The sequence below is a fragment of the Nocardia gamkensis NBRC 108242 genome (assembly GCF_001612985.1).
In the GTDB taxonomy this organism is placed as follows: domain Bacteria; phylum Actinomycetota; class Actinomycetes; order Mycobacteriales; family Mycobacteriaceae; genus Nocardia; species Nocardia gamkensis.
The window spans coordinates 1-55,760 of record NZ_BDBM01000051.1 but is presented as its reverse complement, the minus strand read 5'-3'; the positions used below and the strand labels follow the sequence as shown (position 1 = coordinate 55,760).

Below are 55,760 nucleotides of genomic sequence, written 5' to 3'. Positions count from 1 at the left end.
GATGGTGTCCAATCCGGGAGCAGGTGTGTGGTCGACACTACGCAGGAGGCGGAAGGCTCGGTACGGACCAAAGTCCTCTTCCCGGGCGAATGGGCATCGCAGAACGGGCCGCGGCACGGCCCATCGTGAACGCGCGAAGACGCGTCGGGTTGCGCCGCGCTGCGAATGCGCAGCGCGGCTGGGACGACGCGCCGGAAGCCGGCCCGCCGCAGGGGATCGGCTCAGCGCGTGGGTGCGTCGGAGCGGGCGAGTCCTTCGGCGATGAGGATCCGGTGGGCTTGCCGGGCGGCGGAAAGCTGCTCGGTATCGCCCGCGTCGCCACCAGACGTCGCTTCGAGGCTGCGGGCGAGCACCGTCACTGCGTCGGTGAGTGCCCGCAGGCGGCTGTCCAGTTCGTCGAGACGGGGCGATTCCGCCGGCCGGAGCGCGGTCTTCTCCGGCAAGGTGCCCGCCAGGTCGGTTCCGCGCAGTACCGCCCGCAGATCTTCCGGCAGCCACGCGAACACGTGATCGAGCTGTCCGGGAGAGAACAAGTCGGCCAGCGCGTCGGTCACCGCGCCCGCGAGCGCGTAGGCCTCGTCCCTGGAGACGCCCGCTTCCCGCGCGAATTGATCGACGAACGAGGGTACGTCGTGCGAAACGGGGACGTGCGCGGGAACCCAGCCCTCGTAGTAGATCCCGCGCAGGAGTTCGGGCAGTTGGGCGCTCAGGTGCGCGGAGGCGTTGACGCCGATGCGGTCACGGACGGTGTGCAGCCAGGCTCGCAAGGCGCGGTGCGCGAAGGGCCGGTCTTCGGTGGCGAGCCCGTCGGCGAGAGTGCGCAGCCATTCGTGTGCGGTGTGTATCGCGGGTGCGAGGGGATCGCGGTGGTAGCTCATGGGGGTGCCTTTCACGGGTGAATCGTGGTTATCGGATGTCGCCACCTAGGTCTCAGGGGTCCAGCGCGAACCGGTGACGGTGAAGATGTCCGTCACCGGTCGTCGCGGGGTCGGCGGGATCAGGTCCGTGTCATCGGGCGCGGTTCCGACGCGGATCAGCACTTGCGGGGTGGCCGGACGCGGGACCAGACCGCCGAGCAGTCCGCGCGTTGTCGGCAGTTCGGTGATGTGGGTCAGCGCGCAGGTCCCCAGCCCCGCGGCGGTGCATTCCAGCAGCACGGCCGACAACGCTTCACCGGTGCGCAGCCACTGCGTCACCGAATCGCCTTCGGTGCCGAGCACCACCAGCCGCGCGCGATCCTCCTGCCGGGCGCGTCGCATCGAATGCGGAGCCGGGGGGAACGCGCGGCCGACTCCGACCCGAGCGAATTCCGCGCCGGACACCAGCGCGGCGGCGGGCACCCCCTCCGGGTTCTCGGAATGCCCTGTCCACCATTCCAATTCGGTCTGATACAGCAAGTCGTGCCTGCGTAGCGCACCGACCTGCTCGGAGGCGGCGGCCAGCCGGGGCCGGACGCTGTCGTCCAAGACGCTGAGTTCCACCTCGTGCGGGGTGGCGAGCATCCGCAGCCGGGGGAGCACGTCGGCGAAGCCGTCGGGTTCGGTCATCGGCAGCCGGTCGGTGCGTCGCCGGTCGATGGCGAGTGCTCGGCTGTGGATTCCCTCGGGCGGGTCGGCCCACGGCTGGAATTCGATCACCGCCAGGTGGTCGGGTCGCTGCCGGTCGGGTACGCGCGTCGTGTCGGTGTGCCAGCCCCGGTCGGCGAAGGTGGTTCGCGCGTGATGCAGCACGGCTCCGCAGCTGATCACCAGCTGGCGTCCGTGCGGATCGGTCGAGGGCAGTAGCCGGTCGGCGTCGGTGTAGAGGTGCAGGCGCGTGCCGTCGAAAATCCAGCGCCACGGTTGGGTGTTGTGCACCGACGGCGCACGGGTGGCGAGTCGCAGCGCGGCCAGCATCACCCGATGATCGGGTACCGGGAGGCCGGGTGCTTCGTCGTTCGCGGTCATGCTTCGAGTCTTCGCGCGATCGCCGCGGCGGACTACGGGCGTTCCGCCCGGGACGCAGGGTCCTTGGTCCCCGCGCGTCCGGCGCCGGAGCGGACCGGGGCACCCACCGCCTCGGTCTCCGCCACACGGGTACGCAGGATCGCCACGCCCCACCACAACAGCCGGACCGCGAGACCGGCGTAGATCAGGACAGCGAGGTACACCAAGCCCGCGCCGTAGTCGCGGGCCCATTCGGGCAGCAACACCCAGACCGCGGCCGGCATCCCGAGCAGCATGATCGTTGCGACCACCACCGCGGGAACCGCCAGCGGAGCGGCCTCCGGATCCGAGACCCCGTTACGGCGCCCATCTTTTCGCCGCCGCGTGGTCGTGGGCGGGAACGACCTCGATGCCGGCGGGTAGCCGGTACAGGCGGTGGATGGCGGCGAAGGCGGCGGATCGATCATGGTCGACGAGCAGGCCCGGCAGCGGAGGCCTTTCGCGAAGCATGGCGATCTGCTCGCGGCGCCAGACGGCGTCACCGGCCAGCAGCACGGTGCCGCCGTCCGGTACGGCGAGAACGAGCCCGATGCTGCCCGGGGTGTGGCCGGAGAGATCCACCGCCAGGACCGAGCCGTCGCCGAAGAAATCGTGGCTGCGCGAAAAGGTCAGAACCGGAGGTCCGTCGAGGTCGAAGGATGGGGTGGGTCGTGAGCCGAGCGACTCGGCGACTCCCATCGGGGCCGTCGCAGGGTTCGTCGCCCACGCCAGTTCGGCCGCGGACGCCCGCAGCGCGAGTGACGCCGGTAGATCGAGCAGTCCGGCCACGTGGTCCCAGTGAAGATGCGTCGCGATCGCGAAGTCGACCGCGTCGACGGGGACAGCCGACATCGCCAGCGAATCGGCCAATCCGACAAGCGGTTTGCTCGGCGCGACGAGCCCGCGATAGGGGCGACGCAGCCGCGGCAGGACCCGGGTGTGCACGTCGGCGCACATCGCCGGATCGACCAGGAAACGAGCTTCCGGGTGTTCGACGAGGAAACTGGTCATCGCGATCGCCACCGTGGGCGGCCGTAGCGCTCCTTCGATCACCCCGTAGGCCGGGGCGGGGCGCACACCATGGACGAGCGCCGTCAAACGAACTGTGGCCCGCGCCGGGGGCAGTCCCGCGTTCGTGATCGAGCCCAGCAACTCCGCATCGGGGCGGCGGGGGAACACCGTGCGCCACGGCATCGACATCCCGGCGGCACAACACGACCACCACGTTCCCGCAGCGCCGGTGCGCGCCGTCAACGGTCCGGTTGATGCGAATCCCACACCCGCCCCTTCCCGCCCGACCGGCAGCGACATGTCCGACGACAGCCTACTCGCGCACCGCACTATGTGAACTTTCGTTCTTGTCGTTGGTGGATCGGTTCGCGTCGTCCGTATGGCGGGATGGAGCGGCCGATTACGCTTGAATTCGATGTTGTGTCGACCGCTTACTCCGGTGCCGCTAGAGTCGGCAGGTAATTAAGTTACTAGAGGTTCTGTCTGTCTATGCGGGTATGCCGTTTGGTTGCCGGGAAGCGAGAGGTGATGGCATCAGTGGAACATGCCGACGCGAGCGAACGCGCAGCGGCATCGACGGCGCGGCGACTGGCCGCGCTCCTGTTCGGCGTGGGGATACTGCACTTCCTCGCGCCACAGCCGTTCGATTCGGTGATCCCCGCACAGCTGCCCGGCCGGCCCCGCCTGTACACCCACGGCTCCGGGGTCGCCGAACTCGTCGTGGCCGCCGCGCTCGTCACTCCGCGGACGCGGCGGTGGGGCGGGCGCTGGGCCGCCTGGTTGTTCCTGGCGGTGTTCCCTGCCAACATTCAGATGGCGGTCGACTGGCTGCGCAACGATCGGATCCCGGCGCCCGTGAAAGCGGTTGCCCTGGTGCGGCTTCCGCTGCAAATACCACTGGTGCTCGCCGCCAGGAAGGTGCAACGAGCAGACCACGTGCGGCGCTGACCAGGTCTCGCACCAGACCCTGTCCGCCGTGGCGGGAGCGGTTGACTCACAGCGGCGTGCCGACCGCGCGGCGCTGCGTGGGCTTGTCCGTGGAGCGTTTGCCCGAACGATCTGGTGACCCGTGCGCCAGGGCGGGGGAGTGACCTGTACCGGGCTGATGCCGCGAGCCTGCAGCGCACGAGTGGGATACGCGCGATGATGGAGTAGTGCGCACCCGCTATCACGATCACCTCGAGCAGCTCGCCGGTCAACTGCGAGTGATGTGCGCACGCAATCGAGAAGCCATCGCGATGGCGACCGACGCGCTGCTCGGCGCGGATCTGGAGCTGGCCGAGCGCACGATCGACTACTGCGCCGAAACCGTAGCGATGCGCGAGAACACCGAACACGCCGCGGTCACGCTTCTGGCGCTCGAGGCGCCGGTAGCGGGAGAACTGCGGCGAGTGGTGACCGCGCTGCAATTGGTCGACGACCTCACCCGGATGAGCACCCTCACCGAGCACATCGCCCGCACCGCGAGGCGCAGGCATCCCGCCGCCGCCGTCCCCGCGCCGGTGCGTAACCTGGTGAGTCACATGGGTGAGACGGCGGTCGACCTCGCTGACGCCGCGGTCGGCGTACTGACCACCGCCGACCCCGGCGACGCCGCGGATCTCGACGCCCGCGACGACACCATGGACGACCTGCACCGCGATCTGCTCGCCGCGATCCTCGCCGAGGGCTGGGACAACGGCACCGCCGCCGCGGTCGATGTCACCCTGCTGGGCCGCTACTACGAACGCTTCGCCGACCATGCCGTCGAGGTCGGCCGCCGCACCCTGTACATGACCACCGGGCAGCGGCCCGACGACACGGCTCTGCAGCCCGGCTAGTTCCGGGCGGCACGCGACATCGTGACCCGAGAATCCAGGCCGGCCCCGAAGGGCCGGCCTGGAATTCGCCCGGACGGATCAGGCGAGGTCGAACCGATCGTTCTCGACCACCTTGACCCACGCGGCGACGAAGTCGTTCACGAACTTCGCCCCGGCGTCGTCCTGCGCGTACACCTCGGCCAGTGCGCGCAGCACCGAGTGAGACCCGAATACGAGGTCGTTGGCGGTGGCCGTCCACTTGGCCGCACCGGAGGACCGGTCGAAGCCTTCGTAGACGTTCTCCGCCGACTCGGACGCCTTCCACTCGGTGTCCTGGTCGAGCAGGTTGACGAAGAAGTCGTTCGTCAGCACGCCCGGCCGGTCGGTGAACACACCGTGGTCGGTGCCGCCGTAGTTGGCGCCCAAGGCCCGCAGGCCGCCGATGAGCACCGTGAGCTCAGGAGCGGTCACGTCCAGCATGTAGGCCCGGTCGAGCAGCAGGCGCTCCAGCGGAGCCTTCTCGCCGCTGCGCGCGTAATTGCGGAACCCGTCGGCCCGTGGTTCCAGCACCGCGAACGACTCGACATCGGTGTTCTCCTGGGTCGCGTCCGTCCGCCCGGGGGTGAACGGCACGGTGACGTCGTGCCCGGCGTCCTTCGCGGCCTTCTCGATCGCCGCGGACCCGGCCAGGATGATCAGGTCGGCCAGCGAGACCTTCTTGCCGCCGGAGGCGGAACCGTTGAAGTTCTGCTGGATCTGCTCGAGCACCGGCAGAACCTTGGCCAGCTCGTCCGGCTCGTTGACCGCCCAGTTCTTCTGCGGCTCGAGACGAATCCGGGCACCATTGGCGCCGCCGCGCTTGTCGGTGCTGCGGTAGCTGGCCGCCGACGCCCAGGCCGTCTTGACCAGTTGCGCTACCGACAGGCCGGACTCGAGGACCTTGCTCTTGAGGGCCGCGATGTCCTGCTCGTCGATCAGCTCGTGATCGACGGCGGGAACCGGGTCCTGCCACAGCTGCGGCTCCGGAACCCACGGCCCGAGGTAGCGGGTGATCGGTCCCATATCGCGGTGCAGCAGCTTGTACCACGCCTTGGCGAACGCCTCGGCCAGCTCTTCGGGGTGCTCCAACCAGCGACGGGTGATCTCGCCGTAGATCGGGTCTTCCCGCAGCGCGAGGTCGGTGGTCAGCATCGTCGGGGTACGCGCGGGGCCGTCGAACGGATCCGGGATGGCACCCTCGCCCGCGCCGTCCTTCGGCTTCCACTGCCATGCTCCGGCGGGACTCTTGGTCAGCTCCCACTCGTAGCCGTACAGGTTCTGCAGGAAGCCGTTGCCCCACCGGGTCGGGGTGGACGTCCAGACGACCTCCAGGCCGCTGGTGATGGCGTCCTTGCCCTTGCCCGTGCCGTAGGCGCTCTTCCAGCCCAGGCCCTGCTGCTCGATCGGGGCGCCTTCGGGCTCGGCGCCGACCAGGCCGGCGTCACCGGCGCCGTGGGTCTTGCCGAAGCTGTGGCCGCCGACGATCAGTGCGGCGGTCTCCTCGTCGTTCATCGCCATGCGGCCGAACGTCTCCCGGATGTCCCGCGCGGCGGCCACCGGATCCGGCTGACCGTTGGGGCCTTCCGGGTTCACGTAGATCAGGCCCATCTGGACGGCGCCGAGGGGGCCCGCCAGTTCACGGTCGCCGCTGTAGCGCTCGTCGCCGAGCCAGGTGTCCTCCGGGCCCCAGAAGACCTCTTCCGGTTCCCAGATGTCCGGGCGGCCGAAGCCGAAACCGAAGGTCTGGAAGCCCATCGACTCCAAGGCCACGTTTCCTGCGAAGACGAGCAGGTCGGCCCAGGAGATCTTGTTGCCGTACTTCTGCTTGACCGGCCACAGCAGTCGGCGGGCCTTGTCCAGATTGGCGTTGTCCGGCCAGCTGTTGAGCGGCGCGAAGCGCTGCGCGCCCTGACCGCCGCCGCCGCGGCCGTCGGCGATGCGGTAGGTACCCGCGGCGTGCCAGCTCATCCGGATGAACAGGCCGCCGTAGTTGCCGTAGTCGGCGGGCCACCAGTCCTGCGAATTGGTCAGGACCGCGGCGACGTCGGCCTTGAGGGCATCGACGTCGAGTTTCGCGAACTCCGCGGCGTAGTCGAAGTCCTCACCCAGGGGGTTGGATTTGGACGAATGGGCGTGCAGCACCGAGACATCGATCTGCTCCGGCCACCAGTCCTTGTTGCTGCGGGGGCGATGATCCGTCTTCGCGGTGGGCGACGGGATCGCCGGGTTCTCACTTTCGCTCGAGCTGTGAGTTTCGGTGTCAGGATTGGGCGGGCGGCTATCGGATGACACAGCATTCCTTCCTGAATGAGTGATGTGGGCTGCGATCACGGATGTGATCGGGAAGCCTGTGTTTCCACACAATCGGGACACAGGCCCCAGTAGATGACTTCGGCCTCATCGATCGAGAACCCGCTGTCATCGGACGCGGTCAGACACGGCGCATCGCCGATGGCGCAGTCGACATCGGCGATCACCCCGCACGCCCGGCATACGACGTGGTGGTGATTGTCGCCGACGCGCGACTCGTAGCGCGCGACGGACCCGGAGGGCTGAATACGCCGCACCAAGCCGGTGGCGGTGAGCGCGTTCAACGAGTCGTACACCGTTTGATGGGATACCTCGGGCAGCGCGGATCGAACGGCACGGATGATCGACTCCGTGTCGGCGTGCGGATGGTCGTGCACCGCGCTGAGCACCGCGACCCGGGGACGGGTCACACGCAGCGAAACTCCTCGCAGCAGCTGCTGGAATTCCGAGGCCGTTGGCATGCACGGAAGTCTCGTCCGCTTTCTGGAACGAGTCAAGAGTTTGTCCGAAAGTCGCGCTCTCCCAATCGAGATCGGCGCTTCCGGGCCTGGTAGCCAGTCGGTTGCGCGGGTGGGGCGGTGCCACCGTCGGCGTTCCCGGCCGCCCCGGCGGTTGGTCGCGATCAGGCGGCTCGAAGCCCCCGCCGACCGCAGTGCCGAGGGTCGGTGCGCATGGGGAAGTCGGGCCGCCCGGCTGGAGGCGCGCGGGCCGCCGGAGGGTCACCCAATCCCTCGGAAATCCGGCATCAAGGCCGGAAGACGGATCGGATGCACCCTTCCTTTTTGTGCTTGAAGATGTCGTAGCCGTACACCGCGTCGTCGAGTGGCATGTCGTGGGTGATCAAATAGGACGGGTCCAGGTCACCCTGCTGGATGTAATCGAACATCCGGGGCACATACCGCTGCCCGAACTGCTGTGCGGTGCGAATGGTGAGACCTTTGTTCGTCACGACGCCCATGGGGAACTTGTCGGTGAGGCCGTAGATGCCGAGCACCGCGACCACGCCGCCTTTCCGGCACGCGAGAATCGCTTCTCGCAGCGGTGTCGCGCGATCGGATTCCAGCCGCAGGAGTTGCTTGGCTTTATCGTAGATCTGCTGGAATCCGGTGCCGTGTCCTTCCATTCCGACGGCGTCGATGCAGGCGTCCGGGCCGCGCCCACCGGTGCTCTCGCGCAGCGTCTCCTGGACGCTGTCGACGGCGGTGTAGTCGATGGTCTCCGCGCCGAACTGCTCACTGGCCACGCGCAGCCGCTCGGGAAACCGGTCGATGACGAAGATCCGGTCGGCATCGAGTAGGCGGGCGGTGTGCCCGGCCATCAATCCGACCCCGCCGCTGCCCCACACCGCGACGGTGTCACCCGGATGGATATTGCAGAACTCGGCGCCCATCAGTCCCGTCGGTACGGCATCGGAGAGGAACAATGCCTGTTCGTCGGTGATGCCTTCCGGTATCCGGAAGCAGTTGACGTCGCCGAAGGGGACGCGGACATATTCCGCATGGGAGCCCTGATAGCCGCCGAAGGGGTGGGTGTAGCCGTAGATTCCACCACTCGGATAGCCGAGCAGCGGTTGTTGCAGCGCACCGTTCGGATTGGTGGTGTCGCACATCGAATACAGTTCGTGGTCGCAATACCAGCACGATGTGCACCCGATGAAGGACGGGACGACGACGCGGTCGCCCACCTTTGTCGAGCCGACCTCGGCCCCGATTTCGACGACTTCGCCCATGAATTCGTGCCCGAAAACGTCACCTTCCCGCATGCCGGGCAGATATCCGTCGATGAAATGCAGATCCGAGCCGCAGGTGGTGGTCAGCCGCACCTGCACGATGACATCATGCGGATTGACCAGCGTCGGGTCGGGCACGGTTTCCACGGCGAGGTCGTCGACGCCGTTCCAGCAGAGCGCACGCATGTCTCCTCCTGTTCACCGAGCCGACGAGCGAGCGCTCGGATTGTGGGCGAGGGTGGGCATTTCGCCGGTCTGCAGCCGGGCTCGGGCTCGATACAGGGCGGTGAACATGGCCGCGCCGGTCAGCAGGTCCGGCAGGGGGGTCCGCGCCCGCATGGTCACTTCGGTGCCCAGGTTGCGCGGCGCGTCCCGGAAGCCGAGGTCGACCTCGAGGCCACGGGCGGAGGCGCTGTCCTCGTCGTCGGAGCCGACGAACCGCAGGTGCCCGTCCTCCTCGCGCAGGGTGGTCTTCCAGGTCGTGCGCCCGTCGGTGCCGGAGTGCAACGTCCACTCGTAGATCGACGGTTCGGTGGACCTGACCTCGGCGACATCGCCCAGTACCTCCGACAGGTTCGCCGGGTCGCGCCAGAACCGCTCGACTTCGGCTCGCGGGCGAGCGATGGTCACGGTTTGGCTGCTCGAATAGCTGCTCGCCGACTCGATCAGCCACCCTACGAGGTCGCTCAGTAAATGTTTGGTGTCATCGATGTAGTGCATGGGGCCTCCTGTTGCTCTCCGTAGTCGCCCGACACTTCGACGCGCACGAGAAGCACCGTGCCCTGTGGGTCAGCAGCACGAATCGTCGGTCGCAGAGGACGCGGAGCAAGAACTGCCGCGCATGTCCCATGCGGTCTCGAAGCGGCTACCCGCCGCCGGATACACCAAACCGGATTCGCCGTTGTCGCTGGAGTCCGACGAGGTCAGCGGGACCGGAACTCGCCTTCCTCGACTGTCCGGCCGCCTACCGGGGTCGCGCTCGGCGGCCGGCCCCCGCCGCACGAGCGCCGCCGGATCATCTCGATCGGCCGATCTCGGCCTTCTTCGCCGCCAGTCGCGCGGCGAATTCGGGGGATTCGAGAGAGGCCACCTGCGGCACGATCTCGGCGTCGACCGCGTCGGCGTGGGCGGCCAGATTCGCGGTGTGGCGCATGGTGCGCTTGGTGGTGATGAGCAGGTCGCGCGGCGCGTCGGCCGCGGCCGCGGCGAACTCGACCGCGCCGTCCAGCAGCGCGTCGTGGTCACCATCGATCACCCGGTGCGCCAAACCGGCGTCGCGAGCGGCCTCGGCATCGAGAATCTCCCCGAACAGCGTCATCGCGGCGGCCCGCTGCGGCCCGACGGCGCGTTGCAGCATCCAGGTCATCCCGCCACCCGGATGAATGCCGAGCCGCAGGAACCGGGCGTCGAACCGGGCGCGGGGGCCGGCGATCCGCACGTCGGCGGCCAAGGCCAAGTTGAGTCCCGCGCCGACGGCCGCGCCGCCGACCGCCGCGATGGTCGGCAGTGCGCACCGCGCGACCGCGAGGAATCCGTCGTAGATCACCCGCAGTCCCTGCTCGCGGGCCTCGCCGAGCGCGCTGAGATCGGCGCCCGCGCAGAACGCAGGCGGGGTTCCGGTGACGACCACCGCGTGCACGCCGGTATCGCGCTCGGCCTCGGTCACCGCGGCGGCCAGTTGTCCGGACAGCTCCGGTGTCAACGCGTTCCGCCGATCCGGGTCGTGCACGGTGATGACCGCTACCTTGTCCCGCCGTTCTGTGCTGATCTCCGCCATGACCGGATCGTAGGCGCCCGGGCGCGGCCGGTGGACACGCACGTGCTGATCGCCGCTTTCGAATCGCGCCGAAGACAATCATGGACGCGAGATCGCCCGTGCTCAACGATCGCTGGACTGCGACGCGTCAGTGCGTTGCTGCTAGCGAGGAGAGTGTGAGCGTGAGAGCGCACAGCAGGTTTCTGGTCGGCGCGATAGTCGCCGCAACGGTGGCGATGCTGCTGACCGCATGCGGCGGCGGGGAGGTCCGTACGTCCGGCGGTGTGCCGGTCCTGCGTTATCAAGGTTGGGCGTCTCAAGTCGTCATTCCGGAACTCGCGGAAGATCTCGGCTTCTTCGACGGCAAGGTGAAGCTCGAGTGGCAAGGCAATACCATCAGCGGTCCGCAGGACATCCAATCGGCGGCGACCGGTCAGGTCGACTTCGGCGGTGCGTTCGGGGGCGCGGTGGCCAAGCTGGCGCAGGGCGGCGCGCCGATTACGGCCGTGGTGAACTACTACGGGTCCGACGAGAAGACGTTCACCGGGTTCTATGTTCCCGAGAACAGCCCGATCAAGACTCCGAAAGATCTGCTGGACAAGAAGATCGGCGTGAATACGCTGGGCGGCCAGTCCGAGGCGGATATCCACACCGCGTTGAAGAAGGTCGGTTTCGACGACCAACAGATCAAGTCGGTTCAGCTGGTGGTGTTGCCACCGCCGAATACCGAGGACGCCGTTCGGCGCGGGCAGGTCGACGTCGCCGCGTTGAGCGGGCAGTTCCAGCAGCGGGCGATCGCGAACGGCGGACTCCGTCCGGTGTTCACCGACTACGAGGAATTCGGTCCGTTCAACGGCGGTCAGTACGTTTTCCGCAACGACTTCATCGCCGAGAATCCCGACACTGTCCGGGCATTCGTCGACGGGGTCGCCAAAGCCATCGAATGGCAGAAGACGACCCCGCGCGACCAGGTGATCGCGAAGTTCACCGAGATCATCGAGAAGCGGAAGCGATCGGGGGAGGACGCCTCGTCGGTGAAGTACTGGTTGTCGGTCGGAGTGCCCGCCGCCAGCGGCGTCATCACCGACGCCGACTTTCTGCGCTGGGAGGCTTGGCTGCGAGATACCGGCGCGATCACCGGTTCGTTCGATCCGTCGAAGTTCTACACCAACGAATACAACCCGTACGCACCGAAGTAGTGCGCAAGACAGGTCGGGCTCCGCTGTGCCGCGAGAGCCTGACCTGTCGGATTTCTCGATGCGGAGCCGAGCGTCGTCTGGCGTATTTGCGATTGCCGCATAGTTATTCGGAGAGCGACAGGCGGTTCCTGTCGGGGTCCGGCCCGCACCTCTCGATCATCGACGACGACCCACGCGTTCGCCCCGACCTGCCGCAGGTGCTCCTCGCCGACGACCTCGTCCGCCGAGCGTCCGAGGAACGCCCCGCACCACCGCAGGACCGAATCTCACCGGACAAAGCGCAAACCGCCTGGTGGGGGACATCGAACCGCGATTTGGACGTATGCCCGATTTCGCCTGCCGAGCGATTCATGCGACGTGGTCGCACTGGTTCGATCATGGCGACGCTCATCCGATCGACCACTGGAACAATCGGGCGCCATTGCGTGTTGTCACTGGTGCCGCTACTGTTGGTGCGGTCTCCATCTTGTGGATGTAGGTGACAGTTCCCTCCCACAAGAGTCCACATTCGCCACGGCGGTCTCGCATGCCGTGCCCACGGCACCGCGCTCGGACCGGATGGCTCCGGCCACACAGCACATCGGCGCGCCGCAGCGAGCGTCATTCCCAGCAGGCGTCATTCACGGCGACCCGCCGCATCTACCACTCACCAGGAGTAAATCCATGCAGGACAACATTATTCGCAGACAAGACAACGCAACCGGAGAGAACCGCACGACATCGGTCACGGGCATCCTCGATATCACCGACAACCATGCCTCGCTGCACGTCGACGGGTATCTGCCCGGACCACACGATGCTCATGTGCCCGCGCGCTCGATCCGCGAGTACGGCCTTCGCCGCGGCGATATCGTCACCGGCACAGTCGGAGCCAAGCGGGAAGGCGCGAAACTCGCACCGCTGGTCGGAGTCGACCGCGTCAACGGCCTGCCTCCGGGCAATGCCGGGTCGCGACCGCACTTCGCCGACTTGGTTCCCATCTATCCTCAGGACCGGCTACGGCTGGAGACCGAGCCGCACGAGCTGATCACTCGCGTCACCGATCTGATGATGCCGATCGGCAAGGGCCAGCGCGCGATGGTCGTCGCACCGCCCAAGGCGGGCAAGACGTCCGCGTTGCAATCCATCGCGCACGGCATCGCCAAGAATCATCCCGAGTGCCACCTGATGCTGGTACTGGTCGGGGAACGCCCGGAAGAGGTGACCGACCTGTCCCGCGCGGTGCCTGCCGAGGTCGCCGCCGCGACCTTCGACCAGCCGGCCCGCGAACACATCGCCCTAGCCGAATTGGCCATCGAACACGCCAAACGTCTCGTCGAAATGGGCCGCGACGTGGTCGTGCTGCTGGACTCGCTGACCCGGCTGGCCCGTGCCTACAACCTGGCGGCCGCCGGGTCCGGCCGGATCCTCTCCGGTGGCGTCGACGCCGGGGCGCTCGCGCCACCGAAGAAATTCCTCGGCGCCGCCCGCAATATCGAGAACGGCGGCTCGCTCACCATCATCGCCACCGCGCTGGTCGAGACCGGCTCGCTGGCCGACACCGTGATCTTCGAGGAGTACAAGAGCACCGGAAACGCCGAACTGAAGCTCGATCGGCACCTCGCCGACCGCCGGCTGTTCCCCGCGATCGTCATCGACCGGTCGAGCACCCGCAAAGAGGAACTGCTGCTCACCGCCGATGAGCTCGCCGCCACTCGATCCCTCCGCAAGACACTGGCGGGCCGCGACCCGCAGCAAGCGCTCGAACTGCTGCTGACCGGCCTGAGGCAAACCGAGACCAATGGAGATTTCCTGACCCAGATCCGCAACGCGGGCTGAGACGATGCGCTGTTCGACGAGATGCCTTGCAGGTGTGTTCTGCCGACCTGATGTGTTCGGCGCCCCACCGGGCGCCGAACACGTCTTACGCCTCGAACAGTGATTGCCCGAGATAACCGCCCGGTGCCGCGACCCCGGGCGGGATCACGAACACCGCGGAACCGACCGGCGTCGTCCACACATTGAGCGCGTCGAATTCCGCGAGCCTGCGCTGCACCGGAACGAACTGCGTGTCCACGTCGCGCTGATAGGCGGCGAACAGCAGACCCGAGTTGGAGATCCCGCCCGGCGCGGGCGCGTCGTCGTAGTTGTAGCCGCGACGCAGGAAACGCTCGCCGTCGTGCGTGTGATGAGCCCGAGCGATGTGCGACGACGGGGGGATGACCGGTATCCCGTTCGCGTCGACGGCCGTGAAGTCCGGTTCGTCGAACTCGTCGGTTCCGGTCAGCGGAGCACCGTTGGCAACGGTGCGGCCGATGGTGAGTTCCCTTTCCTCTCGGTCGATTCGGTCCCAGGTGTCCAACGTCATCGCGATCCGCCGCAGCACGCACGAGGTACCGTCGCTCAGCCAGGGCTGGGTCGCGCCGTCGTCCCACACCAGGCGGGCGAACTCCGGTGTGCCCGGAGCGAGGTTCACCGTGCCGTCCACCTGGCCCATCAGGTTGCGCGGCGTCCCGCCCGGCGCGGCATCGCGAAATCCACGCTGCACCCAGCGAACGGTGACCAGCGACGACACGCTCCGGCACAGCACACGCACCGCGTGCGACACCGTGGTCGCCTCATCCGCGCACACCTGCAGGAGCAGATCGCCTCCGCTCCAGGCGGCTTCGAGCCGGTCGATGGGGAACGGGGGCAACGGCCGCAACCAGGACGGCCTGCGGTGCGCGAGGCCGGCCGCCGGGAACACCGCGGGCCCGAAACCCACGGTGATGGTGAGCCGCGCCGGACGCTGCGCCAGTTCGGGTTCGGTGTCCGCGAGGGCGGGCCGCCCCTGGGTGAGCCGGGCGGCGTCACCGGTCCATATCTTCAGCAGTCCGACCAGGTCCTCGCGGCCGACTCCCGCCCTCAGATCGAATGCGACGAACGCCGCGTGCGCTTGCGCCACGGTATCGATCCCGGCTTGGTGCGGTCCGTAGAACGGCACCGCCGCGTCCCACGGCGCCGGATCGGGCCCCCGCTGTCGGATGCGGGCGGCGACGCCGAGCCCGGCACCGGCGACGCCTGCCGCGGCGGCACCGCCGCCCAGCAGGCGCCGCCGGTTGATCCGTGCGGGTCGCGGTCCGTTCCGCTCAGCCACCGTGCGCGGGGGTCTGCGCGCCGGCGTGTGACTCGCCGCCCGCGTGATCGGGCACGTAATTCTCCTGGTTGCCCGCGAAGTCGCGCACCTGGGCGGTGAATGTCGTGCTCGAGCCGTCGTCGAAGGTCAGCGTGAGCGACGTCTCCGATCCGGTGCGCAGTGGTCCGTGCAGGTCCATGAACATGATGTGGTCGCCGCCGGGCCGCAGTTGGGTGCGGCCGTGCGCGGGGACGACGAATCCGCCGCGTTTGGGCCGCATGGCCTTCGTCCCGTTCGCGTCGGTGACCACTTCGTGCAGCTCGATCCGGCCGGAGGCGGGACTGGTGGCCGAGACGATGGTGCGGGGGGTGTCGCCGCTGTTGATCAGGTCGCCGAACGCGGCCGACATCCCGCTGTCGGCCGCCTTGACCCACTGGTCGGCAATCGTCACGGCATCGGCTGATGCGACGGTGTCGGTCTTGTCGGCCGACGAGCACGCGGTCAGCAGAAGTGGCACCGCCGCGGCGGCGATCGCGCCACGCAGGAGGCGAGCGATGGGTGGTGCAGTGAAGGTATCTACAAACATGAGAACTCCGGAAGTTTCGCGCGATGTGGTGTGGTGCGCCGACGAGGCGTGAGGCGTCGACCGATCCGCCGGTGGGCCTGCCGGTCTCCGACCGGGTGCTCTCGGCGGCGCAGCGGACTCGTGGGGACATCACCGGACCGGCCGAGGCGGGCGTTCTCCCGAACGCCGCAACCACTGGGGACTCGTCTAAATAGACTGCGGCTCCACGAATCTCGTGGCGAACCGCTGCGCCGTGCCACGAACTGCCGTGACATTCGCTGAATCCAGGGTTTCGAGCCGCGTGGACGAAGTCGATCCGATTCGCGTCGCGAGGCGGTGAGCCCGCGACGTTCACCGGCGCGAGGAAGAGGTCAGGCCCGGAGTGGTGGACCGCGCAGACCGGAGCCCGAACCGAGCAGCAGGCGCCGTGGACGAGGCAGCGCCCGGCCGAAGGCGAACGAGCCGAGCCGGACCGGTGCGCTGGGCCCGTCGGCGAGCACGCGCACCGCGTGCCGCACGTCGGAAACCGCTCGCAGCACACCTTGTTCGGCGGCGCGGATGAGCAGCGCGCCGAGCGGAACGGCCGCCAGATGCGTCAAGAGCATCGCCGACGTGGTGCTCGCGTGGTGGTGATCGGCGGCCGACAGGGTGGATGCGACGTGTGCGACGGCTTGCCCCACCGCCAGCGTCGCCATGATCTCGCCCGGTCCACGCCGATGCGGCCGCGTACCGGCCAGCACGCCCACCGCCGCGCACGCGGCGATCAGCAGGGCGATCGGTGCGGCGCCGGGAGACAGCGCGCCGCCGCCGAGCGCGTGCGCCGCGATGCTCACCGCCCCGGCCGCGGATCCGACGAACGCGCCGCGCATCCGCGCCGCTACTACCGCCGGATTGTCCACCGGCTCATACTACTTCCTGTCGTAGCGGTGACCGGCATCGGATCGAGTTCGAGCCCTGCCGTCGGGTCTGCCGCGAGTCCGGGCTGTTCGGACGAGTCGGCTCGGTGCGCAATATCTCTGCAGCGCAACGGCGACGGCGGCCCGCTCAGACCGTGAGGGCCGCGTGGACGAGGTTGTGGTCGGATACCCCGCCGACGTCGTCGACCGCCGCCGCCGTGACGGTCGCGCCGTGCACCACCACGTGGTCGATGTACTGCGACTTCGGGCCCGAATCGCGCGGGCGGGTGGGCATCGCGCCCGCGGCGTATTCGGCGACGACGAAGGCGTCACCCAACCCGGCGGCGACGGAGGCGCGGTCGGTGTTGAAGTCACCCAGCAGCACTGCGGCGTTCTGCGGCGCGTCGGTGGCGAGTTCGGCCAGGCGGGCGAGTTGGTCGGTGCGCCGCCGGTCACCGGTCACGTGGGTGGCGATCACGGTCAGGCCACCCGCGTCGACGACGAGAGCGCCTTTACCGCGGTCCTGGGCAAAGGATTCGGCGGTGACTTCACGGCTCGGCTCGGCGGTGACCACGACCAGATATTCGCCGCCGTCGAGCAGAGAGCTGGGGACGCGCCGCGGTGTCGGCAGCCGCTGATACCGCATCGCGTGGATCGTCCGGCCCGGCAGCGCCATTCGCAGGCCGGCCAACTGATCGCCGCTGACCTCCTGTAACGCGATGATCCGTTCGGTGCGTTCGGCCACCCGCGCGGTCACCGCGGCGATCCGAGCCCCCTCGTCCGGCCATCGGGTAGCGACGTCCTCGTACCAGTTCTCGGCGTGCACGCGATGCAGAACGTTCCAAGTGGCCACCGTGATCACCTTCGCGATGGTATGCGACCCGGGTGGAACGGGTTACGGCGCGGGCTGCGCCGCCCTCGCCGCGCTCAGCCCGCGCCCTGGATGTCGATTCCCTGCTGGAGCGAGGCCACCGCGCGATCGAGGATGCGGTGCAGGGCCGGAATCGAATGGTCCGCACCCATCATCCAGTGATCGAGGCCGACGCCGAAGGCCGCGAAACAGGCCGCGGCCGTGAGCTGCGGCCGCAGATCGCCGTCGGGGAGCCCGGCGCGGGCCGCGAAGTTCAGCGCTATCGCGCGCTGGCGTCCGAGGGCGCCGATGAAGTTCTCCCGGCGCAATTCCGGGTTGCCGACCAGCAGCTGCCTGGCCCGGCGCGCCGTGTCCGCTTGGCGGTGGCGTGCCGGGGCTTCCTGCTCGTCGAGCAGGAAGTCGCGCAATGCCGCGCGCAGCGCGGTCAGCACCGATTCACTCACCGGGCGCCGGTCGACGGCGGCGAGCAATTGCGCCATCAAATCTTCCTCGTGGCTGAAGACCACCGCGAGCTTCGAGGGGAAATGGCGATGGAAGGTGCGCCGCGAGACCTGCGCGGCGTCGGCGATCTGCTGCACGGTGGTCTGTTCGAACCCGTGTAGTTCGAACAGCCGCAGCGCCGCCTCGACCAACTCCCGGCGCACTCGCGTCTTCTCGCGTTCGCGTGGACCGTTCACGCCCGTCATGTCCGCAGCTCTCTTCGCGATGTCGTTGATGTCTCAAAGTGACACATTACCCGATTGCCGGGTTACAGTGTCTCATCGAGACACCAAACCGACGATCGAGAGGTGACGCCCATGTCGGTGCGACGTGCGGGAATTACCGTGGCCATGGCGGCGCTGCTGTGTGCGGGGGCGCAGATGGGTCCGGCGGTGGCCGATCCCGCGGGGCCGGGGGCGGCGCCGGGCACGGTCGCCACCGATGAGACGATGCCCGAACCGCTCTGGATCGAGGGCGCGGGCTCGGCCCGTCGCTTGACGTACTGGACCCGGACCTCCGACGATCAGCCCGCGCTGTCCAGCGGCGCCGTCTTCGTGCCCGCGGGCGCGCCGCCGAGCGGGGGCTGGCCGGTGCTGTCCTGGGAACACGGAACGGTCGGCCTCGCCGACGAATGCGCGCCTTCCACCGCGGGCCGCAGCAAACGCGACCTGGACTACCTGGCGACCTGGATGCGTCAGGGTTACGCCGTCGTCGCGACCGACTACATCGGTCTGGGCACCCCGGGACCGCACGCGTACCTGGACGGACGTGCCGAGGCGCACGCGGCGATCGACATGGTGCGTGCGGCTCGCGCGGCCGACGATTCACTGTCGTCGAAATGGGTGGCGATCGGGCAGTCGCAAGGCGGCGGCGCCGCGGTGTTCACCGCGTCACTGGCCACGGAATACGCACCCGACCTCGACTATCGCGGCGCCGTCGCCACCGGCCCCGCCTCCAATATCGTCGAAGCCGCTTCGTTCCTCGGACCCGATGTGCCCGCGATCGGCAACGCGCACCTCACCGCCTATATCGCGTATGTGATGAACGGATTGAAGGCGGCGCGACCAGGCTTCGATCTGGACAGCTATCTCAGCCCGGTCGGCAAGCAATTGGCGACCGCCGCGGAGTCGCTGTGCTTCCAGCCGCTCGCCGATCGCGCGCAGGGAATCTCGGTCGACCAGTTGTTCTCCCGCCCGCTCGCCGATGGCGATCTCGTCGCCACGGCCCGCCCGGTCATGGACGTCCCGCTGACGGGATACGACCGGCCGCTGTTCATCGGGCAGGGCACCAACGACACCGACGTCCCCGCCCCGTTGACCGCGAAGCTGGTCATCGATCTGGAATCGCACGGTGTCCGGCCCGACATCCACGTGTACGCGGGGAAGGATCACAGCGCCACGATGGCCGCTTCGTTGCCGCACAGCATTCCGTTCGTCGCGCGCCTGTTCGCCTGAGCCGGAGCGCTCAGGCGCGCGCGGCCGCGGGCTCGAGTTCGGCGGTGTCCCGCGGCGGCTCGGTGGGCTTGCGGACCGGAATGGCCAGCGCGACCAGTGCGGCGAGCACGGAGACGCCGCACCCGATCAGCAGCCCGGTGCGGAAACCGGCCTCGGTGGGGATGGTGTGTCCGCCGAGCCCGGTGCTCATCTGCGCGAGGACGACTCCGACGACCGCCGCGGACACCGTGGTCCCGATCGAGCGCATCAAAGTGTTGAAGCTGTTGGCCGACGCGGTTTCCGACAGCGGGACCGCGCCCATGATGAGCGCGGGCATGGAGCCGTAGGCGAGGCCGACGCCACCGCTGCACACGCACGTCACGACGAGCAGACCCCAGGTCGATCCCAGCAGCAGGACCGATGAGCCGTACCCGAGGGCGATGACGATGCTGCCCACGATGAGCGTCACCTTCGGGCCGCGCGCGGCCGAAAGCCGGGCGCCCAGCGGGGAAACCGCCATCATCACCAGGCCGGCGGGGGCCATCCACAATCCCATCGCCAGCATGGACTGCCCGAGGCCGTAACCGGTGACCACCGGCAGTTGCAGCAGCTGCGGGATGATCAGTGACTGCGCGTACATGGCGAACCCGACCACGATCGAGGCCGCGTTGGTCAGCAGCACCTGCTTGCGCGCGGTCACTCGCAGATCCACCAGCGGGTCGGCGGTTCGCAGTTCCCACCAGCCCCAGACCGCCAGGACCAGGATCGCGGTCGCGAACAGTCCGAGGGTGGTTGCGCTTGTCCAGCCCCAGTCGGCGCCCTTGGACACCGCGAGCAACAGGCACACCAGCGCGGTGCCCAGACCGAGCGCGCCGAGTACGTCGAACCCGCCGTTTCCGCGCGCCGGGATGGCGGGCACCAGCAGCCAGATCAGCGTGGCCACGCCGGCGCTGAGCACGGCCGAGCCCCAGAACAGCACGCGCCAGCTGGCGTTCTCGGCGACCGCGGCGGCGATCGGAAGGCCCAGCGCGCCACCGATCCCCATCGAGGCGCTCATCACCGCGATGGATGTGCCGAGCCGCTCGGTGGGCAGGAGGTCCCGCAACGCGCTGATGCCCAGCGGCACGACGCCCATGCCGATGCCCTGCAGGCCGCGTCCGGCGATCATCGGCACGACCGAGGTCGCCAGCGCGCAGACCAGCGATCCGCCGATGAGCGGAACCGTGCACGCGAGCAGCATGCGCCGCTTGCCGTAGAGATCGCCGAGGCGGCCGGTGATGGGCGTGGCCACCGCACCGGCGAGCAGTGTCGCCGTGATGACCCAGGAGGCGTTGGACGGCGTGGTGCCCAGGAGTCGGGGGAGGTCCCCGATCAGGGGCACCACCAAGGTCTGCATCAGGGCGGCGACGATGCCCGCCGCCGCGAGGACACCGACTATGCCCTCGGACCGGACTTCCGATGGTGCTGCCACGCGGATCTCCCTCTCTCTTCGATCTGTGTACAGTACATATTGATTGCAATATGCACAAGAATTGCATTATGCAAATGCGCTGGTCCGGGTAGGTGGGTGTGGTATAGGTGCGGAGATGAGCCCGTAGCGGCGGATATCGGCAGGAGCGTTGTGTGGACAAGCCCGTATCTTCGGTGGAGTTCGAAACCATGCTGCTGGGGCGGCACAGCCTCAGCGCCAAGGCCCGCCGGGGCAGCGGCCACCTCGACCGCAGCGCCTACACGGTGCTGAGCAGGCTGCGAGTGCAGGGCCCGATGTCCGTGGGCGAACTCAGCGACGCCTTCGGTCTGGACACCTCCACGCTGCACCGCCAGACGACCGTCATGCGCGAAGCCGGTCTCGTCGAACGCATTCCGGATCCGGACGGCGGCATGGCGCGCAAGTTCCGCCTCACCGCCGAGGGCGGGCGCCAGCTCGATGCCGAACGCGCCTACAACGTCCGCGCTCTCGAGAGCGTGCTGTCGGGCTGGACCGCCGAGGACGTCGCCGCGTTCGCCGGATTCCTGAAGCGGTTCAACACCGACATCGAACGCATCGACAAGCGTCCATGGCCCCGGCCGTGAACGCGTGCCGCACCGCCCGCCCACGTACACGAAATCTCCACAAATGACGCCGGTTCTCTCCACAACCGGTGGTTAGGGTTCGGTGCATGGAACACAGCGCACCGGCGCACCCCGTGCGGCGGATCCTGGTCGTGGACGACGAGATGACCATCGCCGAATCCGTCGCGGCGCGCCTGCGGGCGGAGGGGTTCACCGTCGAGCTGGCACACGACGGCCCCTCGGCCGTCGCCGCCGCCGAGACCGTCGACCCGGACCTGGTGGTGCTCGACGTCATGCTGCCGGGATTCGACGGGCTGGAGGTGTGCCGTCGCATTCAGGCGCGCCGCGCGGTTCCCGTGCTCATGCTGACCGCGCGCGCCGACGAAACCGACCAGCTAGTCGGCTTGGGCGTCGGCGCGGACGACTATCTGACGAAGCCGTTTTCGCTGCGCGTGCTCGCCGCCCGGGTGCACGCGCTGCTGCGCCGGATGGACCGGGCGGCCGACCGTGACGGCGCGACGATCCTGGTCGGTGACCTCCGCATCGATGTCGACCAGCGCCGGGTCTGGCGCGCGGAGGTGGAGGCGTTGCTCACGCCGCTGGAATTCGATCTGCTCGCCCGGCTGGCCCGGCGTCCGCGCATGGTGCTGGCGCGGGAGCGACTGCTCGAAGACGTCTGGGACTGGTCCGACGCGTCGGGCACCCGCGCGGTGGACAGTCACATCAAGGCGTTGCGCCGCAAACTCGGCGCCGACCTGATCCGCACCGTGCGCGGCGTCGGATACGCCCTGGAAGCCCGATGAGCGCCGGCCCCGAGAACGCGCCGCGGGTGCGGAAGACGATGTCCGGCACCGTTTCCGGCGAGTGGCGCAGGCTCGGCGACGGGGTGGCCGAGCTGCTGCCGCGGCCGTTGGACCCGGTGAAGTCGATCAAGCTGAAGCTCGCGATCCTCATGCTGTGCTCCGGCGGTGTCGCGTTCGGGTTCTTCCGATTCAAGATCGGGTGGCTGCCGCCGCGCACCACGCTCACCGCGGTGGTGATCGCGTTGATAACCTCGCAGTTCCTCGCCCACGGCATCACCAGGCCGCTGCGGGAGATGACCGCGGCGGCGAAGCGGATGGCCCACGGCGACTACACCTTGCGGGTGCGGGCGAGTTCGCGCGACGAAGTCGGGCAACTCGCCGAGGCGTTCAACCAGATGGCCGCCGACCTGGCGGCGGCCGACCGGCAACGCCGAGATCTGATCGCGAACGTCTCGCACGAATTGCGCACCCCGATCACGGCGTTGCACGCGGTGCTGGAGAACCTGGTGGACGGCGTCTCCCAACCCGACCCGGCGACCCTGCGCACCGCGCTGGCCCAGACCGAACGGCTGACGCTGCTCGTCTCGGAATTGCTCGACCTCTCCAGCATCGAAGCGGGCGCCTTCCCGCTCGATCGTGAGGATCTGCCGATCGCGCCGCTGCTGGCCGACGTCGTCGCCGAAGCGGAGGTCATGACCGCCGCGCTCGGACGCGGCGTGCGCTTCCGCACCGACGTGCTGCCCGGCGCCGCCCGCGTGTACGCCGACCGTGCCCGCCTGCATCAGGTGCTGCTCAACCTGCTCGACAACGCCGCCAGGCACGGGCCCGCGGGCGGGGAGGTCCGCCTGGCCGTGCGCGCATCGCAGGGCCAGGTCGTGATCGACGTCGAGGACGACGGCCCCGGCATTCCGCTCGCCGAACGCGCGCAGGTGTTCGACCGGTTCACCAGAGGCGGGCGCACCCCGGGCGGAGGTACCGGACTGGGCCTGGCCATCTCCCGGTGGGTGGTCGACCTGCACGGCGGCACCATCGCGGTCGCCGATCCCGGCTCCCGCATCCGGGTGGTTCTGCCCGGACGCTGATCTGCCACACCACCCGACCCGGACCGCAGGCGCGGCCCCGGGGTGATCCCGCACGCCTATCGAAGGAACGATCCATGCCTCCAGAACCCGAATCAGCGTCGGCGCCCGACCCGGTGTCAACTGCATCCGCGCCATCCGCAGCCGATTCCAGCGCGGTCCCCGCCACGCAGGCATCGGTGTGTGCGCCGCCGGGGCGCTCGGGGGTCGCGGTGGCCGACGCACGCGCGGAGAAGACCGGCCCGCCGGTGGCCGGGCCGATGTTTCCCCCGCGTCCGTCCAAGTGGCGAGGGGTCGCTTGCCCTCCCGGGGTGGCGCTCGCCGCGCTCGTCTCCGGATCGGCCGCCGCGGTTCTGATCCACTGGGACCGGCCCGGCATCGGGTGGCTCCTCGCGGCCGGTGTCGCCGCGACGGCGGTGTTCCTCGTCGACCGCAATGCCCGCGGGCGAGCGGCGAGTACGACGAGCGATGATGCGGTCGAGGCGACGTCCGGACGACAGACGGCCCGCACCGGTTCTCCTCGGTTCAACGCGGGGCGGCTGTGGTGGGCGACGCTCGCCCTCGCCCTGCTCGCGGTAGGTGCTGTCCGCGCCGCGGGCTGGTTGTTCGCGTTGTGCGTGATCGCGGCATGCGTCGCCGGTTCGCTGGCGGTCGTCGCACGCCGCTCGGCGAACGGCATCCTCTACGACGCGTTCGCCGTCTGGCTCGCGGCGGCTGCCGCCGTGCCGTGGGCATACGCCGGTACCGCCCGCGTGCGTAGCGGGAACGCGCCGCGTGCGCGGCGGCTCGGGCTGTCGGCAGCGGTGACCGTCGCGCTGCTCGCGGTGTTCGTTCCGCTGCTCGGCAGCGCCGACGCCATGTTCGCGGCGTTGCTCGAGACCGTGACGCCGGAGGTGGACATGCCGTCGGTGGCGCGCTGGTTCGCACTTTTCGCGGTGGCCGGTCTCGGCACGCTCGGCGCGCTGTTCCTGCTGGCGGGCCCACCGCCGCCCGCCACAGCGGCGGTGGCCGGGCGAACGTTGCGCCGATCGGAATGGGCGCTGCCGGTCGGTGCGCTCGCGGTCCTGTTCGCGGCGTTCGTCGCGACCCAGTTCGTGGTGCTCTTCGGTGGCGACGACTACGTCCAGGAGACCTCGGGCCTGACCTACGCCGAATACGCGCGCACCGGTTTCTGGCAACTGTCGGCCGTCACCGTGCTGACCCTCGCGGTGCTGATGGTCGTGCTGCGCTGGGCGGCCCAGGACACCGCCGCCGACCGGTGGTGGCTGCGGGGGCTGCTGGTGGCGGTGAGTGTGCTCGCGCTGGTGATCGTCGCCTCGGCGCTCGGCCGGATGTGGACCTACCAGCAGGCCTACGGGTTCACGGTGCTGCGCCTGCTGGTGGAAGTCTGCGAACTGTGGCTCGGCCTGGTCTACGTCTTGGTGTCGGCCGCGGTCCTGCGGCTGCGCCGGGCATGGTTGCCGCGCGCCGTGGCGGGCACCGCGATGGCGACGCTGCTGGCGCTGGCCGTCCTGGACCCGGAGCGGTTGATCGCCGAAAAGAACATCGATCGCTGGCAGCGGGGCAAAACGCTGGACACCGAATACCTGGTGACCCTCTCGCCGGACATCCTGCCCGCGACCGATCGGCTCCCCGAGCCGCTGCGCACGCAGGTGCGAGCCCGGCTGCGCGCGGACCTCGACGGGGACCCCTGGCAGAGCTGGAATCTGTCGCGGGCGAGAGCACGGTGAACTCCCGTGCAATACACTTGTATTATCGCTGATCGTGGGTTATAACTGGCCTGAGTGGGCACTGTTGTCGCTGGTGGGGATCGACCCTCGCGAAGTGCTGCAGGTGCTCATGGGCACCCGCCGATGGCCTCGGCGGGCGCGTGGCCGGAACGAACTCGCGGTCCTGACGGTGTGGGGCCGAACCGAGACGGGCCGGCCGCTCATCGTCGCTGTCCGCCGCACCGAAGGCTGGCAGTGGGACATCCTGGGCGCGGTCGAGATGACCGAAGCCCAGGTGGCCGAACTCGAGCGTTGGGAGCACGCCGATGACTGACTATCCGACGAAACCCGAGGACGTCCGGGACTTCCTGTCCGGTCTGGAATACAGCGACGCGCCCGTCGACCCGGCCGAGCTGCCCCCGCCGCTGCGCGCCGAGGACACGGTCACCGTCACCACGTCGCTGCGCATCCCGCTGGATCTGCACCAGCGCGTCAAGAAGGCCGCCGAGCAGCGCAACGTGACCATGTCCGCACTCATTCGCGACTGGATCGAACTGGAGCTGGCCGCCCTGGAGAACGATCAGCCCATTTCGCGCGCCGACGCCCTGCGGGCACTGGCTGCCCTGCATCCGCTGCGGCAGTCGGCCTGACCTGCCGCCGCGACGGCGTCACCGGTCGTCGCGGGTGAGGATCGAGTCGAGCCGGGCGGCGAACTCGTCGGGTGCGCTGCGGTAACCGACGTGATCGCCCGCGAACTCGACGAGGTCCAGCCCGAGTTCCTTCGCGAGCGCGGCGTTCGGGAGTGCCGGGAAGGTGCCTCGCGATTCGCGCCCGACCCCGAGCACCAGGCGGTCCGCCGACGCGCGCAACGCCGCGAGATCCGGGGTGTAGCGGGGGTACTGCCTCAGCTCGTGCTCCATCCAGAACACCAGGTTGCGCTGGATCCTCCGCACCATATCGACGGCTTGCGGCGGCAGCTGCCCGCCCGGCGGAGGCGGCGCGATCCGCAGACCGATCCCCTTGGCGAACGCCGCCATGGCCGCGGACGTGCCCTCGCTCCTGCTCTGTTGGTGGATGCAGTCCAGGAAGGTCAACCATTTCTCGGCATCGGGCAGCAGCGTGGCCAGCGGTGGTTCGTGCGCGACGAGCGTGCGCACCAGTTCCGGCCGGGCGCGCAGCAATTCGAGTGCCACGATCGCGCCCGAGCTGCTGCCGAGCACGTGGGCAGGCTGGTCGGTCAGGTGCGTGAGCAGCGCCGCGGCGTCGAGGCCGTCGGTGACCACGCGATCGTCCGGCGGTCCGTCGAGGGGGCTGCGGGTGAAACCGCGCCGGTCGTAGGAGACCACGCGGTAGCGGTCGGCGAGACGTTCGGCGATGCCGTCGAAAGTCCCTGCGTCGCCGTTGCCGCCGGGGATCAGCAACAACAGCGGTCCGGCGCCGCGGACCTCGTAGTAGAGGGTGGCGCCGGGGACGGCGAGGGTGTGCTGGGACGGTGCGTCCATCGGAAATGCTCCTGGAAGAAGGGACAGTTGCCGCAGTGCATCCCGGATGACCGGCGTCTCCACCGTAACGAAACTTGCATGGCACGCAAGATTGCCTGATCGGAAAGGTTTGTGTCAGACCATATCCGGGCAGCGGCATGCCGAAATAACTGTGGCGGAGGGTAATCGGAGGGCGTAGGAGGATCTCGTCGCGACCGAATCAGGTCTGCTCGGCCTGCGCGATCCCGTCCAGCGCCCGGCGCACCGCGTCTGCCGGGTCGGCCGCGACCACCGTGGCAGCCACCGGTCGCCCGTTCACGTCGCGAATCTCCCAACCGCCCAGGGAGACCACCGGAATCCCGCCGCGCCGCCGCGCGAGCGCGACCTCCGACAGCGTGCCCCACGAGCCGCCGATGACGATCACCGCGTCCGCCGACTCGACGAGGATCGCGTTGCGCGCCTCACCCATGTTCGTGAACAGCACCGCCGACAATCCGGGACACACCGCGCCGCGATCGGTGTCCGGACGCACGCCGATCACGAGCCCACCGGCCTCGGCGGTGCCGGCGGCGACCGCGGCCATCACGCCGGTACCGCCACCGCACAGCACGGTCACCCCCGCTCGCGCCAAGAGCCCGCCGACCGCGCGCGCCCACTCCGCTTCCCGCCGCGTGCACTCTCTCGGTCCGCAGACCGCGACCTGCCGCACCGGCCTCACCCCGCGGGCCGGACGACCGGTTCCAGGCGCTCGCGCAACGCCATCGCGTCGCGGGGCGCCCGCACCTTCGCGTCGTTGTCGAAATAGGTGTAGACGTCGCACGATCCCGCCCACGAACGAATCTTCTCCGCCCACATGTCCAAGCCCTCGTCGGTGTATCCGCTGACGTAGAGCTCGTCGTGCCCGTGCAACCGGATGTAGACGAAGTCGGCGGTGACCTCTTCGAGCAGCGGATACTTTCCCGCGGCGTCGGCGACGACGAGGGCCACGTTGTGACGGGTCAGCAGATCGGTGAACGCCGGGGTCAGGAAGCTGTCGTGCCGGATTTCCAGGGCATGCCGCACCGGCCGGTCGGCATCGGTGCTGGTGTGCGCGGGGTCGACGCGGTGATCGTGGCGCCGCGCGATCTCGGCGGCCTGCTCGGTGCTGCGGGGGAGCCGGGACAGGAAGCCGTCCAGTACGTCGGCGTCGAAGCGGAAGGTCGGGGGCAGCTGCCAGAGAATCGGGCCCAGTTTGGGCCCGAGCGCCAGCGGGCCGGACGCGAGGAAGTTCGCCAGCAGTTCGTCACCGTCGCGCAGCCGCTTCATGTGTGTGATGAAGCGGCTGCCCTTCACCGCGAACAGGAAGTCGTCCGGCGTCTGCTCCGCCCACCTCTGGTAACTGGACGGGCGCTGCAACGAATAGAACGAGCCGTTGATCTCGACGCTGTCGAGTCGCTCCGACAGATAGGCCAATTCGCGCTTGTGCGCGAGGCCCCGGGGGTAGAACGTTCCGCGCCACGGCGGGTAGACCCAGCCCGACGTACCGATCCTGATCCGGCCCATCTCTCCATGGTGGCAAATTCACTACGCCGATGTGGTCTTCGCCGTCACCTTGCCGACCAGCCAGGCCACCGCCAGCGCCGCCAGGAACGACAGCAGCGATGCGCTCATCCACGCCTGCCCGGTGAAGTGCACAACCTGGCGAACGCCGTCCCAGAATCTCGTCCACGCACCGGCGTCACCCGGGTTGACCAGTTGATATACGGCGAACCCGCTCAGCCAGGCGGCCACCATGCCCCAGCGCGCGGGCGCGTCCGCTGCGGTGTTCCACTCGCGGCGGGCACGCAAGAAGAAGTCGGCGACGAGCACGCCGAGCAGTGGCACGAACACCGAGCCGATCAGCCCGAGGAAGCCGAAGTAGTTCGCCATGTTCAACCGCAGAGCCAGAATCGTGATCAGGGCACCGAGGCCGATCGAGAGCACCCGGCGATCGACGCGCGGTGCGAGATTCTGAATCGAGACGGCGGTGGAATAGACATTGGCGAAGGACTGATCCGCCTCTCGCAGCACGAAAACGAAGAAGAACACCGCACCGAGGCTCACGTGCAGGAAAGGCGCGTACGGTCCGCCTTCCCCGGTCGCGAGCGCCAGCGCGAACAGGCCGAGGACGTAGGCGATGATCTGGGTGAGCGCGTACGCCCCGCCTGCCGCGCCGAACGCCGAGCGACCGGAGCGGGCGTGCCGGGTGTAGTCGGCGGCGACCGGCACCCACGAGATGGAGACGGCCAAGGCGGCATCGGTGGCAACCCAGAAGAGGTTCCAGTCGACGCCGAACGGGCCGCCCCCGCTCGGGCCCGGGTTCGCCCGCAGATCGGGCAGACCGGCGCGCAAGAACTGCGCGTAGAACCAGACAAGGGCGATCACGACGCCGGCGGTGACGAATCTGCGCAGCAACCGCACCGAGCCGAGCGGCCAGATCGTGAGTACCGTCGTCAGTACCCCCGCGGCCACCACGTAGAGCCAGTGCGGGCCGCCGCCGAACAGTTCCTCGGCCGCGTCACCGATGACGATCAGCTCGAACGTTCCCCAGCCGATCAACTGAGCGATGTTGAGCGCGGTGGGCAGATAGCTGAGCTTCGCGCCGAACAGCCCGCGCAGCAGGACCATCGCGGGTTGTCCTGTGCGCGCACCTGTCAGTGCCGCGGCGCCGAGCATCGCCGCGCCGACCAGGGTGCCCAGGACGGTCGCCAGGATTCCGGCCGCGATCGAGAGCTGCGCGGCCCCCTCTGCGTTCGGCGCGAGCACCGTGTACGCCCCGGAGAAGGCGAAGAGGCTGACGCCGAGATTGGCCCAGAACGCACTCTGGTCCCAGAACGAGAGCACTTTCGGTGCGGGCTGGTCGAGGGTCAGGGGGGCTTCGTGCGCGTTCGCGCGGGTCGATGACGACATGAAGGAAACGCTCTCCCTACGCCGGCATTACCCGGACAGGTTCATGCGGTCGGCGACGCGTGCGGTTCGCCCTCTCAGCCCGGCCGTACCCGAGCTCCCGCGGTGGGGTGATTCCGGCGAATAGTACACCCGCGCCAATTTTCCTTGCCGGGGGAGAAGAGCCGGGGCGGACGTTCATCCGGCCGCCCGGCGTTTCAGCCCATGAGGAACGAGGCGGCGAACCAGGCCAGCACGACCAGCACCGCACCTACGAGCGCGCCGGGGAACAACGCCCGCCCCTGCCGGGCCGCCATACTCGAGAGCAGCACCCCCACGGCGAATCCCACGATCCCGCCCCCGACCATGATCCACACGCCCGCGCTGGTGTCGACCCGGCACTCGGGCTTGGACGCGCAGATGCCCCCCGCCATCAGGAACCACGGCGCGAGGATGGTCGACATCGCGGCCAGCGTCGCGGGCAGGAACCACAACAGTGCGCTGACGACGAGATCCGCCGGGCGGGGCGGTGCGACCGCGTGGGTCTCGGGCTCACGCGTCGGATAGCCGGAGGGGGTCGTGCCTTGGGACACCTGATTCAGGTAACCGTGCATCGTGTCTCGCTATCGCTTGTCGGTGGAGTCGACCGGGCCGATGGAAGTTATACACCAGCCCTCCGCGCGTGGAAGTGCTTGTGCTCCCGGCGATGCGAGCACGCGGCCTGTATCTCACAGCGCACCCGACCGCTCGACCGGCCCGACCGCCTTCAGCGAATGTTCAGCATCACCAACGGGTTCGGGAGCGCGGACGAAGCCGCGCGCGGCTGCCGGTGACCGTGGCCGGTGAGAGGGCGGATGCCGCGCGGACGAGTGATCGCATCGCCGCAGGCAGGCCGCCACTACCGATGTCCGGACCCTACCTACGCGACCATCCTGTGTGGCGAGCCGCTGCACCGTCGAGAAGACGCGGCCCAGCGGTGCACCGCATGGACCGAACGACGGCGTCGCGACGATCCGCGCCGAGTTCGCTCATCCGCGCTCGCCGAAAACGCTTCTACTGTGGGAGTCACGCGTTTGACCACGCCCCGAGATCTCGACCGGACCATCAACGAATCCGGCGCACACCACGGTTCGCCCATCGACCACCGGATCGAGCGGATACCGCTGTATTCGCCGGAATTCGCGACCGATCCGCATCGCGCCTACCGGGACATGCGGGCCCGCTACGGGTCGATGGCGCCGGTCGAGCTGGCCCCCGGCGTGCCCGCGACGTTGGTGCTCAGCTACCACACCGCCGTGCGAATCATGCACGACCCGCAGCACTTTCCCGCCGACCCGCGCGCCTGGCAGGCGACCGTCCCCGCCGACTGCCCGGTGCTGCCGGTGCTGGAGTGGCGCCCCAACGCCATGCGCAGCGTGGGCGAGGCGCACGCGCGCTACCGGCAGGTCAACACCGCGAGCATCAACGCCGTCGACCTGCACGCCTTGCACGAAACGGTGGAGCGGATCGCGGCCGGGCTGATCGACGCCTTCGGCACGGCGGGCAGCGCCGATCTGGTGTCCCAGTACGCCCTTCCGCTGGCCTTCGAGGTGATCAACGCCCTGCTGGGCTGCCCGCCGGAGATCGGGCGAGAGGTCGCCGTCGCGACCGCCGCCGTATTCGACGGCGTGGACGCCGAGGAGGGCAACCGCATGCTCGGCACCGCCCTGCTGCGGCTGATCGAGCTGAAGCGCGCCGAGCCGGGCCGGGACATCACCACACGACTGCTGCGGCATCCGGCCGGCCTGGACGACGCGGAGGTGATCCACCAGCTCGTCGTGCTCTACGGCGCGGGAATCGAACCGCTGCAGAATCTGATCGTCAACACCTTGCTGCTGATTCTCACCGACGACCGGTTCGGTGGCGACGTCCTCGGCGGCAGCCTGTCCACTCGCGACGCGCTGGACGAGGTGTTGTTCACCGACCCGCCGATGGCCAATTTCTCGGTCACCTATCCGCGCCAGCCCATCCTGATCGATGACTTCTGGCTGCCCGCCCACCAACCGGTCGTCATCAGTTTCGCCGCCTGCAACAACGACCCGGCGATCAGCGGGCACAACCACAGCGGCAACCGGTCGCATCTGGCGTGGGGCGCCGGACCGCACGCGTGCCCCGCCCGCAGCCCGGCCTATCTCATCGCCCAGGATGCGGTCGACCAGCTGCTGGACGCGCTGCCGGAATTGCGGCCCGCCGTGCCCGTGCGCGAATTGACGTGGCGGCCAGGGCCTTTCCACCGTGCCCTGGCCGCACTGCCGGTTGTCTTCCCGGCAACGCAGCCCTGGCGATCCTGAGATCCGGTAATCGGTCAGGACGGCACTTTCGGTGCGAGCCGGGCGAGGTTCGCCGGTCGCGCGAAGGTGTCGGCGAAGGCGTCGGCCAGGGCCGGTTCGTCCCGGGCGGCGAGCATCATCTCCTGCATGGCAGGGGGCGGATCGAGCACCGTCGCCGTCCACCGCGCGGCGGGGTGCGCCACAGCCGTCAGCCACGGCGCGGCCGCCCATTCCATCCACGCGCGGTCATAGGGGCCGTCCGGGTCGTGCAGGATCGCCTCGCCGTAGCGGATCGCGCAGTGCACGGCGTTGTTGGCGCCCTGCGCGCCACCGGGATCCATCCGGCAGACGACGTCGCCTCCGCCCAGCACCGGCCGTCCCGAGGGGAGGGTGCCCACCGGACGGCGCATGACCGGGGTCACCGCCCCTACCAGCGTGGCCCCGGCGTCGGTCGGTTCCGCGTGCCGGTAGCGCTCGGCGAGTTCGGCGGGCAGGTGCGCCTCCAGCAGTCGCCTGGCCAGTGACCAGCGCTGTGCCGGCGTGCCGTGCTGGTCGAATACGTCCAGCGCGCCGCCCGGCCGCGCCTCGAAAAGCAAGATCTCGCAGCGGCGTTCCTGCCCCGGCCGTCCGGTGAGGCCGGGATAGGAGATCACTTCACCGTGCTCGGGTAGCGCGGTGTAGGAGCCGAGGCCCTCCGGGTCCGGCTCGACACCGTCCAGGTACAGCACGGCGAGCCGCCGCAGCGCGGCGGCGGGCGTGGGCCACGCCGGATCGGCCTCGAAGCAGCCGGCGAGGTCGCGACCGGCGCGGGTCACCACGGTCAGGGCGTAGTCGGCGGCGGCCCGGTCGAGTTCGGCCACCGAGGGCTCGGCGATGCGCAGGTCGCCGCCCGCGGCCAGGAACTCGCCGAGCCAGCGCGCGAACACCGTCCGCTGATCCACGCTCTGCGCGGGGCGGGTGAATCGTCCGGCCCAGGTCACCACCGTCGCCCGGTCGACGGCCATGGTGAACCGGATGCCTTCGATGTTCGGGGCGCTCGAGCGCCAGAAGCCGAGGCCGAGGTCCGATTCGAGGTCGAGCGTCGGCGGGAACTTGACCTGGGTGCTGGTCACCGTGCCGGTGAGCACCGCATCGGCGTCCCGATCGGTCACCAGCGTGACGGCCCGGCCACCACGCAGCAGACGATGGGCGAGGGGTAATCCGCATTCGCCCGCCCCGAGTACCAGTATCTGTCCCACCCTCGTGTCCTTCCGGTCGTGAACTACCGCGACAGCGCAATAGTCCGCGTATAGGTGGGCGCGGCACATCGGTAGAGACCCGCGAATTTCCGGATGCGGCCGGACTACGCTGCACTGTTGTGTCGGTAGGACGTGCGTCGAGTCCGGGTTTCCCACCCGCGGCCGCCAGTGATTTCGTCGGGCGCGAACGTGAGCTGGAGCGGATCGGGATGGCGCTGCTGGGCGGGACCCGCCTGGTCACGCTGATCGGCGCGGGCGGCATCGGCAAAACACGGCTGGCGACCGAAGCGGTGCACCGGTTCCACAAGGCGCGCCGTGTTCCGGTGCACTGGGTGCGCTTGGCGCTGCTCTCGCGTAACGCCGACGCGGCGGCGGTCGAGGAACAGGTCGCGCGCTCGCTGATGGACGCCGACTTCTCCGGACGCTCGGCGTGGGAGGCGGTGCTGGACACGCTGCGCCGCCGCGACGCGGTCGGGCGCACCCTGCAGACGATCCTGGTGATGGACAATTGCGAACACGTCCTCGACGGCGCGGGCCGGGTGATCGCCGACCTACTGGAGGCGGCGCCGGGCCTCACGGTGCTGGCCACCAGCCGCGAGGCGATCGGATGGGTCGACGAGCAGTTGGTGCCGGTGCCCGCGCTGTCGCGGGAACAGGCGCTGGCTCTGTTCCGCGCCCGCGCCGGTCTGACCGGGCACGCCGTCGCCGACGACGAGACCGAGCTGGCGGTGGCGATCTGCCGTCACGTGCACAACCATCCGCTCTACATCCGGCTGGCCGCCGCGCGGCTGTTGCGGCAGCCGCTGCCGATGATCCTGCGTGACCTCAGCGGTGAGGCCACCGACCGGCGGCTGCGCTGGTCGCATGGTCCGCGGGTCGGTGCGGAGGCGCGCCACCAAGGCATTCGCGACGTCATAGCCTGGTCCTACGACCTGTGCGGGGACAAAGAGCGGCTGCTGTTCGACCGCCTGTCGGTGTTCGCGGCCGGGTACGACGTGGACCACGACAACGCGGACGCGGCGGAATCGGACGTCGGCGCCGAATTGGAGGCGATCGAGGCGGTCTGCGCCGACGACGAGCCGGACGGCTTGGCCCGCGCCGAGATCGAAGGCCTGCTCGAGCGATTGGCGGACCAATCGCTGGTCTCGGTGCATCTGACGGCGACCACCGTGCGGTATTCGCTGCTGGAGAGCGTTCGCCTGTTCGCGCAGCAGCGCGCGAGCGAACGCGGCGGTGAACCGGCCCGGCTGGCGCGCGCGCACCGGCGCTACTACCGCGACAAGGTCGTCGCCGCCCGAGCCGGGTGGTTCGGCCCGGACGAACAGCGGCTGCTGGATTGGGCGCGGGCAGCCTGGGACAACCTGCTGTGCGCGATGGCGGGCAGCCTCGCCACCGCGGAGGAGGCCGCCGTCGGGCTGGAGATCGCCGCCGGGCTGATCGCGCTGCGCTGCCCGTTCCTCACCGGCTCGCTGCGGGAACCACGCCATTGGGCCGAGCGCACGCTGGCCGCCAGCCGGGAACTCGACCCGCCGCCGCTGCCGCTGCAGGTCACGACGATGTCGCTGATCGCATGGATCAGCCTGTGCCAAGGCCTGCACCACGACGCCGAACGCACGCTCGACGAGTGCGTGGTGCTGTGCGCGCCCGACGGCGCCGCCCGGGCGGGCTGGCGCGAGCAGCCCGACCGCGACCTCGGTCTGCCCGCCCCGGTCGAGTTCGCCCGAGGTGCCGAGATGATGCTGGTGGACCGCGACGTGCGCGCGATAGCGGTGCTGGCCCGCGCGCGAGAGAAGTTCTCCGTCGACGGCGACCGTGGTGGGGCCGCGATGAGCGAACTGTTCGAAGCGCTGGCCGCGGCGTTGCTCGGCACACCCGCGCAGGCCTTGGAGATCTCCCGGCGGCACCTGGAGCACGCCGAGCGCTCCGGGGCGCGGTGGGCGACGTCCTGGGTCGGCCTGGCCCGGGCTATCGCGCTGACCAAACACGGTGACCCGGAGCAAGCGCTCGCCGTGACGCACGCGTCGCTGACCACTCAGCTGGCGATGCGCGACCAATGGGGCGCGGTATGGGCCGTCCACATCCGCGGCTGGGCACTGGCGCGGCTGATCCGCGACACCGACGGCGAACGCTCCGCCGCGGTGACGGGTTGGGCGCGCGAAGTCGCGCGACTGACCGGTGGCGGTGCCACACTGCGGGACAGGATCGGTGTGGACATCGCCAATCTCGGCCCGTTCGCCACCGAAACCGACATCGCCGCCGACACCGCTCGGGCGGTCCTCGGAGAGACCGCCTTCGCGGAGGCGGAACGCGAGGGTGCGTTACTGCGGCCGGAACTGGGCGAGGTAGCACAGCTGGCGCTGGGGAAGCTGTCGCTGGACCGGCTACCCGTCGAGCATCCGGTCCGGCGGCACCGTCCTTCGCACTGGGAGGACTTGTCGGCCGCCGAACAGGAGGTGGCCGTGCTGGCGGCGGCGGGCTGGACGAACACCGCCATCGCCGCCCGGCGCGGCAGTTCGTTCAAGACGGTCGACGCCCAGATGGCGGCGATCCTGCAAAAACTGATGATCGGCTCGCGAGAGGACATCCGCGCCCTCGTGCCCGACGACCGGCAGGCCGAGGTGACCGAGGAGGCCGCGCGCAAACCGCAGCGCGCCCGGCGCTGAGGCGAGCACCGTCGGCACTCGGCCGAGTTGTCCGGTGGTGTCGTCGGCGCCGATGACAGGCGGCAGGCCGGGCGACGTCTCTGCGGGGACGCCGCCCGGCCCGCTACCGGCCGGATTCGCCGAGGCGACCGGTGCTCACTCCGCCCGTTTGCGCGCGGTGATCTGGATACCGGGCTCGCCCGGGATGCGGCGCACCTGGGCGTCGGTGACCGGGAGATCGGCCACCAGGTCGCGGCCGTCCTCCAGATCGAGGCCGTAGCCGGCGATGTAGGTGCGGAAGAACGGAAGGCAGGCCCGCGCCATCGGCTGCGGCAGTTTCCAGCGGTCGACGAAAGTCCGCGCGTCCTCGAAGGTACAGCCCCGATCGGCCTCGATCACCAGCAGCAGCCCGCCGGGCCGCAGCACCCGGATCATCTCCGCGAGCCCCTTGCGCTGATCGGGCCAGTGCTTGATCGAACCGGAGCTGATCACCGCGTCGTAGGCGGCGTCGGGGAACGGCAGGTCCGTCGCCGATCCTTCCCGGAACTGGATGCGGCTGCCCAGCGCCGCGCCGCGCTTGCGAGCCCTGCGCACCTGCTGCGGGGAGAGGTCGATGCCGGTCAGCCGCAGCGTGGTCCCGGCGGTGGCCAGTCCGACCGCGAGTTGCCCACCGCCGCAACCGACGTCGAGAACCTGCGCGCCCTCGTCGAGCTGGGCGACGATGTCGTCGAACAGGGTCGGGGTCATCTCCCGCACGGCATCGGAGATGAAGTTGTCGTAGAACCACGAGTCGATCGGGTTGTAGCGCTTGGTCTTGTCCAGCAGGACGGTCATGGCGTGCTCCTAAACGCGGGTGGCGAACTTGATCTTGCGGCCGAGAGTGTGCGGTTGTTGCTGGGCGACGATCGTTTCCTGGACGCGCTCGCGGCTGCTGCGCACGATCTCCATCGCCTCCTTCACCGCGACGTCGATGTCCATCACGGTGGGGATGTCGAGCATCGAGACGATGGATTCCAGGCGCTGTTCGGGGGTGCCGCGTACCGTCACGACCGGCTGCCCGAGCTCGCTGATCGCGTGCAGCAGTTGCCGATCGGAGATGGCGCGGTAGCGCTCGTCGACCGGCCGGTGGCCGTCGGGATCCATCGGCACCTCCACCGGGAGGTGGAAGAAGATGTCGTAGTTCTGCCGGGCCCGCTGCCGGGCCATATCGCCGTAGGCGTTGAGGTAGCGGCGGTAGAACGGCCGGCCGGGCAGCGTGATGGTGTTCTTGACGGCCTTGTGCCATCGGCTCGATCCGGGGTTGGGACCGGTGACCAGCCGGGTGGTGCCGTAGACCCACTCGTTGAGCACCGAGCCGTCGGCGATGAAACCGCCCTGGGCGTCGAGGATCGCCTCGGCCTGGATGCGAAGTTCCAGCCTGCGGAAGCCGAGCGCCATCAATTCGGTGGTGCTCAAATCCTGGAACCGCATGCCCGGGTAGAGCTCGGTGACCACCTCGCGGGCGGAGGAGGCGTCCACCCGGGGGATGCCGGTCAGCAGGGACAGCGCCGTGGAGGTCGTGGTCTTTCCGGTCGAATACGTTCCGGAGATGACGATGCGTCGATAGTTGTTTCCCGACATGAGAATGCCTTTCCGATCGTTCGGGGATGCGCGGGTCAGGCGGGCAGCCGGTGCGCGAGGTCGTATCGGATCTCGCAGCCCGCGAAATCCGATGCCCAGCTGGAGATGCGCCAGTCGCCGCCGCCGAAGGCGAGAACCATCGAGCGCACCATGTGCGTGGTCGCGGTGCCGGAGGTGAGCGGCGCCGGGGGAGCGGACGCGCGCGCGGTCATCCGGCGCATCCACAGCGTCTCACTGTCTTTGCGGGCGATGTTGTCCAGCTCGTAGAGCACGACCTGGGACAGTTGCGCCAGGATCACCGTCGCGTCGACCAGCGTCACCGAAGGCTGGTAGGCGTCGGCCACGCCCTGCCAGGGACCCGCCGAATCCGGTTCCGTCAGAACGAAATCGGCGTGCGCGCGGCTGCCGCCGTCGGAGACGACGACGTTGCGCAGATACTGCCCGCGGGTGTAGACCCCGCCGTGGAAGTATCCCCGCCCGGTCTCGTGCACGGTGCGCCGTGTCGCCTGCGGCGGTCGCGGCGGCGCGGGCAGCGCCACGGTGGCCTCCAGGCTCATGCCGCCGCCAAGCGCTCCGGTGATGCTGATCGTGTTCCCTTCCACCGCGGCGACCGTCGCGCTGATCGGGAACTCCTCCAGCGATTCCGTCGCGATGGTTCCGCTGCTGAATTGGACGTACGGCACCCAGCACGACCGGATGTCGCTGTCGGTGAGCCCGTAGCACTCGCGCAGGATCACTTCGAGCAGCCGGTAGCCGAAGATCGAGCAGTCGATGCTGCTGACGTGCGGCACCAGCACGCGGGTGCTCTTGCGCGACCAGTCCAGCGGATAGTGCACGCCGGCCGTGGCCGTCAGCCGCGGCCGGTCCTGCGCGTCGCGGTCGAGGACGATGTCGAAGATGCGGTGCGTGATCCGCTTGTACCCCTCGCCGAAGAACCGCCCGTCCCGGTGGCCCAGCACGGTGTCGATATCGGCGTAGGCGATCAGCTCGGTGGACATGTGGGTTCCTTTCATGCCGCGGCCTGCGCGTCGGCGGGCTCGGCGAACTGGCTGACCACCTTGGCGCCGATACCGCGCAAGGACAGGCCCCGGCTGAGTTCCAGTGCGGAGATCTTGACGTCGAGCTCTTTCTCGGTGCGGGCCCCGAATTCCATCGCCATGAGCGAGTCCATGCCGAGGTCGGTGACCGGCTCATCGATATTGACGGCGTCGGTGTCCACGCCGAGCACCACCGCGAGTTGATCGGCGAGGCGCTGGGCGACGAAGTCGGCGCGCTGTTCGGTGGGCAGCGTGAGGATCTCGGCACGCAGGGTGCCGCCTGCCTCGCCGCCGACTCCGATGTCGGCGAGCAACTGGCCGAAACGGCGCGTGTCGGTGGACGGCCGCGCCACCCGCGACCACACCGTCCAGTCGATATCGGCCACCGCGACCTGAGCGCTGTCGAGTGCCAGGCATTCGCGCAGCAGGGCGGTGGCGCGGTCCATGTCGATGGGCAGGAAGCCGATCGACTTCACGTAGTCCGCCAGCGCCTCGGTCTTGTCGGCCATGCCGCCGCCGCTCATGAATCCCCAGTTCACCGCCAGCGCCGCGGCGCCGCGGGCACGCCGGTCGGCCGCGAGCGCGTCCAAGGCGGCGTTGGCGGCGGCGTAGCCGACCTGCGGGGTGATGCAGCCTAGCGCGCTGATCGAGGAGTACAGCACGAACATGTCCAGTTCGATCCCCGCGGCCTCGACCGCCCGGTCCAGATGCTGGGCGCCACGCACTTTGGCGAACAGCTCGTCGAGCGACTCGGGCGTGATCTGCGGGATGGGCAAGTTGTTCACCACCCCCGCCGCGTGGAAGATCCCGCGCAGCGGTGCGACCGACCGGATACGGTCCACCAGCGCTGCCGTGGCGGCGTAGTCGGCGATGTCCACTCGTTCCTCGATCACCGCCACGCCCGCCGCGGTGAACGCCGCGACCTGGTCCCTGGCCTGTGGCGTGGACGCGCCGCTGCGGCCGACCAGCACGAGTTTCCGTGCGCCCTCGGCGACCAGCCAGCGGGCGGTGGCCAGGCCGAAGCCACCGAAGCCGCCGGTCACCAGATAGCAGCCGTCCGGGTCGATGCGCGGGTGAGCGAGCTCGGGGCGCACCATCGGCTGTTCTTCGCGCAGGTCCAGCACAACCCGGCCGATCTGGTCGGAGCGTGCGACGGACTCGAAAGCCGCCGCCAGCTCCGACACCGGATAAGCCGTATAGGGGAGGTACCGGTATGTGCCCGAGCGCAATGCCGCATGGCTCGCCCGCATCGGCGTGCGCAGCAGTTCCGGGTCGTGGGCGAGCGCGCGGTCCATGTCGACGGAGAAGAAGGTGAGGTTGCGGTCGAAGGGGCCGAGATCGATGACGCCGCCGGTGTAGATGTCGGCCTTACCGATGTCGACCACACGACCGAATTCGGCGGCGACGCGGAAGTTCTGGCGCAGGATCTCGCCGGGAGCCGAACTGTAGACGACGTCGACGCCGCGTCCGCCGGTCAGATCGGCGATCTCGTCGACGAAGTCGGCCGATCGCGAGTTCAGCACGTGCTGCGCGCCGAGCAGGCGCACCTGCGCACGCCGCTCGGGCGTGCCCGCCGTCGCGATCACCGTCGCCCCGATGTCCAGCGCGACCTGCACCGCGGCCATGCCCATGCCGCCCGCCGCGCCGTGCACGAGCACCGTCTCACCCGGCCGCAGGCGCGCCAGTGTCCGCAGCCCGAATTCGGCGGTGAGAAACGGCAATCCGGATCCGCAGGTGAGCGGGTCGTAGTCCTCTCCGGGCAGCAGCTGGTGCGGTAGCGTGGCGCCGGCGTCGACGGGCATGGTCACGTACTTGCGGAAGATGTCTCGGGCGCACACCATCATCCGATCGCCGACCGCGACGCCGGTGACGCCGGGCCCCACGCGCTCGACGACCCCGGAGCCCTCCATCCCGACCGTCGTACCGAAATAGGTTCCCGCGAGCTCCTTTTCGGTCAGCACGCCGATGACCTTCATCGCGTCCTTGTAGTTGAGCCCGGCCGTCTCCATCCGGACCTCGATCTCGCCCGGACCGGGCGCGACCCGGTCGACTCGGCGCAACGCCAGGTCGGACAACAACCGGGACTTCGGAATCTCCACCACGAAAGAGGCTTCCGGGTCCGACAGCGGGACGGCGCGGTTGCGCTCGTCGAGGTGGGTGCCGAAATTCCGGTCCAGCCGCACCGCCCAGTGGTCGTCTCCCCGCACGCCGATCTCGTCGAGCGCGTCCTCGGCGAGAACGAGATCGGTCGGCGGCGCCGAGGCCTGTGCTCCCGCGTCGACCAGTCGCCACGCCGCGGCGGGCTGTTCGTTGAGCAGGGCGCGCCGCGCGCCCACCAGCGCGCCGTGCGACACCTGGACGGCGGTATCGGCGGGCGTGCACAGCGCGTTCTCGGTGACCACGACGCTGTGGACACGGACCTGGGGCGCGTCGGCGAGCAGATGCTCGATGGCATTCGCCACGCGCGCGAGCCAGTAGACGTTGCGCGCCCCGTCGAGCGCCGTGCCGAACACAGTGACCACCCGGATCCGTTCGGCGATCGGCACACCGTCTGGTGAGCGCAACGCCAGCCGCAGGCGCTCGTCGTTGTCGTCGGCCTCCGCGTCGGCGAGCACGACGGTGACATCGGTCCGGTCGCCCAGCAGTGCGGCCGCGCGGCCGGCCGCGTCGGCGCCGACGCAGACGGCGACCACGGTTTCCTCCTCCGAGGGACGCTCACCTGCCGGTGCCTCGACGATCTCCCAGATGGGCTGGTAGAACACCCGTTCCAGCTGGTGGGTGACGTCGACCGGCGCGCTGACCGGGCGGAATTCGACGCCCAGCAGCCGCATCGCCACCTCGCCGTGCTCGCCGACGATGGCGATGTCGGCGCGCAGCGGGTCCGCGCCGCGGCGGGTCACCACGACCCGCGGCCGCTCCGGCAGCGCGCCGAGCAGGCGCACCCCGGCGATGGCGGCGGGCACGATCGCCACGTCGGCATCCGAGTCCGCGGCCAGCGTGGCGACGCATTGCAGCGCGGCGTCGACCACCGCCGGGTGAGCCAGATGCCGGATCGGCGTGGCCTGCTCGACCGGCGCGAGCGAGGCGACCACCGCGTCCGCACCGACGACGGCCGAGACGATGCGCTGGAAGGCGGGCCCGTAGTCCAGCCCGCGCGCCGCCAGCGCGCGATAGAGATCCGCCCCCGCGACCGCGGCGGCATGCTCAGGGGCGTCGACGTCCACGGCGGCGGCGGCGAAGTCGGCTTCGATCAGCCTGCCGTGGGCGTTGAGCGTCCAGGTGGTGGCGGTGGCCGAGCGCGAGTGGATCCGGAAGCGTTTGGTCGATTCCTCGACGCTCACCCGCAGTACCGGGACGTCGTGCTCGTCGATCACCAGTGGCGCGACGAATTCCACCGATTCGAGGCCGGCGCTCGTGCGGCCGGTGCGCTCGACGGCGGCGCTGAGCGCGGCATCGAGGTAGGCCGCGCCGGGCAGCACGACATACCCGTCCACGACATGGTCGCGCAGCCAGGGCAGCCGCGAGACCGACAGTTGCACCTCCCATTCCGAGTTCGCCGCCGTCGTGGGATCACCGAGCAGCGCGTAGCCCTCCGGCGTGCCGAGACGATCCAGCAGGGTGACCGGCTCGTCGTGCCACACCCGTTTGCGCTGCCACGGGTAGGCCGGCAGATCCAGGTGCCCGACGATCGAGTCCGGCCGGCCGGGTACGGCCGAACCGTCCAGCGAGCCCGCGACATACAGATCCGCGACAGCGCGCAGCACGTTGTTACGGTCGCGCAGGTCGCGCGAGAGCGTGGTCACCGCGGCGCCGATCACTCCGCGATGGATCAGCATCTCGCGGATGTTGCCGCTGAGCACCGGGTGCGGGCCGACCTCGAGGAAGACCCGGTGGCCCGCGTCGACCAGCGCGCCGATGGCGTCGGCGAACCGCACCGGCTCCCGGACGTTGCGGCACCAGTAGTCCGCGTCCCATCCCGTGCCCGCGATCTCGGCGGCGGTCACGGTGGAGTACGTGGTGAGTTTCGCGTCCCGCGGGGTGAGCCGGCCGAGCGCGCCGCGCAGATCGTCGAGGATCGGGTCCATCAGATGGCTGTGGTAGGGCACCTCGACCCGCAGGCTGCGCGCGAACGTGCCGGTGGCCGACAGGGTGTCGCGCAGCAGTTCCAGATCCTGACTGTCGCCTGCAAGGGTGACCGCGCCGGGGCTGTTGACCGCGGCGATCGAGATGCTGTCGGTGCGGGCGAGCAACTCCCGTGCCTCGCGTTCGGACATGCCGAGAGCCAGCATGCCTCCGGTGCCCGCGGTGGTCGCCTGCAGCCGGGCGCGGTGATAGCTGACGGTGAGCGCGTCGCGCAGCGAGAGCGCGCCGGAGACGTACGCGGCGGTGACCTCACCGACGCTGTGCCCGACCACCACCGCGGGATACACGCCGTACTCGGCCAGTTCGGCGGTCAGCGCGGCCTGCAGCACGAAGTTGGCGGGCTGCGCGAACGCGGTGCGCACGATCCGCGAGCCGGCCTCGTCGGCGAGCATCTCGTCCAGGATCGACCAGCCCGCGATCGAGACGAACTCGCGGTCGATCTCCCTGGCCACCTTCGCGAACGTGCTGTCGGTGGTGAGCAGCTCACGCCCCATGCCCCACCACTGCGGGCCCATCCCGCTGAAGACGAAGACGGGCTCCACCTCGCCGTCACCGATGACCCGCGACGGCGCCCGGCCCTCGCCCGCGGCGAAAGCACGCAACTGGGTGCGCAGATCGTCGGCGTCGTCGTAGGCGAAGCCGACCCGCAGGGGGTGGTGGGCGCGCCGGGTCCAGGCGGCCGCGGTGACCGCGTCGGCGGGATGGTGGTCGAGCGCCTGCGCGAACTCGCCTGCGAGCGTGCGCACCGCGGTCTCGTGGCGGCCGGAGATCGGCAGTACCTTCGGCACCGGGCGCTCGTCGTCGGCCCGCGCGTCCCGCGGCGGCGCTTCGGAGAGGATGACGTGGGCGTTGGTGCCGCCGTAGCCGAAGCCGTTGACCGCGACCACGCCCTTGCCCGGCTGCGCGGGCAGCGGTTCGGGGAGCAGCGGGACCCGTAGTCGGAGCTCGTCGAACTGGATCTCGGGATTCGGTGTGGTCAGGTCGAATTGGGGCGCGACTGTGCGGTGGTGCAGGGTGAGCGCGGCCTTGATCAGGCTCGCGACCCCGGCGGCGGCCTCGGTGTGCCCGAAGTTGTTCTTCACCGAACCGACCGGCACCGGCTCGGTGCGGCCGTCCACCGCGCCGTACACCGCGCCCAGCGCCGACATCTCGAGCGGGTCGCCGACCGCGGTGCCGGTGCCGTGCGCCTCGAGGTAGCTCACCTCGTGCGCGGCGACACCGGCGTCGTCGCGCACCTGGCGCGCCAGTTGTTCCTGCGCAACGGGATTCGGCACCGGGATGGCCATGGTGCGGCCGTCCTGGTTCACGCCCGTCGCGCGGATGACGGCGTAGACGCGGTCGTTGTCGCGCTGCGCCACGTCGAGCGGCTTGAGCAGCACCGCGCCCGCGCCCTCGGCGCGGCCGTATCCGTCGGCGGCGGCGTCGAAGGTCTTGCAGCGCCCGTCGACCGAGAGGAACCGGCCCTTGCACATCGAGATGAACGTCTCGGGCTGCAGCATCGCGTTCGCGCCGCCGGCCAGCGCGATCTCGCATTCGCCGTTGGCGATCGCCTGCACCGCGAGATGCGTGGCGACCAGCGACGACGAGCATGCGGTGTCGACGGTCAGGCTCGGGCCGTGCAGGTCGAGCAGATAGGAGATGCGGTTGGACAGCAAGGTGTGCGAGGCGCTCATCGCGGTGTGGCTGGTGATCGCCGAGCGGACCAGCGGACCGCTGCGTCCGAGCACGTTGTCGAGGATGAAGCCGCCGACGTAGACGCCGACGCGGTGGCCGGAGACCCGGCCCGCCATGCCCGCGTCGTCGAGCGCCTCCCAGGTCACCTCGAGCAGCAGCCGCTGCTGCGGGTCGAGGATGGCGGCTTCCTTCTGGGCGATGCCGAAGAAGTCGGCGTCGAAATCCCACAGCGGCTGGGTGAGAAATCCGCCGCGCCGGGTGTACATACGCCCCGGCGCGTCCGGATCCGGGTCGTAGTACTTTTCGATACTCCAGCGATCCGGCGGGATATCGACGATCCCGTCACCTTTGTCGAGCAGGAAATTCCAATAACTCTCCGGGTCGAATACACCGCCTGGAAACCGGCAGCCGATACCCACTATTGCAATGTCGACCATTATTTCTCCTGGCCTGAAATGCGGGTCCATGCTGAGCCCCCCGACCGCAGCAGCACAAATATCTGATGAGCTTCTTCGCTCGAATGGTCATGCTATTGCGCAGTCCGCTCGAGCGTCAATTGTTCTGCGTTACAGCTTTTTCAATTTACGCAACGTCGCCACCAGTGGCGCGTTGGAAAGCATCCCGTGTGTGAGGCGCGGATGAATTGCGCTGAGATTCATCAGCACGGCGTACCGCAGACCGTGGTCGCGCCAGTCCGCGAGCTGCTCGACGATCTCGTCCGGCGTGCCGGCCAAGCAGAATTCCCGCACCAGCGAAGCCGGGACCTTCTCGATGTAGTCCAGCACGGTGCGCTCGTCGAGCGTCTGCGGCAGGTAGTCCTGCAGGCCGGTGAAGTCCTCGCCCAGCGGGTGGGTGGCGCCGTGCCTGGTCCACATCTCGCCGGGGGCGCACAGGGTCAGCGCCCGCGCGCCAACGCTCTCGACCAGAGCGTCCACCTCCCCGGGACGGGCCGCGGTGAGGACGCTGAACACGGCGGCGGGCGCGACCGTCAACGGGTCGCGGCCCGCGTCGGAGGCCGCGGCGCGGACCTGCTCGAGACGGTGCCGGTACTCGTGCGGGCGCTGCGCGAAGCCCGGGAACCACACGTCGGCGTAGCGACCGGCGGCCCGCAGCATGCGCGGGCCGCCCGCGGCCACCCAGATCTCCGGACGGGTGCCCCGGTAGGGCGGGACATCGAAGACCGCGTTCCGCAACGGGAAGTGTGGCGAGTCCCTGCTCACCAGGCTGCCGGCGGAATCCCACAGCGCCCTGATGGTGGCCAGCGCCTCCTCGAACCGTCCGACCGGAGCGGTCCAGTCGACGCCATAGGGCTCGTTGTTGTCCCGGATGCCGGTGCCGATGCCGAGAATGGCCCGGCCGCGGCTCAACTGGTGCAGGGTGGCCGCGGCCTGCGCGGTCACCGCGGGATTGCGCCGGCCCGCGTCGGTGACGCCCACGCCGAGCCGCAGGCGGGCCAAGCGGTTCTGCGCGGCGAGATAGCCCAGCGCCGTCCACGGTTCGTAGATCCCGTCGGCGTGCGGTGCGAGCCGGGTGATGCCGACGTGCCGCGGTTTCCAGATCGAGGCGGGCAGGATCGAGGGCAGGTGGTCGGTCACCCAGAGCGAGTCCGCTCCGCCCGCCATCGCCACCGAGCGGCTGCCGCGAAATTGCAGGTCGGGCGCGAACCGGGTGTAAACGCCGGAATCCATCACACCTGTGCGGAATTTCGCCATGTTGTTCCTATCGCACTATTCGGGTACTGGTTCGAGAGCGGCACTGGTCTCGGGGATTTCGATCCTTCGGTGCCAATGGGCGAGCCGGGGCGGCGCCCACCAGTTGGCCGCGCCGAGCAGGCGCATCAAGGCGGGGGCGAGCACGCCGCGGATCAACGTCGCGTCGCTGAGCACGGCCAGGGTCAGGCCGAGGCCGAACAGCTGGATGAACGACACGTGCGAGGTCACCATGCCCGCGAAGGCGATCGCCATCAGGCATGCGGCGGCGGTGAAGATGCGTGCGGTGCGGGCGACGCCGGTCGCCACGGCGCCGGTGTTGTCACCGGAGGACAGCCATTCCTCGCGGATCCGGGACAACAGGAACACCTCGTAGTCCATCGAGACGCCGAAGGCGATGCAGAACATCAGGATCGGCATCGTGGGCACCAGATAGCCGGTCGAGGTGAAACCGAGCAGATCCGACAGGTGCCCTTCCTGGAATATCCAGACCATGGCGCCGAAGGTCGCCGCCAGCGAAAGCGTGTTGAGCAGCAGCGCTTTGATCGGCAGCAGCACGCTGCCGGTGAAGAAGAACAGCACCACCACGGTCGACAGCGCGATCACGAAGACGGCCAAGGGGACTTTCGCTCCGAGCGCGTCGAGCGTGTCGACGTTTTCGGCCGCCGCACCTCCGACCATCGCGTGGCTCGGCGGGGGGACTGCGCGCACCTGGTCGAGCTGATCGATCGCGGCGGGGGAGTACGGGTCGAGCCGGGTGCCCACGCGCACATAGGTGCCCGCGTCGTCGCGCATGCCGGGGGGCGCGGAGGCGACTTTCAGCCCGCCGGCGTAGACGCCCGCTGCGGACAGCACGGTCGAGACGTTCTCCACCCGTGACAAACGTTCTGCGTAGGAGGCGATCTCGCTGTCGCCGCCCCGGTATCCGGGCATGGCCACGAGCACGCCGGCCATCGCGTTCTCCCGGAAGCCGGTGCGCAAGGCGTCGCCGACCGCATGGCTGGATGCCCCGGCGATGACCCGGTCGTCGGCGGCGCCGAACCGGATGGACAGGAACGGCGACCCGAGCACCAGCAGCAGCGCGATCACGGCCGCCGCGGCGACGACGGGATGGCGCATGACCAGCCGCACCGCGCGGTACCACCGGGTCTCGGTGAGCTCGACAGATGCCGGCCGCGGCCGGTGGAATCGGCGGCGCACGAGGGCTCGCAGGTCGAACGCGTCGATACGGGGACCGAGCAGTGCGAGCGCCGCGGGCACCAACAGCAGCGTGGTGAACACGGCCGCCCCGAGCACGGCCAGCCCCGCGTACGCCAGCGACCTGAGGAAATACAGCGGGAAGACCAGCAGTGTCGACAGCGACAGCGCGATCACCACACCGGAGAACAAGACGGTGCGCCCCGCCGTGCGTGCTGTACGCGACACCGCGGAGGCGGTGTCGCGTCCAGCGGCGAGCTCCTCGCGGAACCTGCTGACCATGAACAGGCTCGAGTCGATCGCGACCGCGAAACCCAATGCGCTCATCATGTTCAGCGCGAAGATCGACACGTCGCCGACCTCGGTGAGCAACCGCAGGATCGGCAGCGTCGCGAAGATGTTGAACACGCCGACCGCCAGCGGGATCAGCGCGGCCGTCACGCTGCCGAAGACCAGGATCAAGGCGAGCCCGGTCAGCGGTATGGCGATCGCCTCGGTGATCAGCAGGTCGGTGACGATCCGATGGCTCATCTCGTCGAAGGCCACCGCCTGGCCGCCCGCCCGCACGGTGACGCCGTCGAAGTCGCCGCTCACCCGGCCCGCGATCGCGCCCGCCCGTTTCGGCGCGTCGGTGTCGTCGCCGGTGACATGGGCCAGGACCAGACCGTCGCGGCCGTCGCTGCCGCGCAGGCCCTGCCGCAGATCCGGGGGAAGTTCCCAATAGGACTGGACCGCGTCGATCTCGTCGCGGCCCCGCAGATCCGCGGTCAGGCGCTCACCGACCGCCCGCGCCGCGGGGCTGTCGAGCCCGTCCGGCGCGGTGACCAGCAGCACGAGATTCGGCGCGGCGCCGGGGAATTCGCGGCCGAGGAACGCCGCCACCTCGGCGGACTCGGTGTCGGACGGAACGTAACCACCGGACTTCAGGTGAGCAGGCGCCGACCAGCCCAGCCCGACGCAGACGATCCCGATGAGCAGCGCGCCGTAGAGGATGGATCGCGGCCGCCGGATCGCCAGGCGTGCGAGACCAACAAGCATGATGAGAGACCTCTTCTCGAACTCCGGCCGTGGCGAATGCGTATGCGATCGGGGCTATTCGGTGGCGCCGGGATCGATGTAGCCGGCCAGCGCACGCCACTCCTTGGCATTGCGGTGGGCGAGCTCGGCGACAGCCGGAATGCAATGCGGCGGGACCGCGGCCACCAGGGCGGTCCACACCTCGCGCTGCATCGAGTGTGTGTGCAACCAGCGCAGCAGGTCACGGCCCTGCTGGCTGTGCCGCATGGCTGGGTCGCGGGTGAGTTGCTGCAGCAGCAGCGCGCTGCCCTCGGGCTGGTCGGCGGCGCTGTCGTGCTCGGGTATTCCGGTCTCGCGCAAACGTTTGCGGATCGCGTGCGCTGTGCTGATGGACACTTCCGCCGCGGCGGCCAGCGCACGCAACGGCATGTCCGGGGAGGCCGCCAGCAGCTCGGCGACGCGGCGCCTGCGCTGTGCGCGGTCCATCGGCCTGCGCCTGCCGTCGGCGCCGACGCGGATGTTCGACTGCGGAATTTCCGCACTCGAACGCTGCCGGAGCGTGGCCACCGTGCGCGCGGACAGCCCCGTGGTGGACGCGATGGCCCGGTCGGACAATTCCGGCATCGTCTCGATGATCCGCTCGGCCGCCGCTTTGCGGTCCGAGAGCGTCAACGGCAGCCCGTGCGTCGTATTCAGTTCGACGCCGCGCAGAAAAGCCTCGGCCGCCGTTCCGTCGAAGAACACGACTTCGATGTCTTCGTGGCCGAGCCATTGCGCGGCCCGTAGCCGGTGCATTCCGTCGATGACGCGCATCGTGCTGCGATGCACCAGAATCGGCGGTAATTCGGTGTCGCTCTCGGCCAGTCGCGCGATATGCCTGCGGTCCTCGCCGTTCGACCGCGGCGAGTCCGCGGGCAACAGTTCATCGATGGATACGAGATAGCGCGCGTTCGACGCCAGCGGCACCACATCGCCGCTCACCAATTTAAACTCAGCGGACATTTCGAAACCCCCAGGGTCGCCCGGATTCAGATCGGTCCTCGATGACCCGATGGTCCATCCGGAACCCGGCTAGGCTTCGACCGACCGATCGGTCACAGCGTAGGTGCGCCCGGTGCGCGACACTAGGCTTTCCGGAAAGAGTCGGGAGAATTCGAAAGCATGACAGTCATTGCCGACCCCGGTCGCACGGCTCTGCTCATCGCGGGCACCGTGGTGGCGGAACGCGAGGGGCTGCACCGGCTTTCGATCAACGCGGTGGTCGAGGAAGCCGGGATGGCCAAGGGCACCTTCTACCATCACTTCGTCAATCGCCGCAGTTACGTCATCGCGTTGCACCGCCGTTTCTTCGACGCGCTGTCGCAGTCGGTGGCCGCGGCGCTGGCCGGGATTCCGCCGGGGATCGAACGGATCGGCCCCAGCCTGGACGCGTTCCTGGATGCCTGCCTCGACGCCCGCGGCACCGAGGCGTTCATGGTCCAAGCGCGCACGGATCCGGATCTGCGCGAGGAGATCCGCCGCCGCCACGAACTGTTCATCGCGGTCGGGCGGCCGGACATGGTCGCCGCCGGGTGGCCGGACCCCGACGCCGCCTCCCGGATGAAGGTCGCCATGGTCGGTGAGATCTGCCTCGCCGAGCTGACTTCCCGGCGTGCCCGTCCGGATCTGCGGATCGCGGCGGTGCGGATGCTGACCGCCAATCGCACCGGATCACTTGCCGGGGAACCGCCCGAGGGCGATGCTACCTGAGCTGCCCGGCACGAAAGTGCTTCGGAAACAATATCCTTCGTGTCTCACAGGTGATGGGCAGCTGCCGTAGCCGACACATTGCTGTGGTTGCGGCTACGCGGCGGCCATCTCCCGGGCGATGGCGGCCGCGAAGGCGTCCACATCGGCCTCGGTGGTGTCGAACGAGCACATCCAGCGGACCTCGCCGGTGCGCTCGTCCCAGACGTGGAAGCGGAACCGTTTCCGCAGCCGCTCGGTGACCTCGCGGGGCAGTACGGCGAACACGGCGTTGGCTTGGACCGGCCGTACGATCTCGACGCCGGGCACCTGCGCGACGGCAGTGGCCAGCCGGGTCGCCATCGCGTTGGCGTGCCCGGCGTTGCGCAGCCACAGGTCGCCCTCCAGCAGCGCGACGAACTGCGCCGACACGTACCGCATCTTGGAGGCCAGTTGCAGCGCGGCCTTGCGCAGGTACGCCGTGCCGCACACCGCGTCCGGGTTGAGCACCACGATCGCCTCGCCGAGCATCAGGCCGTTCTTGGTGCCGCCGAACGACAGCACGTCCACACCGGCGTCGGTGGTGAACGCGCGTGGCGGCAGGCCGAGCGCGGCGGCGGCGTTGGCCAGCCGGGCGCCGTCCACGTGCACCAGCATGCCGCGCTCGCGGGCCAGCGCGCCGATCGCCGCGATCTCGCCGGGTGTATAGCGGGTGCCGAGTTCGGTGCTCTGGGTGATGGAGACGACCTTCGGCTGGGCGTGGTGCTGGTCGCCGAAGCCCCACGCGTACCGGTCGAGCAGCTCGGGGGTCAGCTTGCCGTCCGGGGTGGGCACCGGGACCAGCTTCAGCCCGGCCACCTTCTCGGGTGCGCCGCACTCGTCCAAGTGGATATGCGCGGAGTCCGGGCACACCACCGCGCTCCACCGGTCGCACATCGCCTGCAGCCCGACGACGTTGGCGCCGCTGCCGTTGAAGACCGGGTAGACCTCGGCCTGCTCGCCGAAATAGTCCTTGATCAGCTCGCGCAGCCGTGCGGTGTGGACGTCCGCGCCGTAGGCCGGCTGGTGGCCCACGTTGGCGGCGGCCAGCGCCGCCATGATGTCCGGGTGCACCGAGGCGTTGTTGTCGCTGGCGAAAAAGATCGAGTCGGTCACTGGTCCTCTTCGGTCAGCAGGGGGGAAGGCCCCGTTCTCATCGTGGACCTCGCGGCCGGTGAGGGGCGGGTTGAACACGCATACCGCGCGGAACTCCGTGTGGGCGCGCAGGGTGTGATGCTGGTGTGCGTCGACCAGGTACATCACGCCCGGCTCGAGCTGGTGCCTTTCACCGGTCTCGTCGTCGACCACTTCGCCCCGCCCCTCGATGACGTAGACGGCCTCGATGTGGTTGGCATACCACATCTCGAGCTCGGCGCCCGCGTGCACCACGGTGTCGTTCACGGAGAAGCCGGCCTTCTCCTCGGCGAGCACCAGGCGACGGCTGGTCCACGCGGGGCCCTTCACCTCGCGCTCGGTGCCGATGATCTCTTTCAGTGCACGGACGATCATGAACTACGTTTCCTCTCGGTTCTGCACGGCGAGGTGCATCGGGCACCGCGGTCGTCACCCTTTCCCGCGACGGGCGTGTACTCGCGATCTTCCCGATCATTGCTGCCGTGCAAGCTCGGCGACAGTGGCAGAACCGCCCCCTCTCGTTAAGATTGCGCCACACGGTCAGGGCACCACGACGACCTTTCCCGTGGCGTGATCGCTCTCCATGTACCGGTGGGCCGAAACGATGTCGGCCAGGCCGAAGACACGGTCTATGTTGGGCCGATAGGCGCCGGCCTCGACCGCGCGGACGATCCGCCGCAGCACCGGCGTAGCCGCGCTGCCCTGCACCGTATCGCTGTGGAAGGCCGTGAGTTTGGTTCCGGACGGGATCATCGCTATCGGTTCGAAGTCCTGAATCGACCACCCGCTGAGTGAGCCCGCCACACACACGGTCCCGCCGCGGCGCACCAGGCGCAGCGAGTCCACCACCGTGCTCGCCCCCACGAGATCCAGTACATGGTCCGGACCCTCGGGCCAGATCGCATGCACGCTCGCCGCAGGTGCGCCACCCTCGTCGAGGAGTGCGTGGTGGACGCCGGCCGCAGCCAAGGCGTCGATCTTGCCCGGCTGCCTGGTCGTAGCGGCGATCTCGATACCGTGGCCGGACGCGATCGACGCGGCGGCCATCCCCACCGACGAGGTCCCGCCACGGATCAGCAACCGCCCTCGGGCACCCGGCACGACACCCAACGCGTCCAGCGACCCCTGCGCGGTCAGATATGTCTCGGGCAGCGCGGCGAACACCTCCCAGGGCAGCGTGGTGGTGACCGGCATCAGCAGTGCGTTCGGCAACAGCGCGTACTCCGCGTAACCGCCGTCGAATTCCCGGCCCATCTCACCCATCACCGCCGCGACGGTCGTGCCCTCCGGCAGCCCGGGGTCGGTCGAGGCCGCCACGATTCCGACGCATTCGATCCCGAGCACGCGGGGGAACCGCACGTTCGGGGAGTGACCCTGCCGAGTCCTCAGTTCCGACCGGTTCAAGCCGGCGCCCTTCACCTGCACCAGGCTCCAGCCCTCCCGGACCTCCGGTACCGGCAGCTCTCGAATCTCCAGCGTCTCCGGGCCACCCGCTCCGACACAGACCGCCGCTCGCATCGTCGTAGACATGTGTCCACTGTCGCCGGGACGCAGTCCGGCCTGCCACCGATAGAATGCCGAGTTATGCCCGTTGCCCGCCAATCTCCCCGGCTCGGCGCGACATCGCGGATATGGCGGTCCGGAGGCGTTCACATCTGGCCGTCGGGAGGAACGAGTGCGGTGCATTCCCATCCCCGCGGGCATCTCGTCTACGCGGCGCGTGGTGTCTTGTCGGTGCACACCGAACGTGGCACATCGATCGTTCCGGCCAATCGAGTCGCATGGACCCCTGCGGGATTCACGCACTACCACCGCGCGCACGGGCACACCGATATGCGGATCGTCTTTCTCCCGGCATCCCTGGCCCGCCTCGTACCAACCCACCCAGCCGTGTTCACGGCCTCCGGCCTCGTCCGCGAAATCCTTCTCACCCTCACGGGTCCGGGCGATGGCGACCGGGTCGCCGGCGACCACGACCACGAGCGCGCCGCGCGCGCTCGCCTTCGCCGGGTCCTCGTCGACGAACTCCGCGAAGCGCACGAGCAGCCACTGATCCTGCCGCAACCGCACGACGACCGGTTGCAGGCCGTCGCGCGGATACTGCACCGAAACCCCGCGGACAACACGACGCTGGCCGAACTCGGGCGGACGATCGGAGCCGGCGCTCGCACGCTCAGCCGTCTGTTCCACAACGAACTCGGCATGACCTTCTACGAGTGGCGCACCCAGCTGCGCGTCTATCACGCACTCGTCCTGCTCGCCGACGGCCACGACACCACCTACGTCGCACACGCCTGCGGATGGGCGAATCCCAGCAGCTTCATCGCCGCCTTCACCGGCATCATCGGCACAACACCCGGCCGCTACCGGGCTGCGCATCCGGCCGAGTAGCTCATGAATCGACTGGCGGCGCGGTGATCCCGCTGTTCCTGGCCGGGCTGGTGACCGGCCGCCGCGGCGCATCGCGCCGACTTCCGGCGAACCCGGGGTAGCGGCCACCTGGTCGACAGCTACCCCGGGTCGCCGACCGCTCCGCAGTGGGTTACGGCAGCTCGTGATCGAAGTCGAAGTGGAGCTGGATGGTGGTGCCGTGCCGGGCGGTGTGTATGCGCACGAGGTCGGTGAGCTGGTTGACCAGCAGCAGACCGCGGCCGCCCGGTCGATACGTTTGTGCGGGCAGGCGGCCCGCGAGGGGATTGGTGATGTGTCCCCTGTCGCTGATCTGGAAGCACAGCTGGTTGTCGTCGGCCCAGATCCGCAGCGTGCCGTTCCCGCCGCCGTGGACGACGGAGTTGGTGGTGGTCTCGGCGATGACCAGCTCCAGATCGATCAGGCGGTGCTCGGGTATACCCGCTTTGCGGGCGTGCTCTGTGGCGACGTGCCGGAGGTGCGCCAGGGATGTCGCGTCGAAGACGATCGTGGTGGCGGTAGGGGGTGCGGAGGGGAGCGGTTCGTTGTAGACGTCGACGATGTGGTCGGGGTCGTAGTCGTCGCTGGTTCGCCGGCCCGTGTGGTCGATGAGGACGGGATGGGTGGCGTGCGCGTCGGCCAGGACCTCCGGCGACAGACGTGCGGTGTCATAGGGACACAGGATGCTGACTTCGCGCCCGGTGAACGCCGCGTTGATCAGCGCCTCGTGCTGGGCGCACGCTGGATACTCCAGCGACGAGCGGCCGGCCCAGATGGGTTCGCCGATGATTCGCACTCGTCCGGACCGATGCCGGTCGGCGAAGGCACGGAGCACTCCCGGGATGATGCGGCCTGGGTTGCGGCCCTCGACGGTCATGTCCATCAGCTGTACCGAACTCGCGTCGGAGCCCAGCTCGGCACGCAGGAGGGCCAGGTTCGGGCCGGGTACCGCGACCGCGACCGGTTCATCGTTCGCGAGCCCCTCGCGAATGAATCCGAGGGTCCCTGCGAGGTATTCCTCGGTGTCGCGATAGAACAGCGCGGGATGCACGAACGGATCGGTCGGCTCCGAAGTGGCCGACACAGCGCCGACAGAGCTCATGTGTGCACTACCTCGATCGTGTGTAGGGAGGGCCAGAACACTCCGAGGATCCGAAGCATCATCGGCGGAGGCCGATGCAACACGATTCGTGGCGCCTGCGGTGAGTGGGAGGCGGCTTCCACCAGAATCGACGTCCCGTGGACATCGATGAACGTCAGCTCGGACAGGTCCAAGTGGGCGTCGCGCTCCGCGGCGGTCAGTTCGGCCAGCGCCGAGCGCCAAGCATCCCGGGTGGTGAAATCTACCGCTCCCGCGCACCGTAGACCGGAAGGACTGCTGGTCCGAGACGTGCGGAGGGTCGAAGGATCGGAGATCGCCGCACTCCGCGCAGGCGTGGCCGACGGTGCGGGCTCCACTGCTCACCGACCTTCCCATGGCCAACACGAGACGACGCGGGGGATCCTACGCCTCCGCCGAACGAGGACCTCCACACAGCCCGCTGGTGCCGTGATCCGGCGACGTATCGGCGATCCTGCGTGATCACGGCCTGTGCGACGTCGGTCGTGGCTCGTCGGGGCCTCCCGCTCGGCCTCGGTGCTCGATGTCACTGTGGCTGGGGGAGCGGCCCATCGGCCTGCTGTGACGGGGGAGGGGCCCGAATGATGCGGCTTGCCGGGCGCTTTCGGCTTCCGGCTCGCGCACTGCGGCCACCCGATTCGAAATCAGCTGTCGGCGGACGTTTCCCGCGCCGTCTGGGTGCTATTCGGTCAAGGACTGGGTCGGCACCCTGACGAGGGGTGCGACCGGACAGCTCGAGGAGGATCTTGTGACCGAGAAAAGCCATCGTTCCGCCGAGACCGGCGAATATGTGAGCGAGGACACCGCAGCGGAGAACCCGAAGACCACGCTCGGCGAGGACGAGCCGCACCAGGGTGACAACCGTCGCGACCGCTCGGCGATCACCGGGCACTTCGTCAAGCCCGACACCAGCCGTCGCCACCCGGACACCACCGTCACCGAAAACGGGTGACACCCGGAGGTGCCCCGGCTCCTGCGCCGGCGCTGCCGGCCCAGGACACCCACGTTGACGACAACAGCGACAAGACCGGCTTGTGGGACCTGCTCGGCCTCGGCAGCCTGGCGGGACCGTCGCGCCGCAAGGACACTCGCACGGCCCCTACCGCCGGAACTCACCCTCGTCAGCCCTGACGCGGTAGCGCTGGACCCAGGGGCACCTGTCCGCCGACCGGGGCCCCATCACCGTTTGCCGCAGCCACCGAGCGCCATACGTCGGGATTCCAGTCCATCGATCGACTCGGCGACGGCTCCGCGCCTGAACAGCTGGACAGGGCGCCTCGGTACGCGGTGACCGACGTCGGCTTCCGGTGACGTCGTTCTTCGAGCGCTGATCATGGACGCGGGCGTCCATCCGAGATCTCCGGTTTCTCGACGGCAACCTCTCCAGCCCAGGAAAGGTGACCTCGTCACGCAGTAGCTGCGCCGGGCAACGTCGGGTGGGTTACCCACAGCGACGCCCCCAATCCCGGAAGGCGGCGACTACGACACCGGTCTACTCGCCCGTGCGCAGATCGTAGACGCGCACGCCATGGTCGTGCCCATCCCGGAAGTGGTCGGCGAGCAGGTCGATTCT

General features: G+C 69.3%; 48 protein-coding genes and 1 riboswitch. Of the genes, 16 read left to right on the top strand and 32 right to left on the bottom strand.

What is annotated here, in order from left to right; all coding sequences use genetic code 11:
• Window positions 1-221: 221 nt before the first annotated feature.
• From NG1_RS28880 to NG1_RS28865, 4 genes are read right to left on the bottom strand one after another with little or no spacing between them, the layout of a single operon-like run.
• Window positions 222-893 carry a DUF2267 domain-containing protein gene (locus NG1_RS28880; RefSeq protein WP_245660108.1) on the bottom strand — a complete coding sequence of 224 codons (672 nt, stop codon included), beginning with the start codon at window positions 891-893 and terminating at the stop codon, window positions 222-224.
• 30 nt (window positions 894-923) lie between these two features.
• Window positions 924-1,946 carry an Acg family FMN-binding oxidoreductase gene (locus NG1_RS28875; RefSeq protein WP_062976018.1) on the bottom strand — a complete coding sequence of 341 codons (1,023 nt, stop codon included), beginning with the start codon at window positions 1,944-1,946 and terminating at the stop codon, window positions 924-926.
• A gap of 32 nt (window positions 1,947-1,978) precedes the next feature.
• Window positions 1,979-2,239, bottom strand: coding sequence for a hypothetical protein (locus NG1_RS28870; protein WP_062976016.1), 261 nt, complete (start codon window positions 2,237-2,239; stop codon window positions 1,979-1,981).
• 43 nt (window positions 2,240-2,282) lie between these two features.
• Window positions 2,283-3,242: an MBL fold metallo-hydrolase gene (locus NG1_RS28865; protein WP_245660107.1), complete on the bottom strand. Its 960-nt coding sequence runs from the start codon at window positions 3,240-3,242 to the stop codon at window positions 2,283-2,285.
• Window positions 3,243-3,503: 261 nt separating this feature from the next.
• Here NG1_RS28865 and NG1_RS28860 point away from each other — a divergent pair, with 261 nt between their 5' ends.
• Both NG1_RS28860 and NG1_RS28855 read left to right on the top strand, forming a co-directional pair.
• Complete coding sequence (locus NG1_RS28860; protein ID WP_062976012.1) at window positions 3,504-3,923, top strand: DoxX family protein; 420 nt, start codon at window positions 3,504-3,506, stop codon at window positions 3,921-3,923.
• 206 nt (window positions 3,924-4,129) lie between these two features.
• The gene (locus NG1_RS28855) at window positions 4,130-4,795 is read left to right on the top strand and encodes a phosphate signaling complex PhoU family protein (RefSeq protein ID WP_062976010.1); all 666 of its coding nucleotides are present in this window, start codon (window positions 4,130-4,132) and stop codon (window positions 4,793-4,795) included.
• Between the two features lie 78 nt (window positions 4,796-4,873).
• Here NG1_RS28855 and katG read toward each other — a convergent pair whose 3' ends face one another.
• From katG to NG1_RS28830, 5 genes are all read right to left on the bottom strand, one after another.
• On the bottom strand, window positions 4,874-7,105 hold the full coding sequence (gene katG, locus NG1_RS28850) for a catalase/peroxidase HPI (RefSeq protein WP_062976009.1): 2,232 nt from the start codon (window positions 7,103-7,105) through the stop codon (window positions 4,874-4,876).
• 35 nt (window positions 7,106-7,140) lie between these two features.
• Window positions 7,141-7,584, bottom strand: coding sequence for a Fur family transcriptional regulator (locus NG1_RS28845; protein ID WP_040871953.1), 444 nt, complete (start codon window positions 7,582-7,584; stop codon window positions 7,141-7,143).
• Between the two features lie 284 nt (window positions 7,585-7,868).
• Window positions 7,869-9,038 carry a zinc-dependent alcohol dehydrogenase gene (locus NG1_RS28840; RefSeq protein WP_062976007.1) on the bottom strand — a complete coding sequence of 390 codons (1,170 nt, stop codon included), beginning with the start codon at window positions 9,036-9,038 and terminating at the stop codon, window positions 7,869-7,871.
• Between the two features lie 12 nt (window positions 9,039-9,050).
• Complete coding sequence (locus NG1_RS28835; protein WP_062976005.1) at window positions 9,051-9,572, bottom strand: SRPBCC family protein; 522 nt, start codon at window positions 9,570-9,572, stop codon at window positions 9,051-9,053.
• 295 nt (window positions 9,573-9,867) lie between these two features.
• Window positions 9,868-10,629: an enoyl-CoA hydratase gene (locus NG1_RS28830; protein WP_062976038.1), complete on the bottom strand. Its 762-nt coding sequence runs from the start codon at window positions 10,627-10,629 to the stop codon at window positions 9,868-9,870.
• Window positions 10,630-10,844: 215 nt separating this feature from the next.
• Between NG1_RS28830 and NG1_RS28825 the strand changes: the two genes are divergently transcribed.
• Both NG1_RS28825 and NG1_RS28820 read left to right on the top strand, forming a co-directional pair.
• Window positions 10,845-11,807, top strand: coding sequence for an ABC transporter substrate-binding protein (locus NG1_RS28825; RefSeq protein ID WP_084499268.1), 963 nt, complete (start codon window positions 10,845-10,847; stop codon window positions 11,805-11,807).
• Window positions 11,808-12,470: 663 nt separating this feature from the next.
• Window positions 12,471-13,625: a transcription termination factor Rho, short form gene (locus NG1_RS28820; RefSeq protein WP_062976003.1), complete on the top strand. Its 1,155-nt coding sequence runs from the start codon at window positions 12,471-12,473 to the stop codon at window positions 13,623-13,625.
• An 85-nt stretch (window positions 13,626-13,710) separates the two neighbouring features.
• Here the strand turns inward: NG1_RS28820 and NG1_RS28815 are convergent, their stop codons facing one another.
• The 5 genes from NG1_RS28815 to NG1_RS28795 form a co-directional block, all read right to left on the bottom strand.
• On the bottom strand, window positions 13,711-14,922 hold the full coding sequence (locus NG1_RS28815) for a Dyp-type peroxidase (protein ID WP_062976000.1): 1,212 nt from the start codon (window positions 14,920-14,922) through the stop codon (window positions 13,711-13,713).
• The gene (locus NG1_RS28810) at window positions 14,915-15,487 is read right to left on the bottom strand and encodes a copper chaperone PCu(A)C (protein ID WP_062975998.1); all 573 of its coding nucleotides are present in this window, start codon (window positions 15,485-15,487) and stop codon (window positions 14,915-14,917) included. The genes NG1_RS28815 and NG1_RS28810 overlap by 8 nt, the downstream gene beginning before the upstream one ends.
• Window positions 15,488-15,837: 350 nt before the next feature.
• Window positions 15,838-16,365: a hypothetical protein gene (locus tag NG1_RS28805; RefSeq protein WP_063910467.1), complete on the bottom strand. Its 528-nt coding sequence runs from the start codon at window positions 16,363-16,365 to the stop codon at window positions 15,838-15,840.
• A 145-nt stretch (window positions 16,366-16,510) separates the two neighbouring features.
• The gene (locus tag NG1_RS28800; RefSeq protein WP_245660106.1) at window positions 16,511-17,215 is read right to left on the bottom strand and encodes an endonuclease/exonuclease/phosphatase family protein; all 705 of its coding nucleotides are present in this window, start codon (window positions 17,213-17,215) and stop codon (window positions 16,511-16,513) included.
• A gap of 74 nt (window positions 17,216-17,289) precedes the next feature.
• Window positions 17,290-17,919, bottom strand: a complete 630-nt coding sequence (locus NG1_RS28795; RefSeq protein WP_062975992.1) for a TetR/AcrR family transcriptional regulator — start codon at window positions 17,917-17,919, stop codon at window positions 17,290-17,292.
• A gap of 111 nt (window positions 17,920-18,030) precedes the next feature.
• Here NG1_RS28795 and NG1_RS28790 point away from each other — a divergent pair, with 111 nt between their 5' ends.
• A complete protein-coding gene (locus NG1_RS28790; RefSeq protein WP_062975990.1) occupies window positions 18,031-19,167 on the top strand; it encodes a lipase family protein in 1,137 nt (378 codons plus the stop codon).
• Window positions 19,168-19,177: 10 nt separating this feature from the next.
• Here NG1_RS28790 and NG1_RS28785 read toward each other — a convergent pair whose 3' ends face one another.
• Window positions 19,178-20,542, bottom strand: coding sequence for an MFS transporter (locus NG1_RS28785; RefSeq protein WP_247611456.1), 1,365 nt, complete (start codon window positions 20,540-20,542; stop codon window positions 19,178-19,180).
• Window positions 20,543-20,769: 227 nt separating this feature from the next.
• Between NG1_RS28785 and NG1_RS28780 the strand changes: the two genes are divergently transcribed.
• The 6 genes from NG1_RS28780 to NG1_RS28755 all read left to right on the top strand — a co-directional run bounded on the left by NG1_RS28780 (window position 20,770) and on the right by NG1_RS28755 (window position 25,439).
• On the top strand, window positions 20,770-21,219 hold the full coding sequence (locus NG1_RS28780) for a MarR family winged helix-turn-helix transcriptional regulator (RefSeq protein WP_084499266.1): 450 nt from the start codon (window positions 20,770-20,772) through the stop codon (window positions 21,217-21,219).
• 86 nt (window positions 21,220-21,305) lie between these two features.
• The gene (locus NG1_RS28775) at window positions 21,306-22,001 is read left to right on the top strand and encodes a response regulator (protein WP_063910466.1); all 696 of its coding nucleotides are present in this window, start codon (window positions 21,306-21,308) and stop codon (window positions 21,999-22,001) included.
• Between the two features lie 38 nt (window positions 22,002-22,039).
• On the top strand, window positions 22,040-23,083 hold the full coding sequence (locus tag NG1_RS28770; protein ID WP_062976030.1) for a HAMP domain-containing sensor histidine kinase: 1,044 nt from the start codon (window positions 22,040-22,042) through the stop codon (window positions 23,081-23,083).
• Window positions 23,084-23,292: 209 nt separating this feature from the next.
• Window positions 23,293-24,810: a DUF4153 domain-containing protein gene (locus NG1_RS28765; protein WP_245660105.1), complete on the top strand. Its 1,518-nt coding sequence runs from the start codon at window positions 23,293-23,295 to the stop codon at window positions 24,808-24,810.
• A gap of 34 nt (window positions 24,811-24,844) precedes the next feature.
• Window positions 24,845-25,123 (top strand): hypothetical protein, encoded by a 279-nt coding sequence (locus NG1_RS28760; RefSeq protein ID WP_062975986.1) that lies wholly within the window; start codon window positions 24,845-24,847, stop codon window positions 25,121-25,123.
• Window positions 25,116-25,439 carry a ribbon-helix-helix domain-containing protein gene (locus tag NG1_RS28755; protein WP_062975984.1) on the top strand — a complete coding sequence of 108 codons (324 nt, stop codon included), beginning with the start codon at window positions 25,116-25,118 and terminating at the stop codon, window positions 25,437-25,439. The genes NG1_RS28760 and NG1_RS28755 overlap by 8 nt, the downstream gene beginning before the upstream one ends.
• An 18-nt stretch (window positions 25,440-25,457) precedes the next feature.
• Here NG1_RS28755 and NG1_RS28750 read toward each other — a convergent pair whose 3' ends face one another.
• From NG1_RS28750 to NG1_RS28730, 5 genes are all read right to left on the bottom strand, one after another.
• On the bottom strand, window positions 25,458-26,291 hold the full coding sequence (locus NG1_RS28750; RefSeq protein WP_062975982.1) for an alpha/beta fold hydrolase: 834 nt from the start codon (window positions 26,289-26,291) through the stop codon (window positions 25,458-25,460).
• Window positions 26,292-26,490: 199 nt separating this feature from the next.
• Window positions 26,491-26,979: an SLOG cluster 4 domain-containing protein gene (locus tag NG1_RS28745; protein ID WP_062976026.1), complete on the bottom strand. Its 489-nt coding sequence runs from the start codon at window positions 26,977-26,979 to the stop codon at window positions 26,491-26,493.
• Window positions 26,980-26,984: 5 nt separating this feature from the next.
• Window positions 26,985-27,812 carry a DUF72 domain-containing protein gene (locus tag NG1_RS28740; RefSeq protein WP_062975980.1) on the bottom strand — a complete coding sequence of 276 codons (828 nt, stop codon included), beginning with the start codon at window positions 27,810-27,812 and terminating at the stop codon, window positions 26,985-26,987.
• Window positions 27,813-27,833: 21 nt separating this feature from the next.
• The gene (locus NG1_RS28735) at window positions 27,834-29,198 is read right to left on the bottom strand and encodes a purine-cytosine permease family protein (protein ID WP_062975978.1); all 1,365 of its coding nucleotides are present in this window, start codon (window positions 29,196-29,198) and stop codon (window positions 27,834-27,836) included.
• Window positions 29,195-29,309: riboswitch (TPP riboswitch) on the bottom strand. It overlaps the preceding gene by 4 nt.
• Window positions 29,310-29,392: 83 nt before the next feature.
• On the bottom strand, window positions 29,393-29,788 hold the full coding sequence (locus NG1_RS28730; RefSeq protein WP_062975976.1) for a hypothetical protein: 396 nt from the start codon (window positions 29,786-29,788) through the stop codon (window positions 29,393-29,395).
• 459 nt (window positions 29,789-30,247) lie between these two features.
• Here NG1_RS28730 and NG1_RS28725 point away from each other — a divergent pair, with 459 nt between their 5' ends.
• Entirely contained in the window at window positions 30,248-31,504 is a 1,257-nt protein-coding gene (locus tag NG1_RS28725) for a cytochrome P450 (RefSeq protein WP_210750922.1), read from the top strand.
• A gap of 14 nt (window positions 31,505-31,518) precedes the next feature.
• On the opposite strand, the gene NG1_RS28720 is transcribed toward NG1_RS28725, so the two are convergent.
• Window positions 31,519-32,721 carry a styrene monooxygenase/indole monooxygenase family protein gene (locus tag NG1_RS28720; protein ID WP_062975974.1) on the bottom strand — a complete coding sequence of 401 codons (1,203 nt, stop codon included), beginning with the start codon at window positions 32,719-32,721 and terminating at the stop codon, window positions 31,519-31,521.
• A gap of 119 nt (window positions 32,722-32,840) precedes the next feature.
• Between NG1_RS28720 and NG1_RS28715 the strand changes: the two genes are divergently transcribed.
• Window positions 32,841-35,384, top strand: a complete 2,544-nt coding sequence (locus NG1_RS28715) for a helix-turn-helix transcriptional regulator (protein ID WP_062975972.1) — start codon at window positions 32,841-32,843, stop codon at window positions 35,382-35,384.
• 135 nt (window positions 35,385-35,519) lie between these two features.
• Here the strand turns inward: NG1_RS28715 and NG1_RS28710 are convergent, their stop codons facing one another.
• The 7 genes from NG1_RS28710 to NG1_RS28680 form a co-directional block, all read right to left on the bottom strand.
• On the bottom strand, window positions 35,520-36,197 hold the full coding sequence (locus tag NG1_RS28710; RefSeq protein WP_040871969.1) for a class I SAM-dependent methyltransferase: 678 nt from the start codon (window positions 36,195-36,197) through the stop codon (window positions 35,520-35,522).
• A gap of 9 nt (window positions 36,198-36,206) precedes the next feature.
• Entirely contained in the window at window positions 36,207-36,983 is a 777-nt protein-coding gene (locus tag NG1_RS28705; protein WP_040871970.1) for an ATP/GTP-binding protein, read from the bottom strand.
• A 35-nt stretch (window positions 36,984-37,018) separates the two neighbouring features.
• Window positions 37,019-37,981, bottom strand: coding sequence for an AvrD family protein (locus tag NG1_RS28700; RefSeq protein WP_062975970.1), 963 nt, complete (start codon window positions 37,979-37,981; stop codon window positions 37,019-37,021).
• Window positions 37,982-37,992: 11 nt separating this feature from the next.
• Window positions 37,993-44,274, bottom strand: a complete 6,282-nt coding sequence (locus NG1_RS28695) for a type I polyketide synthase (protein ID WP_062975968.1) — start codon at window positions 44,272-44,274, stop codon at window positions 37,993-37,995.
• 129 nt (window positions 44,275-44,403) lie between these two features.
• A complete protein-coding gene (locus tag NG1_RS28690; protein WP_062975966.1) occupies window positions 44,404-45,549 on the bottom strand; it encodes an LLM class flavin-dependent oxidoreductase in 1,146 nt (381 codons plus the stop codon).
• 15 nt (window positions 45,550-45,564) lie between these two features.
• On the bottom strand, window positions 45,565-47,781 hold the full coding sequence (locus NG1_RS28685) for an MMPL family transporter (protein ID WP_062975964.1): 2,217 nt from the start codon (window positions 47,779-47,781) through the stop codon (window positions 45,565-45,567).
• A 54-nt stretch (window positions 47,782-47,835) separates the two neighbouring features.
• A complete protein-coding gene (locus tag NG1_RS28680) occupies window positions 47,836-48,762 on the bottom strand; it encodes a ParB/RepB/Spo0J family partition protein (protein ID WP_084499264.1) in 927 nt (308 codons plus the stop codon).
• Window positions 48,763-48,921: 159 nt separating this feature from the next.
• Here NG1_RS28680 and NG1_RS28675 point away from each other — a divergent pair, with 159 nt between their 5' ends.
• Window positions 48,922-49,509 (top strand): TetR/AcrR family transcriptional regulator, encoded by a 588-nt coding sequence (locus tag NG1_RS28675; RefSeq protein ID WP_040871975.1) that lies wholly within the window; start codon window positions 48,922-48,924, stop codon window positions 49,507-49,509.
• A 93-nt stretch (window positions 49,510-49,602) separates the two neighbouring features.
• Here the strand turns inward: NG1_RS28675 and NG1_RS28670 are convergent, their stop codons facing one another.
• Together NG1_RS28670 and NG1_RS28665 are read right to left on the bottom strand one after the other, a co-directional pair.
• Window positions 49,603-51,033, bottom strand: coding sequence for an ectoine synthase (locus NG1_RS28670; RefSeq protein ID WP_084499263.1), 1,431 nt, complete (start codon window positions 51,031-51,033; stop codon window positions 49,603-49,605).
• A 165-nt stretch (window positions 51,034-51,198) separates the two neighbouring features.
• Window positions 51,199-52,188 (bottom strand): zinc-binding dehydrogenase, encoded by a 990-nt coding sequence (locus NG1_RS28665; protein ID WP_062975960.1) that lies wholly within the window; start codon window positions 52,186-52,188, stop codon window positions 51,199-51,201.
• 150 nt (window positions 52,189-52,338) lie between these two features.
• Here NG1_RS28665 and NG1_RS28660 point away from each other — a divergent pair, with 150 nt between their 5' ends.
• Window positions 52,339-53,049, top strand: a complete 711-nt coding sequence (locus tag NG1_RS28660) for an AraC family transcriptional regulator (RefSeq protein WP_062975958.1) — start codon at window positions 52,339-52,341, stop codon at window positions 53,047-53,049.
• Between the two features lie 151 nt (window positions 53,050-53,200).
• Here the strand turns inward: NG1_RS28660 and NG1_RS28655 are convergent, their stop codons facing one another.
• Together NG1_RS28655 and NG1_RS39130 are read right to left on the bottom strand one after the other, a co-directional pair.
• Window positions 53,201-54,169 (bottom strand): sensor histidine kinase, encoded by a 969-nt coding sequence (locus NG1_RS28655; RefSeq protein WP_062975956.1) that lies wholly within the window; start codon window positions 54,167-54,169, stop codon window positions 53,201-53,203.
• The gene (locus NG1_RS39130; protein WP_062975954.1) at window positions 54,166-54,525 is read right to left on the bottom strand and encodes an STAS domain-containing protein; all 360 of its coding nucleotides are present in this window, start codon (window positions 54,523-54,525) and stop codon (window positions 54,166-54,168) included. Before NG1_RS39130 ends, NG1_RS28655 begins: the two co-directional genes overlap by 4 nt.
• 410 nt (window positions 54,526-54,935) lie before the next feature.
• Between NG1_RS39130 and NG1_RS28645 the strand changes: the two genes are divergently transcribed.
• Window positions 54,936-55,139, top strand: coding sequence for a hypothetical protein (locus NG1_RS28645; protein ID WP_062975952.1), 204 nt, complete (start codon window positions 54,936-54,938; stop codon window positions 55,137-55,139).
• Window positions 55,140-55,760: the final 621 nt, after the last annotated feature.

Coding starts and splice junctions, on each gene's coding strand:
- NG1_RS28875 (WP_062976018.1), bottom strand. CDS start 1,946: ATGACCGCGAACGACGAAGCACCCGGCCTCCCGGTACCCGATCATCGG.
- NG1_RS28860 (WP_062976012.1), top strand. CDS start 3,504: ATGGCATCAGTGGAACATGCCGACGCGAGCGAACGCGCAGCGGCATCG.
- NG1_RS28845 (WP_040871953.1), bottom strand. CDS start 7,584: ATGCCAACGGCCTCGGAATTCCAGCAGCTGCTGCGAGGAGTTTCGCTG.
- NG1_RS28840 (WP_062976007.1), bottom strand. CDS start 9,038: ATGCGTGCGCTCTGCTGGAACGGCGTCGACGACCTCGCCGTGGAAACC.
- NG1_RS28835 (WP_062976005.1), bottom strand. CDS start 9,572: ATGCACTACATCGATGACACCAAACATTTACTGAGCGACCTCGTAGGG.
- NG1_RS28830 (WP_062976038.1), bottom strand. CDS start 10,629: ATGGCGGAGATCAGCACAGAACGGCGGGACAAGGTAGCGGTCATCACC.
- NG1_RS28825 (WP_084499268.1), top strand. CDS start 10,845: ATGCTGCTGACCGCATGCGGCGGCGGGGAGGTCCGTACGTCCGGCGGT.
- NG1_RS28820 (WP_062976003.1), top strand. CDS start 12,471: ATGCAGGACAACATTATTCGCAGACAAGACAACGCAACCGGAGAGAAC.
- NG1_RS28810 (WP_062975998.1), bottom strand. CDS start 15,487: ATGTTTGTAGATACCTTCACTGCACCACCCATCGCTCGCCTCCTGCGT.
- NG1_RS28795 (WP_062975992.1), bottom strand. CDS start 17,919: ATGACGGGCGTGAACGGTCCACGCGAACGCGAGAAGACGCGAGTGCGC.
- NG1_RS28790 (WP_062975990.1), top strand. CDS start 18,031: ATGTCGGTGCGACGTGCGGGAATTACCGTGGCCATGGCGGCGCTGCTG.
- NG1_RS28785 (WP_247611456.1), bottom strand. CDS start 20,542: ATGCAGACCTTGGTGGTGCCCCTGATCGGGGACCTCCCCCGACTCCTG.
- NG1_RS28775 (WP_063910466.1), top strand. CDS start 21,306: ATGGAACACAGCGCACCGGCGCACCCCGTGCGGCGGATCCTGGTCGTG.
- NG1_RS28770 (WP_062976030.1), top strand. CDS start 22,040: ATGTCCGGCACCGTTTCCGGCGAGTGGCGCAGGCTCGGCGACGGGGTG.
- NG1_RS28755 (WP_062975984.1), top strand. CDS start 25,116: ATGACTGACTATCCGACGAAACCCGAGGACGTCCGGGACTTCCTGTCC.
- NG1_RS28750 (WP_062975982.1), bottom strand. CDS start 26,291: ATGGACGCACCGTCCCAGCACACCCTCGCCGTCCCCGGCGCCACCCTC.
- NG1_RS28740 (WP_062975980.1), bottom strand. CDS start 27,812: ATGGGCCGGATCAGGATCGGTACGTCGGGCTGGGTCTACCCGCCGTGG.
- NG1_RS28735 (WP_062975978.1), bottom strand. CDS start 29,198: ATGTCGTCATCGACCCGCGCGAACGCGCACGAAGCCCCCCTGACCCTC.
- NG1_RS28730 (WP_062975976.1), bottom strand. CDS start 29,788: ATGCACGGTTACCTGAATCAGGTGTCCCAAGGCACGACCCCCTCCGGC.
- NG1_RS28710 (WP_040871969.1), bottom strand. CDS start 36,197: ATGACCGTCCTGCTGGACAAGACCAAGCGCTACAACCCGATCGACTCG.
- NG1_RS28705 (WP_040871970.1), bottom strand. CDS start 36,983: ATGTCGGGAAACAACTATCGACGCATCGTCATCTCCGGAACGTATTCG.
- NG1_RS28700 (WP_062975970.1), bottom strand. CDS start 37,981: ATGTCCACCGAGCTGATCGCCTACGCCGATATCGACACCGTGCTGGGC.
- NG1_RS28695 (WP_062975968.1), bottom strand. CDS start 44,274: ATGGTCGACATTGCAATAGTGGGTATCGGCTGCCGGTTTCCAGGCGGT.
- NG1_RS28690 (WP_062975966.1), bottom strand. CDS start 45,549: ATGGCGAAATTCCGCACAGGTGTGATGGATTCCGGCGTTTACACCCGG.
- NG1_RS28685 (WP_062975964.1), bottom strand. CDS start 47,781: ATGCTTGTTGGTCTCGCACGCCTGGCGATCCGGCGGCCGCGATCCATC.
- NG1_RS28680 (WP_084499264.1), bottom strand. CDS start 48,762: ATGTCCGCTGAGTTTAAATTGGTGAGCGGCGATGTGGTGCCGCTGGCG.
- NG1_RS28675 (WP_040871975.1), top strand. CDS start 48,922: ATGACAGTCATTGCCGACCCCGGTCGCACGGCTCTGCTCATCGCGGGC.
- NG1_RS28670 (WP_084499263.1), bottom strand. CDS start 51,033: ATGATCGTCCGTGCACTGAAAGAGATCATCGGCACCGAGCGCGAGGTG.
- NG1_RS28665 (WP_062975960.1), bottom strand. CDS start 52,188: ATGTCTACGACGATGCGAGCGGCGGTCTGTGTCGGAGCGGGTGGCCCG.
- NG1_RS28655 (WP_062975956.1), bottom strand. CDS start 54,169: ATGAGCTCTGTCGGCGCTGTGTCGGCCACTTCGGAGCCGACCGATCCG.